41 protein-coding genes and 1 pseudogene are annotated in these 49606 nt (G+C 71.2%); 14 read left to right on the top strand and 28 right to left on the bottom strand.

The genetic code is table 11. From position 1 onward, the window contains the following. Positions 1 to 83 precede the first annotated feature (83 nt). From ACFQ7Q_RS23130 to ACFQ7Q_RS23115, 4 genes are all read right to left on the bottom strand, one after another. Positions 84 to 1808, bottom strand: coding sequence for an acyl-CoA dehydrogenase family protein (locus tag ACFQ7Q_RS23130; RefSeq protein ID WP_383558336.1), 1725 nt, complete (start codon positions 1806 to 1808; stop codon positions 84 to 86). A gap of 121 nt (positions 1809 to 1929) precedes the next feature. Then, positions 1930 to 2496 (bottom strand): PadR family transcriptional regulator, encoded by a 567-nt coding sequence (locus tag ACFQ7Q_RS23125; RefSeq protein ID WP_383558334.1) that lies wholly within the window; start codon positions 2494 to 2496, stop codon positions 1930 to 1932. A 63-nt stretch (positions 2497 to 2559) separates the two neighbouring features. After that, the gene (locus tag ACFQ7Q_RS23120) at positions 2560 to 2742 is read right to left on the bottom strand and encodes a hypothetical protein (RefSeq protein ID WP_383558339.1); all 183 of its coding nucleotides are present in this window, start codon (positions 2740 to 2742) and stop codon (positions 2560 to 2562) included. 167 nt (positions 2743 to 2909) lie between these two features. Then, positions 2910 to 4733, bottom strand: coding sequence for a glycoside hydrolase family 15 protein (locus ACFQ7Q_RS23115; protein ID WP_383558332.1), 1824 nt, complete (start codon positions 4731 to 4733; stop codon positions 2910 to 2912). A 201-nt stretch (positions 4734 to 4934) separates the two neighbouring features. Here ACFQ7Q_RS23115 and ACFQ7Q_RS23110 point away from each other — a divergent pair, with 201 nt between their 5' ends. Together ACFQ7Q_RS23110 and ACFQ7Q_RS23105 are read left to right on the top strand one after the other, a co-directional pair. Continuing rightward, positions 4935 to 6131, top strand: a complete 1197-nt coding sequence (locus ACFQ7Q_RS23110) for a serine hydrolase domain-containing protein (RefSeq protein WP_383558329.1) — start codon at positions 4935 to 4937, stop codon at positions 6129 to 6131. Positions 6132 to 6781: 650 nt separating this feature from the next. Further along, entirely contained in the window at positions 6782 to 7699 is a 918-nt protein-coding gene (locus tag ACFQ7Q_RS23105) for a S1 family peptidase (RefSeq protein WP_383558327.1), read from the top strand. A gap of 537 nt (positions 7700 to 8236) precedes the next feature. Here the strand turns inward: ACFQ7Q_RS23105 and ACFQ7Q_RS23100 are convergent. Then, entirely contained in the window at positions 8237 to 8902 is a 666-nt protein-coding gene (locus tag ACFQ7Q_RS23100) for a beta-glucanase (RefSeq protein ID WP_383558324.1), read from the bottom strand. Between the two features lie 168 nt (positions 8903 to 9070). Between ACFQ7Q_RS23100 and thpR the strand changes: the two genes are divergently transcribed. Together thpR and ACFQ7Q_RS23090 are read left to right on the top strand one after the other, a co-directional pair. Beyond that, positions 9071 to 9655: an RNA 2',3'-cyclic phosphodiesterase gene (thpR, locus tag ACFQ7Q_RS23095; protein ID WP_383558322.1), complete on the top strand. Its 585-nt coding sequence runs from the start codon at positions 9071 to 9073 to the stop codon at positions 9653 to 9655. Between the two features lie 84 nt (positions 9656 to 9739). Continuing rightward, positions 9740 to 10255, top strand: a complete 516-nt coding sequence (locus ACFQ7Q_RS23090; protein ID WP_383558319.1) for a hypothetical protein — start codon at positions 9740 to 9742, stop codon at positions 10253 to 10255. 2 nt (positions 10256 to 10257) lie between these two features. Here ACFQ7Q_RS23090 and ACFQ7Q_RS23085 read toward each other — a convergent pair. Then, a pseudogene (locus ACFQ7Q_RS23085) lies at positions 10258 to 10491 on the bottom strand (MFS transporter); the annotation flags it as partial. A 34-nt stretch (positions 10492 to 10525) separates the two neighbouring features. After that, complete coding sequence (locus tag ACFQ7Q_RS23080) at positions 10526 to 12004, bottom strand: glutamate--cysteine ligase (protein WP_383558317.1); 1479 nt, start codon at positions 12002 to 12004, stop codon at positions 10526 to 10528. A 227-nt stretch (positions 12005 to 12231) separates the two neighbouring features. Between ACFQ7Q_RS23080 and ACFQ7Q_RS23075 the strand changes: the two genes are divergently transcribed. Both ACFQ7Q_RS23075 and ACFQ7Q_RS23070 read left to right on the top strand, forming a co-directional pair. Beyond that, positions 12232 to 14382, top strand: coding sequence for a DUF4139 domain-containing protein (locus tag ACFQ7Q_RS23075; protein WP_383558314.1), 2151 nt, complete (start codon positions 12232 to 12234; stop codon positions 14380 to 14382). A gap of 8 nt (positions 14383 to 14390) precedes the next feature. Further along, entirely contained in the window at positions 14391 to 15983 is a 1593-nt protein-coding gene (locus ACFQ7Q_RS23070; RefSeq protein ID WP_383558312.1) for a mucoidy inhibitor MuiA family protein, read from the top strand. Positions 15984 to 15995: 12 nt separating this feature from the next. Here the strand turns inward: ACFQ7Q_RS23070 and ACFQ7Q_RS23065 are convergent, their stop codons facing one another. Further along, positions 15996 to 16208 (bottom strand): hypothetical protein, encoded by a 213-nt coding sequence (locus tag ACFQ7Q_RS23065; RefSeq protein ID WP_383558309.1) that lies wholly within the window; start codon positions 16206 to 16208, stop codon positions 15996 to 15998. 246 nt (positions 16209 to 16454) lie between these two features. Here ACFQ7Q_RS23065 and katG point away from each other — a divergent pair, with 246 nt between their 5' ends. The 3 genes from katG to ACFQ7Q_RS23050 all read left to right on the top strand — a co-directional run bounded on the left by katG (position 16455) and on the right by ACFQ7Q_RS23050 (position 22359). After that, on the top strand, positions 16455 to 18644 hold the full coding sequence (katG, locus tag ACFQ7Q_RS23060) for a catalase/peroxidase HPI (protein WP_383558306.1): 2190 nt from the start codon (positions 16455 to 16457) through the stop codon (positions 18642 to 18644). Positions 18645 to 18832: 188 nt separating this feature from the next. Beyond that, positions 18833 to 20821 (top strand): hypothetical protein, encoded by a 1989-nt coding sequence (locus ACFQ7Q_RS23055; RefSeq protein WP_383558303.1) that lies wholly within the window; start codon positions 18833 to 18835, stop codon positions 20819 to 20821. Then, positions 20818 to 22359: a hypothetical protein gene (locus tag ACFQ7Q_RS23050; RefSeq protein WP_383558300.1), complete on the top strand. Its 1542-nt coding sequence runs from the start codon at positions 20818 to 20820 to the stop codon at positions 22357 to 22359. Before ACFQ7Q_RS23055 ends, ACFQ7Q_RS23050 begins: the two co-directional genes overlap by 4 nt. Positions 22360 to 22461: 102 nt before the next feature. On the opposite strand, the gene ACFQ7Q_RS23045 is transcribed toward ACFQ7Q_RS23050, so the two are convergent. Continuing rightward, a complete protein-coding gene (locus ACFQ7Q_RS23045; protein ID WP_383558298.1) occupies positions 22462 to 24159 on the bottom strand; it encodes an LGFP repeat-containing protein in 1698 nt (565 codons plus the stop codon). A 339-nt stretch (positions 24160 to 24498) separates the two neighbouring features. Then, positions 24499 to 25125, bottom strand: a complete 627-nt coding sequence (locus tag ACFQ7Q_RS23040) for a TetR/AcrR family transcriptional regulator (protein ID WP_383558295.1) — start codon at positions 25123 to 25125, stop codon at positions 24499 to 24501. A gap of 84 nt (positions 25126 to 25209) precedes the next feature. On the opposite strand from ACFQ7Q_RS23040, the gene ACFQ7Q_RS23035 reads away from it, so the two are divergent. Beyond that, a complete protein-coding gene (locus ACFQ7Q_RS23035; protein WP_383558293.1) occupies positions 25210 to 26424 on the top strand; it encodes an FAD-dependent oxidoreductase in 1215 nt (404 codons plus the stop codon). A 244-nt stretch (positions 26425 to 26668) separates the two neighbouring features. Here ACFQ7Q_RS23035 and ACFQ7Q_RS23030 read toward each other — a convergent pair whose 3' ends face one another. After that, positions 26669 to 27814, bottom strand: coding sequence for an epoxide hydrolase family protein (locus tag ACFQ7Q_RS23030; RefSeq protein WP_383558290.1), 1146 nt, complete (start codon positions 27812 to 27814; stop codon positions 26669 to 26671). Between the two features lie 63 nt (positions 27815 to 27877). Here ACFQ7Q_RS23030 and ACFQ7Q_RS23025 point away from each other — a divergent pair, with 63 nt between their 5' ends. Then, on the top strand, positions 27878 to 28846 hold the full coding sequence (locus ACFQ7Q_RS23025) for a helix-turn-helix transcriptional regulator (protein WP_383558287.1): 969 nt from the start codon (positions 27878 to 27880) through the stop codon (positions 28844 to 28846). A gap of 85 nt (positions 28847 to 28931) precedes the next feature. Here the strand turns inward: ACFQ7Q_RS23025 and ACFQ7Q_RS23020 are convergent, their stop codons facing one another. The 14 genes from ACFQ7Q_RS23020 to ACFQ7Q_RS22955 all read right to left on the bottom strand — a co-directional run bounded on the left by ACFQ7Q_RS23020 (position 28932) and on the right by ACFQ7Q_RS22955 (position 43491). Then, positions 28932 to 29411 carry a MarR family winged helix-turn-helix transcriptional regulator gene (locus ACFQ7Q_RS23020; RefSeq protein ID WP_383558285.1) on the bottom strand — a complete coding sequence of 160 codons (480 nt, stop codon included), beginning with the start codon at positions 29409 to 29411 and terminating at the stop codon, positions 28932 to 28934. A 97-nt stretch (positions 29412 to 29508) separates the two neighbouring features. Continuing rightward, positions 29509 to 30654 (bottom strand): XdhC family protein, encoded by a 1146-nt coding sequence (locus ACFQ7Q_RS23015; protein WP_383558282.1) that lies wholly within the window; start codon positions 30652 to 30654, stop codon positions 29509 to 29511. A gap of 42 nt (positions 30655 to 30696) precedes the next feature. Then, a complete protein-coding gene (locus tag ACFQ7Q_RS23010) occupies positions 30697 to 31464 on the bottom strand; it encodes an Asp/Glu racemase (RefSeq protein ID WP_383558279.1) in 768 nt (255 codons plus the stop codon). 87 nt (positions 31465 to 31551) lie between these two features. Beyond that, a complete protein-coding gene (locus ACFQ7Q_RS23005; RefSeq protein ID WP_383558276.1) occupies positions 31552 to 32031 on the bottom strand; it encodes a MarR family winged helix-turn-helix transcriptional regulator in 480 nt (159 codons plus the stop codon). Between the two features lie 8 nt (positions 32032 to 32039). Next, positions 32040 to 33038, bottom strand: coding sequence for an alpha/beta fold hydrolase (locus tag ACFQ7Q_RS23000; protein ID WP_383558273.1), 999 nt, complete (start codon positions 33036 to 33038; stop codon positions 32040 to 32042). Positions 33039 to 33049: 11 nt separating this feature from the next. Then, a complete protein-coding gene (locus ACFQ7Q_RS22995; RefSeq protein WP_383558271.1) occupies positions 33050 to 33727 on the bottom strand; it encodes an isochorismatase family protein in 678 nt (225 codons plus the stop codon). Continuing rightward, entirely contained in the window at positions 33724 to 34359 is a 636-nt protein-coding gene (locus ACFQ7Q_RS22990; protein ID WP_383558268.1) for an SRPBCC family protein, read from the bottom strand. The genes ACFQ7Q_RS22995 and ACFQ7Q_RS22990 overlap by 4 nt, the downstream gene beginning before the upstream one ends. After that, the gene (locus ACFQ7Q_RS22985) at positions 34350 to 34913 is read right to left on the bottom strand and encodes a (2Fe-2S)-binding protein (protein ID WP_383558266.1); all 564 of its coding nucleotides are present in this window, start codon (positions 34911 to 34913) and stop codon (positions 34350 to 34352) included. The genes ACFQ7Q_RS22990 and ACFQ7Q_RS22985 overlap by 10 nt, the downstream gene beginning before the upstream one ends. After that, positions 34910 to 37303, bottom strand: coding sequence for a xanthine dehydrogenase family protein molybdopterin-binding subunit (locus ACFQ7Q_RS22980; RefSeq protein WP_383558263.1), 2394 nt, complete (start codon positions 37301 to 37303; stop codon positions 34910 to 34912). Before ACFQ7Q_RS22980 ends, ACFQ7Q_RS22985 begins: the two co-directional genes overlap by 4 nt. Continuing rightward, positions 37300 to 38148 carry an FAD binding domain-containing protein gene (locus ACFQ7Q_RS22975; protein WP_383558261.1) on the bottom strand — a complete coding sequence of 283 codons (849 nt, stop codon included), beginning with the start codon at positions 38146 to 38148 and terminating at the stop codon, positions 37300 to 37302. The genes ACFQ7Q_RS22980 and ACFQ7Q_RS22975 overlap by 4 nt, the downstream gene beginning before the upstream one ends. Positions 38149 to 38206: 58 nt before the next feature. Then, on the bottom strand, positions 38207 to 39628 hold the full coding sequence (locus tag ACFQ7Q_RS22970; protein WP_383558259.1) for an MFS transporter: 1422 nt from the start codon (positions 39626 to 39628) through the stop codon (positions 38207 to 38209). A gap of 110 nt (positions 39629 to 39738) precedes the next feature. Next, positions 39739 to 41010 (bottom strand): FAD-dependent oxidoreductase, encoded by a 1272-nt coding sequence (locus ACFQ7Q_RS22965; protein WP_383558257.1) that lies wholly within the window; start codon positions 41008 to 41010, stop codon positions 39739 to 39741. Positions 41011 to 41042: 32 nt separating this feature from the next. Beyond that, positions 41043 to 42074, bottom strand: a complete 1032-nt coding sequence (locus ACFQ7Q_RS22960) for a hypothetical protein (RefSeq protein WP_383558255.1) — start codon at positions 42072 to 42074, stop codon at positions 41043 to 41045. A gap of 874 nt (positions 42075 to 42948) precedes the next feature. Further along, positions 42949 to 43491 carry a GNAT family N-acetyltransferase gene (locus ACFQ7Q_RS22955; RefSeq protein ID WP_383558252.1) on the bottom strand — a complete coding sequence of 181 codons (543 nt, stop codon included), beginning with the start codon at positions 43489 to 43491 and terminating at the stop codon, positions 42949 to 42951. Between the two features lie 315 nt (positions 43492 to 43806). On the opposite strand from ACFQ7Q_RS22955, the gene ACFQ7Q_RS22950 reads away from it, so the two are divergent. Both ACFQ7Q_RS22950 and ACFQ7Q_RS22945 read left to right on the top strand, forming a co-directional pair. Next, a complete protein-coding gene (locus tag ACFQ7Q_RS22950) occupies positions 43807 to 44220 on the top strand; it encodes an SSI family serine proteinase inhibitor (protein ID WP_383558250.1) in 414 nt (137 codons plus the stop codon). A gap of 338 nt (positions 44221 to 44558) precedes the next feature. Then, complete coding sequence (locus ACFQ7Q_RS22945; protein WP_383558247.1) at positions 44559 to 44822, top strand: hypothetical protein; 264 nt, start codon at positions 44559 to 44561, stop codon at positions 44820 to 44822. A gap of 191 nt (positions 44823 to 45013) precedes the next feature. Here the strand turns inward: ACFQ7Q_RS22945 and ACFQ7Q_RS22940 are convergent, their stop codons facing one another. Both ACFQ7Q_RS22940 and ACFQ7Q_RS22935 read right to left on the bottom strand, forming a co-directional pair. Then, positions 45014 to 45754 (bottom strand): VOC family protein, encoded by a 741-nt coding sequence (locus ACFQ7Q_RS22940; RefSeq protein ID WP_383558244.1) that lies wholly within the window; start codon positions 45752 to 45754, stop codon positions 45014 to 45016. Between the two features lie 196 nt (positions 45755 to 45950). After that, entirely contained in the window at positions 45951 to 46529 is a 579-nt protein-coding gene (locus tag ACFQ7Q_RS22935; RefSeq protein WP_383558242.1) for a dienelactone hydrolase family protein, read from the bottom strand. 190 nt (positions 46530 to 46719) lie between these two features. Here ACFQ7Q_RS22935 and ACFQ7Q_RS22930 point away from each other — a divergent pair, with 190 nt between their 5' ends. Beyond that, positions 46720 to 48732, top strand: coding sequence for a hypothetical protein (locus ACFQ7Q_RS22930; RefSeq protein WP_383558240.1), 2013 nt, complete (start codon positions 46720 to 46722; stop codon positions 48730 to 48732). A 116-nt stretch (positions 48733 to 48848) separates the two neighbouring features. Here ACFQ7Q_RS22930 and ACFQ7Q_RS22925 read toward each other — a convergent pair whose 3' ends face one another. Next, a complete protein-coding gene (locus tag ACFQ7Q_RS22925) occupies positions 48849 to 49334 on the bottom strand; it encodes a hypothetical protein (RefSeq protein WP_383558238.1) in 486 nt (161 codons plus the stop codon). Positions 49335 to 49606: the final 272 nt, after the last annotated feature.

Genomic DNA, 49606 nt, shown 5'->3' with positions numbered 1-49606 from the left:
CGTCAGGCTCGGCCGCCGACTGCCTCGGCGCGCGGCAGGCGGGCCCGGCCGGCCCCGCCTGCCGAGCTGGTGGTGAGGGTGCGTCACGGTGCCATTTCGTACGTGCCCGCGAGCGCCTCGACGCGCTGCCAGACCCGGCCCGAGCGGGCCTCGTCGACGACCGGGCGTCGAACGGCTCCCAGCGCCCAGAGCTGCTGCTGCTCGGTGGCGGAGTCCTTGCCGTGCAGCTCGACGGCATGGGCGGAGAAGTCCCGCACGAGGACGGCGAACAGCTCGTCGAGGACGTCCTCGTCGAGGTCGGTCAGGCGCGCCTGCTCCAGGACCAGCTGGCCGTGGACGACGAGCGCGAACAGCTGGCCGACGGCGAGGAGGAGGTCCAGGTCACGGCTCTGCTCCTCGTCGGGCGCGGCGGTGAGGACGAACTCGCACAGCGCGTCGGCCTGCTCGCGGAAGCGGTCGACGTTCGCCACTCCGGCGTACGCGTCGTACGCGGTGCGCCAGTCGTGGAAGCGTACGGATCCCAGGCCGCGGGCCGGTCCCTGCTGGAAGAGGAAGGTGTCGTCGGCCTCGTCCAGGCGGGTCGGCACGGGCTCGTACGCGGCCGGGTCCAGCAGGTGGTTCCGCATGAACTTCAGGATCAGCGCCAGGTTGACGTGGACGGTGCCCTCGAGCTTCGGGAGGCCCCGGATCTCGACGGCGGCCTGGGCGAAGTAGTTGTCCTTCTCGAAGCCCTTGGCCGCGATGACGTCCCACATCAGGTCGATGACCTTCTCGCCCTCCGTGGTCACCTTCATCTTCGTCATCGGGTTGAAGAGGAGGTAGCGGCGGTCGTCGGGCCCGGCGGTACGGAAGTAGTCGACGGCGCGGTCGCTGAACAGCTTCATGCCGACGAGGCGTACGTACGCGTCGGTCAGCTCGCGGCGCACGTGCGGGAAGGCGGTGACGGGGCGGCCGTAGAGGATGCGGTTGTGGGCGTGGGTGACGGCCTCGTACATCGCGTGCTCGCAGATGCCGATGGAGGCGGTGCACAGGTTGAACTTGCCCACGTTGACGGTGTTGAGTGCGGCGTCGAAGGCGGCGCGGCCGGTGTGCAGGACGTCCTCGGGGGCTACGGGGTAGTCCTCCAGGCGGAACTCGCTGACGTACTTCGAGGAGTCGACGACGTTCTTGACCAGGTGGTACGCCGGGTGGCGGCTGTCGGCGGCGAAGAAGACGTACCCGTCCGGGCCTTCGACGTCGGTGCGGCGGCCGAAGACGGAGACGAGTCCGGCCGCGTTGCCGTTGCCGATGTAGTACTTGGATCCGGTGGCCCGGAAGCCGCCCGCGGCATCGGGCTCCAGCAGCATGTCGGTGGAGTAGATGTCGGCGCCGTGGGACTTCTCGGAAAGGCCGAAGGCGAACACCTCGCCCTGGGAGAGGAGTTCGGCGGCGCGGGCGCGGGCGGTGGCGTTGTCGCTCTGCCAGACCGGGCCGAGGCCCAGGATGGTGACCTGCCAGGCGTACCAGTAGTCGAGCCCGTAGAAGCCGAGGATCTCGTTCAGGGCCGCGATGCGGGCGGTGTCCCAGCGCTTGTCCCCCTGCCCCTCGCCGGCGTCGGCGGAGGGCGTCAGGAAGGTCTCGAACAGTCCTTCCTTGGCCGAGAAGGCGAGGAAGTCCCCCAGCCAGGCGCGGGTGCGGTAGTCCTCGATCAGCCGGCGCTTGCCGCGCTCCTCGAACCAGTCGACCGTGGCGCGCAGCAGTCGGCGGGTCTCGGGATCGAAGTGTGCCGGGTCGTAGGTGTGCGGGTTGAACAGCAGCGAGTCGGCCATGAGCTCCGTCTTTCGGTCCGATGGGTGCGGTGGTCGGTGGTCGTGATGGCGCGGGGGGTGAAGGCGCGGGGGTCGTGATGGCGCGGGTCGTGACGGCGCGGGGGTCGCGATGGCCCGGGGTTCAGCGCTCGGCAGCGAGCCGGTGGAGGGTGGCGAGGACGTCGTCGAGCCAGGCGAGCGTCATCCGCTCGTACGCGATGCCGCCGCGCAGCACGACGTGCTGGAGCTCCCGGCCCGCGTCGAGCGGGCCGGGGGCGGCGGGCGCCTCCGCCTCCGGGAAGTCGCGTTCCTCGCCCGCCAGGTAGTGGGCGAGCCGCTCGCCGTGCGCACGCCGGTGCCGCTCGACCTCGTGGATCAGCGCGGCCGGGTCGTCGAAGGCCGCGCCCCGGATCTTCACGGCGAGGTCGTGCCGGATGCTCTCGGGCTCGATGGGCTCGTGGAGCCAGCTGGACAGCACGGCCTGTCCGAGGTCCGCGACGGTGTACTCCTTCTTGTCCGGGCGGCCGTGCTGCGGCACGTCCCGGACGTCGACCCAGCCGTCGCTCTCCATCCGCTTGAGCACGCGGTAGATCTGCTGATGGCTGGCGGTCCAGAAGTACCCGATGGACCGCTCGAAGCGCCGGGCCAGCTCGTAGCCGGAACCGGGCTTCTCCAGCAGGGACACAAGAATCGCGTGTTCGATCGCCACACCCGGAATCCTTCTATGCAACTCGTTGCATAGGCAAGCGCGACCGCCCGGGTGAGACGCGGCTCACCCGGGCGGCGTGAAGTGACGCGGCGCCTGGCGGGCCACGTCCGCGCGGCGGAGCATCGCGAGCCGGCTGGCCGTACGGTCCGGATCGCGCAGGAGATCGGAGCCGTCGGGCAGTCCGTCCAGCGGGTCGGCGCCGATCAGGAACAGCCGTACGTCGCGGTCGCAGCAGACGTCCACCAGGTTGGCGAACCGCCGGCGGCCGTCCGCCGCGCAGGAGGCGAGCGGCGGTACGTCGTCCAGACCAGCGTGCCGAAGCGCTCGGCGAGGGCCAGATGGTCGGGCACCGCCGGGCGACGTGGGCCCGGCGGGGCGCCGCCCGCATTCGACGGGAAGCGGGTCGCCCCGGGTCAGCGGCGTTCGGCGGCCTTGTCGAGTTCCTCGTCGAGGGCCATGGCCGCGGTGATCAGGGCGAGGTGGGTGAACGCCTGCGGGAAGTTGCCGAGTTGTTCGCCCGTCGGGCCGATCTCCTCGGCGAAGAGCCCCACGTGGTTGGCGTACGTCAGCATCTTGTCCATCGCGAAGCGGGCCTGGTCGAGGCGGCCCGCCCGGGCCAGGGCCTCGACGTAGAGGAAGCTGCAGAGCGAGAAGGTGCCCTCGGAGCCGCGTAGACCGTCGGGGGACGCCTCGGGGTTGTAGCGGTAGACGAGGCTGTCCGTGACGAGTTCGCGGTCCATGGCGTCCAGGGTGGAGAGCCACGAGGGCGCCTTCGGGGAGATGAAGCCGACCAGCGGCATGAGCAGCAGCGACGCGTCGAGCACATCGCTTTCGTAGTGCTGGACGAAGGCCTTGAGCCGGGAGTTCCAGCCGCGTTCCATCACCTGGACGAGGATGCGGTCGCGCTGCTCGATCCAGCGGGTGAGGTCGGCGGGGCGGGCGTACTGGGTGGCGAGCCGAATGCCGCGGTCGAGCGCGACCCAGCACATCAGCCGGCTGTACGTGAAGTGCTTGCGGCCGCCGCGGGTCTCCCAGATGCCCTCGTCGGGGCGGTCCCAGCTGTCGGCGAGCCAGTCGAGGAGCGCGGAGAACCCCTTCCATGCCTCGTAGCCGGCCACGTCGGCCAGTTCCGCCGAGTGGGTCATGGCGTAGGCGAACTCGCCGTAGATGTCGAGCTGCAGCTGATCGACCGCGCCGTTCCCCGCCCGCACGGGAGAGGAGTCGCGGTAGCCGGACAGGTGCCCCAGGATCTCCTCGGGCAGATGGGGATCGCCGTCGATGCGGTACATGATCTGCATCGGCTCGCTGCCGGCCGGGCGCGGTGTGCGGAAGCGTGCGCCGAGCCAGCGGCGGAAGGCGTTCGCCTCCTCGAAGTAGCCGAGGTCGAGCAGGACGCGCATCGAGAGCGAGGCGTCGCGGATCCAGGTGTAGCGGTAGTCCCAGTTCCGTTCACCGCCGATCTGCTCGGGCAGCCCCATGGTGGCGGCGGCGACCGGCGCGCCGGACGGGGCGTAGATGAGCAGCTTGAGGGTGATGGCCGAGCGGTTGACCATGTGCTGCCAGCGGCCCCGGTAGCGGCAGCGGTTGATCCACTGCTGCCAGAAGACGCGGGTCTCCTCCATGGCCGCCTGCACCTCCGCTTCGGTGACCGGCGCGGGGGTGGCTCCCGGAGCGGAGGTCTCCAGGAGGATTCCGGCTCTCTGGCCCTGCCGGAGGGTGACGGTGGCGTGGACGTCCTGGCCGTCGGCGTCCAGGGGGACGGTGCTCCGCAGGTGTACATCGAGGTCGGGGCCGTGGAAGGTGGCGGCGTTGCCGTCGCGCGTGAGGGTGTGCGGGGCGCGTCCGTAGTCGAAGCGGGGCCGGCACTGCACGTCGAAGGTGAGGGTCCCGCGCACCACCCGCATGGCCCGCACCAGGCGGTGCCGGTCGGTGGGGACGTCCGGCCGGTCGTCCACCGGCATGAAGTCGACCACCTCGCCCACGCCCTCGGCGGTGAGGAACCGGGTGATCAGGACGGCCGTGTCGGGGAGGTAGAGCTGGCGGACGGTCACCTCGTCGCTGGTGGGGGCGATGGTGAAGTGGCCGCCGCGCTCCTGGTCGAGCAGGGAGGCGAAGATGCTCGGCGAGTCGAAGCGCGGCGCGCAGAACCAGTCCACGGCGCCCTCGGCGGAGATGAGGGCGGCGCTCTGCAGGTCACCGATCAGTCCATGGCCGGCGATCGGAGGGTAACCGGGCAAGAGGACCTCGATTCTCCCGCGACTCCGGGCCTTCGGTGCCACTGGTCGTGTCCACGGAACCCGCCGGTGGCCGCCTCGGCAACGCGGATGGACCGACCGGGCGAACGACACGTCCGCCGCGTGGCCGGTGCGCACCGCCTTCCCCCCGATCCGACCAGTCGGTATGTTGCTCGCGACCGCCGAGCGCCCCTGGAGGACGTCATGCCCGATCCCGAGCCGGCCCGTTCGCCCCAGCCCGCACCCACGCCCTCGATCGAAGGACGCTGCGACCCCCGTTTCTCCGCCGTACGGGACGCCTTCGAGGCCAACTTCCGCACGAGGGACGAACTCGGGGCGGCGGTGACGGTCCAGGTCCACGGCGAGACCGTGGTCGACCTGTGGGGCGGCTGGGCGGACGGAGCCCGTACGCGCCACTGGGAGCACGACACCGTGGTCAACGTCTGGTCCACGACCAAGGGCGTCACCGCACTCTGCGCCCATCTGCTGGCGGACCGCGGACTGCTCGATCTGGACGCGCCGGTCGCCTCCTACTGGCCCGAGTTCGGCGCCGGGGGCAAGGAGACGCTACCCGTACGCCATCTCCTCTCCCACCGCGCGGGGCTGTCCGGCCTGCGCGAGCCGCTCACGCTCGACGAGTTCTACGACTGGGAGGTGACGACCGCCCGGCTGGCGGCGACGGAGCCGTGGTGGGAGCCCGGGACCCGCTCCGGCTACCACGCGATGACGTACGGCTTCCTGGTCGGCGAGGTGATCCGGCGCGTCACCGGACGACTCACCGGCGACTTCCTCCGCGACGAGATCACCGGACCTCTCGGCATCGACTTCACCATCGGCCTCCCGGAGAAGGAGGCGGTCCGGGTGGCCGAGCTGGTACACCCCCGAACGTCCTCGGCGAGTGAACAGGCCGCTCTGTTCGCCCAGTTGGAGCCCGCCGCGCAAGCCGCCCTCGCCAATCCCCTCGTCGGTGCCGCCCAGGCCAACAGCCCCGAGTGGCGCGCCGCCGAGCTGCCCGCGGCCAACGGCCACGGAACGGCCCGGGCCGTCGCCGAGCTGTACGGCGTCTTCGCCGGGCGCGGCCGCTCCGGCGAGCACCGGATCCTGTCCGAACAGGCCGCCGAGCGGGCCCGCGAGGGGCAGGGCGCCTGCCGGGACCTGGTCCTCGGCGCGGGGTTCGCCCACGACACGGAGTGCGCCCTCGGCCTCTGGCTCAGCGGCCCCAACGCCTCGTACGGCCCCAATCCCCGAGCCTTCGGCCACGACGGCTTCGGCGGCTCCTGCGGCCTCGCGGACCCGGAGGCGGGGGTCTCCCTGGGATACGTGATGAACCGCATGGGTCCCAACATCGCGGACGACCCTCGCAAGATGGCACTGGTCGAGGCGGTGTACGCCTCCCTCTAGGGACGACGCCGGCTCCACCGGCCCTCGGCTCCGACGGGAACCGGACATCCGGCGGGCCCGGTCGGAGGGGAACGATTACGGCATTGAGGGGCGTCCGCACCTGTACCACTGGGCCGTGGACGCCCTCCCGTCCGCCACGACCGGGCTCGCTCGCACCCCCGGACCGAACGGAGGCCGCGGCCGGATCTGTGCGCCCGCTACCGCTCCGGCGAACGGCAGGGGCTCCGTCGGCCGGGGGCCGGCGACGACAGCGCCCGGGGTGCGGGATCGAGGTCGCCCCATTGCCTGAGCTGGCGAAACGGTACGCCTCCTTCCGCTTTCTCGAAGAGATTCCCACCGGCAACTCAGCCCACACGGAACCCTCCTGAAAGAACGTCAGCAAACCGTCGCAAGCGTTTGCGCGCCTCTCACCGACCCCACCCGCCACGGTGATCGATCCGGGCCCACTCGGCATCGGCATCGCATTGGACCATATGGACGCGCGTAGATCGGCCGAAAGGCGTTCTTGCCGCCGAGGCGGCCCTGATTCGAGGATTCCTCCTGTCGAGTTTGACAGGTCCATGCCGGAGCACCCTCCGGTCCGGACCCACCTGCCCGGCTCAAGGGATCGCCCACCCAGCGATTCCCCCACTCCCCCACCGGAGGATTCTGTGAACCTCAAGCGCCTGTCCCCCCTCGGCGGCGTCGCGAAGGGCGCACGGCTCGTCGCCGTGGCCTCCGCCCTGGTCGCCGCCTCAGCGCTTGCCGTCCCCACCTCGTCCGCGGCCACCACCGAGGACGCCCGGGCCACCACCGCCCAACTCGCCGTCGCCGACCAGGCCGTACGCGGAGCCGACGTGCCCGGCACCGCCTGGTACACCGACCAGGCGACGGGGAAGATCGTCCTCACCGCCGACTCCACCGTCTCCGCCGCCGAGATCGCCAAGATCAAGAAGGCCGCCGGCGACCGCGCCGGCGACCTGGAGATCAAGCGGACTCCCGGCACGTTCAACAAGCTCATCGCCGGCGGCCAGGCCATCTACGCCGGCGGCGGGCGCTGCTCGCTCGGCTTCAACGTCCGCAGCGGCTCGACCTACTACGCCCTCACCGCCGGACACTGCACCAACATCGGCAGCACCTGGTACACCAACTCCGCCAACACCACGGTGCTCGGCACCCGGGCCGGCACGAGCTTCCCGACCAACGACTACGGCATCATCCGCCACTCCAACGCCTCGGCGGCGGACGGCCGGGTCTACCTGTACAACGGCAGCTACCGCGACATCACCGGCGCGGGCAACGCCTCCGTCGGCCAGTCGGTGCAGCGCAGCGGCAGCACCACCGGTCTGCACAGCGGTACGGTCACCGGTCTCAACGCGACCGTCAACTACGGCGGTGGCGACATCGTCTACGGTCTGATCCAGACCAACGTCTGCGCCGAGCCGGGTGACAGCGGCGGCGCGCTCTTCTCCGGCACCACCGCGCTCGGCCTCACCTCCGGCGGCAGCGGCAACTGCTCCAGCGGCGGCACCACGTTCTTCCAGCCGGTGACGGAGGCGCTGAGCGCGTACGGCGTGAGCGTCTTCTAGTCCGGGGGCCTCGGAGTCGGCGGACTCCACAGCTCCCTCGCTCGGCACCCGGGCCGGCGGTCCCTTCGGGGGCCGCCGGCCTCGGCGCGCTCGCCCTGAGAGCCGCCTGCCGCGACGGATGACCCTGTGGCGGCCGACCGTTCGGCGACCGGACGGGCGAGCCGGGGATCGTCCTGGGGTGCGGAAGGTTCAGGCGCGAGATCGGGCCCGTCGCGGGCCCGCGACGGCCTCGGCGAGCAGGCGGCGACCGGCGGACGTGGCAAGGACGCCACGCAGGGCCGTGTCACGGACGGCTCGGGCCGGGGCCGCTCGGAGGGTCCACGCGCGCGTGGCGAGGTCGGTGCGGGCCAGCACGCGCAGGGCGTCGGCGCGACGGGCTCAATGCCAGGCCCCCGCCCCCACGACCGCCACATCCGTGTCGACCCCCATGTCCCGCACTGTAGCCGGGACGTACGCGTGGCATCACTCTGAATTCGGGCCCGTGGAGCCACCGCCGACGGGGCTCCGGGTCGCCGCCTTCGGGCCTCGCCACCACACCTATCGGTAGACGCGCAAGTCCTGTACCTCGTAGGACAGTTCCGTCGCGCCGGCGTCGGGCGCGGGGTGGTAGCGGCCGGCGCAGACGGAGAGGTTGACGATCAAGTACGCGTGCCAGGAGGGGCCGACGCCCCGTCCGTCCGAGAAGACCTTCACACCGTCGACCCACCACACCACGGAGCGGGCTCCGAACTCGGTGCGCAGCCGCACCCAGCCGCCGGGCCGGATGCCGGGGTCCCGGTGGTAGAGGTGTCCGCCGCGGACCCGGTTCGACAACTCCAGGAGATCCGGGTTGTCGGGGTGGTACTCGAAGACGTCGATCTCCTGGCCGCCGTCCCGCCAGGTCCAGATCGCCGGCCAGGCGCCGTTCCCCTCAGGGAGCCGCACCCGCGCCTCAAGGACGTCGCCGGCGCGAACCTCGAAGCCCTCGGGGCTTCCCTCCGTCGTCAGGAGCCCGGCGTCCCACAGGCCGTCGCGGCGCCGGGTCGCCCGGAAGACGCCCGAGCGACTGTAGGCGGGGTCCGCCACCAGATGGTCCAGCTTGTTGTCCCGCGGGTTGACGGGGCCGCCGTCGGGATAGGCCCAGGAGCGGCCCGCCGTCCATTGCTCCGGCGAGGCGAAGTCGGCGGTGAAGACCGGCTCGGCGGCCGGAGGCGGTGTCGACATGGGCGGGCTCCCTGGAGTGCGACGGTGCGTGTGTCCCCCGGGAATCTGCCCGCGTACTCCCTCGATATCCGGAATCCCTCACTCACTGTCGTGAAGTCGTCACACGAGGCGATGGGTTGCCGGCCCTCGGGTGCCACTCGGCGGCGGGGCGTGGTGTACGAAGTCTCTGTGAACGAAAAGATCCAGGCCTCGACCGTCCGCGTGTTCATAGCGCTCGCGCCGCCCGACGAAGCGAAGGAAGAACTGGCCCAGGCGCTGCGCCCCGCCTACGACGCGTACCCGACCATGCGGTGGAACCGCATCGAGGACTGGCACATCACCCTCGCGTTCCTCGGAGAGGTGCCCACCGCCACCATTCCGCTCCTGCGAGAGCCGCTCGCCCGCCTCGCGGAGACGCGGCCGCCCCTGCGCCTGGCACTGCGCGGCGCCGGTTGTTTCGACGAGCGGGTCCTGTGGAGCGGGATCGACGGGGATCTCGAAGGGCTGCACCTGCTCGCCGCCGACGTCCGCGCCGTCGTCAAGGACTGCGGAATCCCCTTCGAGGACCGGCCTCTGCGCCCCCATCTGACGCTGGCCCGATCCCGCCGCGACGACCCCGCCGGCGTGGTGCGGGTCGCCGCCGGACTCACCGCCTTCACCGGCCGCCCCTGGGATGCCGAACGCCTGCACCTGGTCGGCAGCAATTTCGGCCGCGGCCCGGGACCGATCCGCTACAGGGACGTCGACGCCTGGGACTTCACCGGCGGCCGGTGACGCACCCGCCAGCGGAGGCGGCGGCGTCGGTAGGGTTCGCTTGTTCGACGGCCGGGGGCGCACCCCCCCGGGAAGGGGTGGGGCATGAGCGAGACGGCTCGGAACAGCGGTTCCTGGGACATCAGCGACACGGAGGGCGGCGTGCTGGCGGCACGCTGGTGGCAATGGGCGCTGTCGGCGCCCGACGACGTCAGCCCGGTCGCCGACAGGACCGGTCGACACGCGGCCTGGCGGCAGCCGGAGGATCTGTGGTTCCTGGCCGGCACCTACGGCGGCCGCGTGGTGCGGACGTGCGAGGTGCCCTCCGACCGCCCCGTCTTCTTTCCCGTGCTCAACACCCAGCACACGAAGCACCACTCGCGGAAGCCGCTGACCATGGACGTGGCGGAGGCGAAGGCCTTCCTCAACGGGGTACCGCTTCCGTTGAGGGAGTTCACCGCGCCGCTGTTCCGGGTGGACCTGCGGATGCATCTCGCGTGGGGGATATGGGCGGGCATCGCCCCCCTGACGCCGGGACAGTACGTCCTGGAGATCAAGGGCAGCACGACCGGCGGCTTCTGGATCGACACGACGTACCACCTCACCGCCGTCCGCGGATAGCGTCAGCGGTCCAGTTCCTTGTGGGCGGTCTCCGGCAGACGGAGATACACCGCCGAGGAGACGAGGCACAGGGCGGCCACGTACCAGGGGAACAGCCCGGGTCGGTCCAGCTCCTTGAAGAGCGTCCCGACGTACGGCGCCGTCCCGCCGAACACCGCGACCGTGAGCGAGTACGGGAAGCCGATCCCGGCCGCCCGTACGCGGGCGGGGACCATCTCGGCGTTCACGGCCGCCGAGGCCTCGCTCTCCGCCGCCGACGCGCCCCGTGGTTCAGTCGACCGGCCAGGTGTGGGCCGGAGCGTTCAGATGCATGTACTCGATGTACTGCAGGGTCATCCGCCGCAGCGCCTGGTGCCGGTCCGCGTGGTCGATGTCGTGGATGTGATGGAACATCTCGGACTGCCACACCGCACCGTTACGACCGCTGACGCACCGCTGCTCGATGACCCCGAGCAGCGGCTCCCGCCGGGCCGCCTCCAACCCCATCCGCTCGAGCCCGCGGTCCGCCAGCGGCAGCAGGCGCCTCAGCACCAGCTCGGTGACCGGCACCTCGCCCATCCCGGGCCAGTACACGTGCGCGTCGATGCCGTGACGTGCGGCGGCATGGAGGTTGTCCTCCGCGGCCGAGAAGGACATCCGTGACCAGACGGGCCGGTCCTCGTCGACCAGGGCCCGGATCAGCCCGTAGTAGAAGGCGCCGTTCGCCAGCACGTCGGCCACGGTGGGACCGGCGGGCAGCACCCGGTTCTCCACCCGCAGATGCGGCACGCCGTCGACCACGGCATAGACGGGGCGGTTCCAGCGGTAGACCGTGCCGTTGTGCAGGGTGAGCTCGGACAGTCCGGGGGTCCCTCCGTCGGCGAGCGTCTTCTCCGGGTCCTCGTCGTCGCACACGGGCAGCAGCGCCGGAAAGTAGCGGGCGTTCTCCTCGAAGAGGTCGAAGACGGAGTTGATCCATCGCTCGCCGAACCAGACCCGCGGCCGCACTCCCTGCACCTTGAGCTCGTCCGGCCGGGTGTCGGTGGCCTGCTCGAAGAGCGGAATGCGGGTCTCGCGCCACAGCTCCTTGGAGAACAGGAACGGAGAGTTCGCCGCCAGGGCCACCTGCACCCCGGCCACGGCCTGCGCGGCGTTCCAGTAGTCCGCGAACTCGTCCGGCGAGACCTGGAGGTGGAACTGGGTGCTGGTGCACGCGGCCTCCGGCGTGATCGTCTCCGCGTGGGTCCGCAGCTTCTCGATCCCGTCCACCGAGATCAGCAGGTCCTCGCCCCGCGCGGCGAAGATCTGCTCGTTCAGCAGGTGGTACCGCGGATCCCCGGACAACGTCTCCGGGCCCGCGTCCTCCCGCTCCAGCGTCGGCAGAATGCCGATCATGACCAGATGCGCACCGATCGCCGCGGCCCTCGCCTCGGCGTGGTTGAGCGCCTCGCGGATCTCCTGCTCCCAGGAGTCGGGACCGCCCGCGACCAGCCGGCGCGGCTCGATGTTGATCTCCAGATTGAACCGGCCCAGCTCGGTCGACCAGGTGGGATCCGCGATCGCCTCCAGGACTTCCGTACTGCGCATGGCAGGCTCGGCGGCGGCGTCCACGAGGTTCAGTTCGATCTCCAGACCGACCTGCGGCCGCTCGAAGTCGAACCGCGACTCCCGCAGCATCGTCGCGAACACGTCGAGGCACGAGTGCACCTTGTTCCGGAACCGGCGGCGGTCTTCACGGGTGAACTCCAGCGCCGGGACATCACGTCCCATCGGTCCCTCCCGAGTCTCGTCGGCACGAACCACCACCTTCAGCGTCCCACTCCGAGGGCCACCGAACCACCGAAGCCGATGACAGCGGGCTCCTGGAGGTCCACAGCCTGCGGCCGTCCCCGCTCACACCACCGTGACCTGCGGGTTTCCACAGTGTGGCAACACGGTCGGACCGCTCGGGCGTAGGCTTCGCTCAGCATGGACACGGCGGGGCGGGGGCGGGGCGTATGACGGCTGGAACGGCACAGAACTGGGGATCGACCCTCGATTCGGTCGTGGTGTACGCACAGGGCGCTCTCTGCCGCCGCCTGGCCCGGGGCAGCGTGCCGCCGGACGGCCGGGTGCGGGTGCCGGGACTGCCCCGCTCGATGGACCACGGCTCGCTGCGGGCACGTGTCCTGGGCGCCCCCGGGGCGCGCGTCACCGAGGCCCGGGTGGAGATCGAGGCCGAGCCGCTCGGCACCGACACGAGCGCGGGCAGGCAGGACGAGTTGCGGCGTGAGGTCGAGCGGCTGCGCGACGCGCATGCGTCGGCGCGGGGACGCCGGGACCGGCAACTGAGCCTCATCGAGGAGGTCCGGGGTCTGCGCCCGGTGCCACCGCCCCGCGAGCCCGAGGACCCGCACCGCCGCACCCCGGTCGACGCGTGGCTGGAACTGGCCGACTTCGTCGACGGGCGACTGACAACCCTCCACACCCGCCTCGTCGAGCTGGAGCAGGAACTGCTCCGCGTCGAGCACGAACTCGCCGTCGCCGCGGACAGGCTCGCCCGCGCCTCCACCGACGCGCCGTCCCCGCATGTGCAGGCCACGGTCTGCGCCGTCCTGACCCTCGACGGCACCGGTGACACGGACGAGGTGGAAGTCGAGTTGGAGTACGGCGTGCCGGGCGCCGTCTGGGTGCCTGCCTACCGTCTCACCCACCGTCAGGGCGACGGCACCGGACGTCTGGTGCTGCGTGCCTCGGTCGCCCAGCGCACCGGCGAGGACTGGACCGGGGTGCGCATCGCCCTGGCCACCGCCGACCTCCGGCGCCGCACCGACCTGCCGAAGCTCCGCTCGATCCGGATCGGCCGCCGTCAGCCCGCCCCCGCGCCTTCCGGCTGGCGCGAGCCTCCGGCAGGGCTCGCCGACCTGTTCACCGGGTACACGGCGGCCGGCCCCCGCCCTGTCACGACCGCCGCACCGGCGCCTTCCCGGACCGGCTCCGCGTCCGGCCCCGTACCGCCGCCACCGCCACCACCCGCGCCACAGGGCTTCGGCGGGCCGCCCCCGGCGTTCCCGGTGCCGGGCAGCGCGTACGGCTCCGCCCCCGACGTCCACGGGGACACAATGGCCGGCCAGGCCCAGCCGGCTCCCGCGCGGCCGGCCTACGGGGGGCAGCCGTCGGCTCCCGCGCGGCCGGCGGCCCCCGCCCCGCCCGGCGGCATGCCGCGCAGCCGCGGCTTCGCGGGCGCTCCCGCCGCCATGGCTCCCGCAGCCATGGCCCCGCCCGCGCCAGGCGCGGCCGCGCCGCCACCGCCTCCGCCCGCGCCGGCCGGTCCGCCGCAGCCGAGCGGCGCCGAGCTGGACTACGCCGCCCTCGTCCTGAGCGGCCCCGACGAACCGGGCGGTCGCCGAGGTCGGCTGTTCCCCGGATCGCACTCCGACGCGGGGGCGGCCGAGCACCGCCGCCGCGCGGAGGCGGTGGCCACCCTGCCGCTGCCCGGGCATGCCGTACGGCCCCGTACCTCGGCGGGCTCCTTCGACCACCGCTTCGATGCCGCCGCCCGCGCCGACGTTCCGTCGGACGGCACCTGGCACACCGTCACCGTCGGGGAGATCCCCGTCGGTCTGCGCACCGAGTACCTCTGCGTGCCGTCCGTGGAGCCGACCGTCTACGCGACGCTGGTGCTCTCCAACGCCACCGACCAGGCGCTGTTGGCCGGCCCGGTGGAGGTCACCGTCGACGACGACTTCCTGCTGACCGCCGCGTTGCCCACGCTCGCCCCGGGTGGTGTCCGCAGGGTGGGGCTCGGGCCGGCCGAGGGCATCCGGGTGACCCGCCGTACGAACGTCAACGAGTCGACCTCCGGCCTGCGCAACAACATCAGCGTGCTCGACCACCGCGTGCACGTGGAGCTGGCCAACGGGCTCGCGCGGCCCGTCACCGTCGAGGTCCGCGAGCGGGTGCCGGTCGCCTCCGAGCCGGACATCCGCATCGAGGAGCGCGCGGACTGGACCGCACCCGCCGAGCGCGCCGGAACCGAGCACCATGCCCCGGGCACCCGGGTCTGGCGGGTGGACCTGCCCGCCGGTGGCACCGCCGCCCGCGACGGCGGCTACGAGATCCGTATCCCGGCCGGCAAAGCCCTGGTCGGCGGCAACCGCAGGAGCTGAGACACGCCATGTCCACGGACTCGAAGCCGATCGCCGTGCCCGTCCCCGACACCGTCCCCATCCCGGCCCCCGTCACCGCTGTCACCTGCCTGGAGGATCGCGCCCAGGTCGAGCGCTCCGTCGTGCTCGACCTGGAGGCAGGCGTCCAGCGGCTGCGTCTGGGGCCGGTCAGCGCGTTGGCGGTCGACCGCACCCTCCATGCCGAACTGACCGCCGACCACCCCGCGACCGTGCTCGACGTACGGATCGTCCGCGGCTGGACGCCGCGCGGGCCTGAGCCGTCACCGGACAAAAACTCCGCGCTGCGCCTTCGCGTGCACGCCCTGGAGGAGGAGCGCTTCGCCCTCATGCAGCGCCGCGACCGGCTGTACACCCGTCTCGACCTCCTCGGCCGCCTCGCCGCCGATCTGCTGCGGGAGATCGGCGAGGGCGCCGGCTCGGGCGAGTCCGAAGGGACGCGCTGGGCCGCCGAGTTGGACCGGGTGGACGCCGAGCGCGACGCGCAGGGCGAGCGACTCCGCACCGTGGAGGCCCGGCTGACCGCGCTCGCCGCCGAACTCGGCGAGACTCAGCGGGCCATGGACCTCTCCGAAGAGGAGCCGGCCGAGCTGGTCGGCCATGTCGAGCTGACGGTGGAGGCAGCCGCCGCCGGGCCGGTCGGACTGCGCCTGACCCATCTCGTCCCGTGTGCCCTGTGGCGGCCCGCCTACCGGGCCGTGCTCGACGGGGACTCGCTGACGCTGGAGACCGACGCGATGGTCTGGCAGCGTACGGGCGAGGACTGGTCGGACGTACGGCTGACGTTGTCGACGGCCCGGTCTGCGCTGGCCACCGAGCCGCCGTCGCTGGGCGAGGACCGGCTGACGCTCAAGGAACGTACGGCCGCGGAGCGCCGCACGGTCGACGTCGAGCTGCGCGAGGAGGAGATCGGGGACCTCGGCCCGGTGCCGGTGCTCGGTCTGCCTGGGGTGGACGACGGCGGCGAGGCACGGGTCCTGAAGTCTCCCGCCTCGGTCTCCGTGCCTTCGGACGGCCGCGCCCACCGCGTGCCGCTCTCCGTCTTCACCGCGCCCGCGAGCAGCGAGTACGCATGCTCGCCCGAGGTGTCTCCGCTGGTCACGCAGGTGGTGCGGTTCGACAACCGGTCCGGCCATGTGCTGCTCGCCGGGCCCGTGGACCTGGTTCGCGGCAGCGGATTCAGCGGCCGCGGCACGCTGGAGTTCACCACTCCCGGAGCCCCGGTCGAGCTCGCCTTCGGCAGCCGCGACGACCACCGGGTGGTCCGGGAGACCGAGGAGACCCGCGACTCCACCGGGATCACGCAGCGGACGGTGGTCACCCGCACGGTCCGGCTGCACCTGTCCCGGTTCTCCGCCCCCGGGGAGCGCGGCGAGCGGGTCGTCGTCCTTCGGGAGCGGATCCCGGTCTCGGAGGTCTCGGCGGTGGAGGTGCGCCTGCGCAAGGAGGGCTGCTCCCCGGCACCCGACGTGGTCGACGCCGAAGGCATCGTCCGCTGGGACGTCGCCCTGCCGCCCGGCGGGCGGCGGACGGTCACCCTGGTCTACGAACTGGTGGCGAGCGCCAAGGTCGCCGGGATCTGAGCCCGCCCGCGATCAGTGCGGTCCGGCGGCACCGTCGGGGCACAACCCTCGGTGGGTGACCTCGACCTCTGACACCCTGAAGCCGAACCGGTCCTCCGTCGGGAGGCCGGCGAGGGGATCGCCGGTCGGGTGGACGTGGTCGCCTTCGAGGACTTCCGCGACGATGCGCCGCTGCGACGTCGTCCGCCGGCCACGCCCACGCGGTCGCTCCAGCAGGTCACTCATAGGATTTAACCTTTCTCGTACTAATTCCCGGGGCGAAAGAGTCGTCGGCAATCGGGCCAGGTCCCCGACGACTTCGGACGTCGACTGCTTGTTACGCGGTGCCGCCCTGCGTGTTCTCTTAGCGGTGCGGTCCGTGGTGCGCGACCATACGGACGCCGAGTCGCAGTGCTCGAAACCAGAAAAGCAGACGACGTCACGAGCGAGCGGTCGGCAGACGGAAACACCGCGACAGGAAGAAGGACGGACGTGTCCGGCAGCGAAAGCGAGAACCCGGCAATCTCCTCCCCGGCCCCCACGGAGACTCGCCCCAAGGCGAACCGGGACTGGTGGCCGAATCAGCTGGACCTTCAGGTCCTCCACCAGCACTCGCCCCAGTCCAGTCCGTTGGACGCGGACTTCGACTACGCGGCGGAGTTCGCGACCCTGGACGTCGACGCCCTGAAGCGGGACGTCATGGAGGTGATGACGACGTCGCAGGACTGGTGGCCTGCCGACTACGGCCACTACGGTCCGCTCTTCATCCGCATGAGCTGGCATGCCGCGGGCACGTACCGCATCGAGGACGGCCGGGGTGGTGGCGGCTCCGGCGCTCAGCGTTTCGCCCCGCTCAACAGCTGGCCGGACAACGCGAGTCTCGACAAGGCCCGCCGTCTGCTCTGGCCCGTCAAGCAGAAGTACGGACGGAAGATCTCCTGGGCCGATCTTCTGGTTTTCGCCGGAAATTGCGCCATGGATTCCATGGGGTTCAAGACATTCGGCTTCGGCTTCGGTCGGCCTGACATCTGGGAACCCGAGGAGATCTTCTGGGGACCCGAGGACACCTGGCTCGGGGATGAGCGCTACAGCGGCGACAGGGAACTCTCCGGTCCTTTCGGCGCCGTGCAGATGGGACTGATCTACGTCAATCCCGAGGGGCCGAACGGAAATCCGGACCCGATCGCCGCCGCCCGGGACATTCGCGAGACGTTCGGGCGTATGGCGATGAACGACGAGGAGACGGTCGCGCTCATCGTCGGCGGCCACACGTTCGGCAAGTGCCATGGCGCGGTCGATCCCGAATACATCGGTCCGGAGCCCGAGGCCGCTCCCATCGAGCAGCAGGCCATCGGCTGGCTGAACTCGTACGGCAGCGGCAAGGGCGTCGACACCCTCACCAGCGGTCTCGAGGGCGCGTGGACCTCGGAGCCGACGAAGTGGGACAACGGGTACCTGGACAATCTGTTCCGGTACGAGTGGGAGCTGACGACGAGCCCGGCAGGCGCGCACCAGTGGACTCCCACGGATCCCGCGGCCCAGGGCACGGTGCCCGATGCCCATGATCCGTCGAAGAGGCACGCTCCCATGATGCTGACGACGGACCTCTCGCTGAAGCTGGACCCGGTCTACGGTCCGATCTCGAAGAGCTTCCACGAGAACCCGGACCGGCTCGCGGAGGCGTTCGCCAAGGCGTGGTACAAGCTGCTGCACCGCGACATGGGCCCCCTCTCGCGCTATCTCGGCCCGTGGATCCCCGAGCCCCAGCTGTGGCAGGACCCGGTTCCCGCGGTCGATCACGACCTGGTCGGGGACGCGGAGATCGCCGATCTCAAGAGGAGGATCCTCGCTTCGGACCTGTCCGTCTCCCAGCTGGTCACGGCCGCTTGGGCATCGGCGGCGAGCTTCCGCGGCACCGACAAGCGGGGCGGTGCCAACGGCGCGCGGATCCGGCTGGCGCCGCAGAAGGACTGGGAGGTCAACGACCTGCCCGAGGTGGCCGAGGCGGTGCGGACCCTCGATCGGATCCGGCAGGAGTTCAACGATTCCCAGACCGGCGCGGTGAAGGTCTCGCTCGCCGACCTGATCGTGCTGGGCGGCTGTGCGGGCGTCGAGCAGGCCGCGAAGAAGGCCGGGCACGCCGTCACGGTCCCGTTCTCGCCGGGGCGCACGGACGCCTCGCAGGAGCAGACCGACGTGGAAGCGTTCGCCGTGCTCGAACCGAGGGGGGACGCGTTCCGCAACTACCTCCGGGCGGGCGAGAAGCTGCCGCCGGAGACTCTCCTGCTGGACCGTGCCAACCTGTTGACGCTGACCGCTCCCGAGATGACGGTTCTGGTCGGCGGGATGCGGGCCCTGAACACCGGCTTCAAGCAGTCCCGGCACGGTGTGTTCACCGACCGGCCCGAGACGCTGACCAACGACTTCTTCGTGAACCTGCTGGACATGGAGACGGAGTGGAAGGCGTCGACCGCGACGGAGAACGTGTTCGAGGGCCGCAATCGCGCCACGGGCGAGGTCAAGTGGACCGCCACCGCCGTCGATCTCGTCTTCGGTTCGAACTCCCAGCTGCGGGCCCTCTCGGAGGTGTACGCCTCGGACGACGCGGGCGAGAAGCTCGTCCGTGACTTCGTGGCGGCCTGGGACAAGGTGATGAACCTGGATCGGTTCGACCTGTCCTGACTCCCCTGCCCCGGTCGGCCGTCACGGCGGCCGACCGGGGTCTCGGACGTCCTCGCCGTCGACGGCGTCCCTGGGTGGACTGATCGTCCACAACCCCTCTGCCGAGCAGGCGCCTGTCAGGTAAGTTCCTTCTGTGCACGCTGAGTTGATCTCTTGATGCGCAAGTGACAGGGGGAGGCGCGAGCGCCATGGGCGGGAGACTGTACGGTCAGCAGGCTCTGCAGGAGGGGTTCGTCCCGCGGCTGGTGGGGCTGCATCACAAGGACGGGTACCTGGTCCCCTTCGCGTATCCCAAGGGCGCGCCCGTCGTGCGGATCGTCGGCGGACGGGGAAGCGGCAAGACCGCCCTGCTCGGCGCCGTCCATGACGCGTACAACGGCAGGGTGCCGCTCGCGCGGGTCGACCTCGGGGCTCCGGGGTTCGGCGAACCCGGTGTCGCCGACGGCGACGACGACGTCCCCAACGCCTCCCGCATCACGCACCTGCTCTATCTCCTCGCGTACAAACTCGGCCTGGAGGTCAGGCACTTCGGCAAACCGATGGCCTTCCCCCGGCTGTCGCTCGGGCTCCTCGTCGTCACCGCCTGGCGCCCGCTGAACAGCGGCGAGACCGATGTGCGGCCGCCCGACCTGCGCCGGGCGGAAGCGGATCTGCGTACGCTCATCACCGCCGAGGACCCCGACATACGCCGCCGCAGGGAGAGCCTCGGCCGCTGGTTCGACCTCGTCACGGACAACCTCCCGCTGGTCCTCTCCGCCGTCCCCGGCCTCGACACCATCGCCGGGATCGTCCTCGACGCCGCCCGGGCGCAGCTCGTGAAGAACGAACCGGACAAGGGCGCGCTCGCCTGGTGGGGCGGCCGACTGCACCGCTCCCAGGGCTACCAGGGCGACTCGCTGCAGCGGCTCTTCCAGTTCGTCCGCGGTTTCCGCAGGCTCGACGACCGCAGACGCACCGCCGAGGAGCACCTCGTCGCCGCCCTTCTGGACGACATCGACGCCAACTACGGCACACTGCGCAGGCTCAACAAGAAGCCCCGGCCGCTGCTGCTCCTCGACAACGCCCACACCGACGTCGGACGCGTCTTCCTCGACCTGCTCGACGCCGGACAGGGCGACGCGTCGGGCAAGGCTCGGACCCGGCCGGCGGCCCTCGCCACATTGCTCGGCAGGAGCCACGGACACCCACCACTGACCGAGGTCGGCGGGGACGCCGTACCGCGGGCCCGTCCGCTGGTGCTGAGCGTCCCCGACATCGAACCGGCCCACATCGCGGAGATGCTCAGCCCCGTCGACTACCCCGACCATCTGCCCCGCGTCGTCGCCCGCTACAGCGGCGGCCGGGCGGCGAGCGCCCGGATCCTGGCGGACGCGGCCGTGCGCCGTGTCGAGGACGTGGGCACGATACGCGGCGGGGAACTCCTCGACGAGGCCGCACCCGCGCTCCTCGCCAAGCTGCTGCCCGATCCTGTGATGCGGGAGCGCCTGGTGCTGCTGTCCGCCGCGGCCGACGCGGGCACCCGGCGGGGACTGTGGACCTTCACCCATCCCGAGGACCACTCCGCAGAGATGGTCGCCGTCCGGGTCCGCGAGGCCGACGACTACCGGACCCGCTCCTGTCTCGACGGCGATCGTTCCCTCGATCTGCTGCTGCGGCACCGCCTCGCCGCCACCGTCACCCACGAACGCTGGCGCGACACCCAGCTGCGACTGCGCTCCCTGTGCGACCCGCGCGGTGACACGTATCTGCACCACACCCTGGCCCTGGGCCGGGTCCAGGAGGTGGTCAGCGTGCTGCACCACCGGTTCACCGTCACCCCGCCCGAGGCATGGCTGACCTCGCTCAATCTGATCTGCGCCGCGCCCCACCCCCGCGAGGGTTACGAGCCCCCGGCCGGGAACCCCGTCCTGTCGTGCACGGCCTGCGGCAGCAACGCCCCCGGCCCCCACCACGATGCGGTCGCCTCGCTGGTACCCCTGCTGTGGCGGCTCTCCGACCCGCTCACCCTCGCCCCGCGCGAGGACGAGCTGACCACCGTCCGCATCGCGCTGGAGACGCTGTACGGCAACAAGGCCGCGCATGCCGCCTACCGCGAGGCGTCCGCCGCCTGGCCGGCCCGTCTGCGGGCCGGAGCACAGGCTCCCGACCTGCCCGTTCAGGAAGGTGCCCCGTCATGACGTCGTTCATCGCAAGACTCCCCGGCGGGCCGCTCACCAAGGCGGCCGCCCTCATCGTCGCCCTGGCCGTGCTCGGCGCAGCCGTGTGGGCGGGCATCGTCGTGTTCGGTCCGGATCCGGCCTGCGGAAAGGGCATCGAGGAACGGGGCCCCGAGGGATCCCGGGAATGCACGGGCGTCACCGACGGCAGCTTCGTCTTCGCGGACAACCTCAAGGAGGTCAGCGCGCGGATCAAGGCGGAGAACGAGCGGATCAAGGGCGAACCGCACGTATCCGTCGCCGTGATGCTGCCGATGGCTCCGGCGCAGACGTTCGAGCAGCAGAAGACGCTCCACGAGGTGCAGGGCGCCTATCTCGCGCAGTACCGCGCCAACCACGACTCCAACAGCAAGAAGCCGGCGATACGGCTCCTGCTGGCCAACCCCGGTCGCAGCCATGCCCATTGGCGCGCTGTCGCCGAACAGCTCAGCATCATGTCGGAGTCCACGACCGACAACCTCCGGGCCGTGATCGGCTTCGACGTCTCCACCGCCACCACGCAGGAGGCCATCGGCTTCCTCACGCGGGAGCGCGGCATTCCCGTCGTCGGTGGCCCCATCACCGCCGACGACTCGGGCAACAGCCGCGAGCGGCCCGACGCGTATCCGGGCCTCGCCCGGGTCGTGCCCACGACCACCGACCAGGCCAAGGCCCTGTCCCACTTCAACAAGGGCATCGACCCCAAGCACACCCTGGTCGTCGAGGACATCCGCACCGGTGACAACTACGTCGACGCGCTCAAGCGGGCCTTCGCCGAGCGGACCCTCGGGTCGCCCCGGGCGCCGGAGCAGTACCGCGCGCCCGAGGAGTTCCACGAGGAAGGCACCACCGCCAACGCCTTCGACCAGATGGTCGACACGATCTGCACCTCCGCGGCCAAGGTCATCTACTTCGCCGGACGCCCCGTCCAGCTGCGGCAGTTCGTCAACGAACTGGGAAACCGGGGCTGCACCGAGAAGAAGTACACCGTCATCACCGGCTCCGGCGCCTCCACGCTCTCCTCGGACAAGCTCCTCGACTGGGACGCCTTCCGCAAGGGCGTGACCCTCCAGTACGCCGCCGTCGCCCACCCGGACGCCTGGACCGACCGCAAGGCACCCGCCACGGGCGGCTCCGCCGCCGCCTTCCGCACCCTCTCCGACCTCGCCACCAGCAAGGAGGTCGGGAACATCGGCCCGGTGGAACTCACCGACTCGCGGACCATCACCTTCTACGACGCCGGCCTCACCGCGATCACGGCCATCCGGATGCGCGACGACGGCGACCCCGTCATCCCCACCCTCGGCCGCATCAGCGACTCGTGGCTGCGCCTGCACGGCATGGGCAAGGTCGACGGCGCGAGCGGCTGGATCTGCCTGGACAACTACGGCAATCCGTACAACAAGGCGGTCTCCGTGGTGGAACTCGCCCCCGACGCTCCCGGCCGTATCCGCTTCGTCGGCCTCGCCTGGCCGACGGGCCGCCCCACACCGGCGGACTGCACTGCGAGCCGCAGCTGATCGCGTATCGCGGACGACCCGGTCCGGGAGTGGCTCGCCGGTCCGCCCGCCGCGTCGGAGGACCGACGCGGCGGGCGGGTATGACGGTCTGTCACGTGTGGATCAAGGGTGCCTCAGCGCGAGGAGGTCGATGCCGTTCGGGTTCGTCAGATCGATCGTGTCCGGTTCAGGGACGATCCGCGCTTCCTGCCCGTACCGGACGCAGGTGGATTCGATGGTGCCGGGCGATCCCTCATTGCGGAGCCCCACCTGGACACCCGTCTTGTTGTTGTACTCGTCCATCAGCTGGGCGTTGCGGCTCCAGCCGGGCTTCGCACTCCCGTCGAGTTCATGGGCAGCGGCCATCCGCTGCGCGAATCCCTGGTTGGCACCTTCGGTCATCAGACCGTTCCAGATGCAGTGCCGTGCGGCGTCGATGCGGTTGTCCTCGGTCTCCGTCGCCTCGGGAAAGGCGTCCTTCGACACGTTGAAGGCCGGCCCCCGCGCGTTGCGCACCCGGAAGCAGTCGTACGGTTCGTTCTCGCAGACGATGCGCTGCTTGATCCCGGTGGACCACCACTCTTCGAGGGCGTTCCCCTTCGCCGCGATCGCGGGGAACTCGACCGGGAAGGCCGTCGAGTTGCCGAGCTGCAACCGCAGTCTGTTCCCCTCGAAGCTCGCCTGCACCGGAACCGCCGCTCCTGTGGCGTCGAAGCCCATGGGAAGCCCGACGCCCGCGACCACCGCGCCGGTCGAGTCGGTGAGCTCCACCCGTTGCGGTGTCGCTCGAAGGGTGTAGCCGGCAGGTGCGCCGAACAGCAGGTCCAGCGTGGTGGGTGCGCTGCCGTCCAGCCGGACCAGCGAGACCTCGAACGAGCCGTCACCGGCGACGCGTTGGAATCGGGCGTTGAAGCCTGGGCCGTTCAGGACCACACCGTCGGGCACGGTTCCGGGTGTCAGGGGGCCGGCCGACGGTACGCCGAGTGACAGCGAAACCCCGGAGGCGACAGGAATCGTCAATCCCGAGCTGTAGATCCGGTCGTGCTGGAACTGCTGCTCCTGGGTCCCGCCGGGGTGGGTGACGGGGTCGGCGGTCGGATAGCCGTACGAGCTCGTCTCGAACCCGGCGCGGGACCACTGATCCAGGATGGACGCGCTGATCGGATGCGCCCCCGTGGTGGGTGACCAGTAGATCGCGCCGTGCTCGAACCGGTTCATGCGGCCCTGGCCGTCGGGCAGTTCGACCTCGTCGCTCGTCGGATAGCCGAGCCGGCCGCCTTCCCAGCCGGTCTCGCCCCACTTGTCCCTGATGGCCCCGGTGACGTAGTAGGCCTCGTTGAGACGCCAGTAGACGGTGCCGCCCTGGAAGTACTGGCGTCGGCCGATGTTGTCGGGGTTCACGATCTCGTCCGAGGTCGGGTACCCGAGCGGCCCCGCCTCCCAGCCGTTGCGCTGCCAGGCGGCGAAGAAGTGGTTCACCACGGGGTACGCGCCGCTGTTCGCCGACCAGTAGATGGGCCCGTTCTGGAACACCGAACGCTTGCCGTGCCCATCCGGGTTGGTCAGTTCGTTCGACGTCGGGAACAACAGGAAGCCGTTGGGGCCGCCGAGTGCGTTGTACTTGTCACGGATCGCCCCGCACACCTCGTACGGTGCGGGCCAGTAGACCTGGCAGTCGGCGGCGGACACTCGCGATCGCTGAGCTTCGGCCTTCTCGGACGCGGCGAGCAGCGCGGCTTCCATCGTCTCGGCCTTCGCGGCCTGCTCCTTGGTGAAGCCTTGCGGGATCGCCTCGCAGTCCGACCGCATCCGCCCCGGCACGACCGTTCTCCGCGGGTCCTTCGTCGGCGCCCATTGCGCCGACTTCGCCTTCGGGCCGGATGGCGCGGTCGAGCACGACCTGGCCGTAGGCGTGGAAGTGATCGACGAGGGTTGCGTGATGGTCGGTGCCGGCCGATGTGGAGCAGCAGCCTGGGCGGGCACCGATCCCACTCCGCCGACGAGCACGGACATGAGGACCGTCGCCACGGCCGCCCACCCTGTCGTCCTCACCGTGCTCGAACGGGCCGAACCCGCGGGCCGCCGTTCCCTGCGTAAGTGCATGTGATTCTCTCCCTCTGGTGAACTCCGACCTCAGGTTCTCCCCAGGGGGTCCACTGGCTATGCCGTCTTTTCCGGCGCCGGTCCCGCCAGACCGTGCAGCAGCAGGGCCGTGAGGGTGTCGACGACCTCGTCGTCGGTGGCCAGGGGGCCGTCCTCCCTTGCCGTGATGACGGCGAACCCGAGCATCGAGACCATCGCCCCCATGGCAGCGGCGACCAGCACCGGGTCCCCCGGCAGTTGGTGACCGCGGTCGCGGAGCCACTCCAGGTGCTCGCGGAGGGTTGCCGTCTCCTGGGCCAGACTCGCCCACGCGCGACCCTCGCCGGGCGGGCCCGCGAAGTTGGTCTGCATCAGGGCCACGACCACGGGCAGGTGCTCGCGCACGACATTCCAGGTGACGGCGAGATGCTCGCGCAGCTGGTCGGGGTCGGTCAGATCGTGGTCGACCGGGTGGTGACCCGCGCCGATCTCGGCGTCGGCCTGGGCGTTCAGGTCCTGCATCAGGGCCTGGAGCAGGGCGTTCTTGTCCGCGAAGTGGGCGTAGAAGGAGCCGGTGGCACGCCCGGCCTCGCGGGTGATGTCGGTGATCTTCGTATCGAGATAGCCGCGCTCGGCGAACAGCCGCCGGGCCGCGTCCTTCAGCGCCGCCTCGGTCTCGGCGGCCTTCTCCTTGCGTACGCCCATCAGGTGAGTCCTCTCGTCGGGCTTGACGTGCGTCAGCCCCCTGCCTCATTGTGAACCACAGTTCGGTGAACTTGGATTCACTGAATGTTGATTCAGGGGGTACGGATGAACGTCATGGTGATAGGCGGCGGAGTGGCCGGCGCGGCAAGTGCCCTGGCGCTGCGGCGGCTTGGTGTGGAGGTCTCGGTGTACGAGGCGTACGCCGAACCGGCGGGACAGGTGGGCTCGTTCCTCAGCCTGGCGTCCAACGGTCTGCGGGTGCTGCGCTCGCTCGGCGTGCTGGAGCGGGTGCAGCGGGCCGGGATCGATGTGCCCGGCCAGCGCATGTGGTCGAGCTCGGGCAAGCTGCTGGGTGACGTTCCGCGAGGCCGGCTGAGCGGCGACGCGCTGCACAGCGTGACCCTGATGCGGGGCGACCTGGTCGCGGCGCTGCGCGCGGAGGCGCTGGCGGCGGGGGCCCTCATCGTCACGGGTGAGCGCCTGGTGGATGCGGTCACCACCGAGAAGGGGGTACGGGCGGTCTTCGCGAGCGGTCGTACGGAGGAGGCGTCGCTGCTCATCGGCGCGGACGGCCTTTGGTCGGCCACCCGGTCGCTGCTCGACCCGCAGGCGCCCACTCCCGAGTACGCCGGGCTCTACAGCGTCTCGGGCATCGCCGAGGGCATCGAGACCGAACCCGGCTTCTTCAACATGACGTTCGCCCGGAACGGCGCCTTCATCCACCTCGCCGCCCCCGATGGCAGGGTCTGGTGGTCGGCTCAGGTCTCGTGCCCCGAGCGGCCGGAGCTCGGCCTCACCGAGGAGGAGTGGCTTAGCCGCCTGGCCGGGCTCTACCGGCACGAGCAGGTGCCGTCCGCGGTCCTTGAGGCGACCGTCGAACTGCACCGGCCCACCCTGATGCACAGGCTCGACGCGGTCCCGGTCCGCCACGACGACCGCATCGCGCTGGTCGGCGACGCCGGACACCCGGTCGGCGCGGGTCAGGGCGCCTCGATGGCCCTGGAGGACGCACTCGTCCTGGCACGCTCACTGGCCACGGAACCGACGGTGGCCGCCGCCCTCTCCGCGTACGACGCCGCCCGCTCGGGCCGCGTCGCCAAGATGGTCAAGGCGGCCTCGGACAACCGTGACGCCAAGACGGCCGGTCCGCTCGCGCGAAGGATGCGCGATCTGGTGATGCCGGTGGCGGTCCCCCTCTTCTTCGAGAAGGCCACGGCCTGGCTCTACACCCATGACTGCGGCGAACTGCCCACCGGTGGAACGGATGGACGATCCCAGGCCGGTACGTCACGACTCTGAGGCGCACGCAGTACCGTGTGCGCCTCGCCTCGGAGTCGAGGGGGCCGTGGCACCGCGTGCGGCTCGCCTCGGAGTCGCCTGCGGCTCACGGCTCCGAGGCGGCCGTGGGGCACCGCGTGCGCCTCGCTTCAGAGCCGAGGCGGCCGTGGCACCGGCTCGCCCGGAGGCGTTCGGCCCGGACGGTCACCGCTCGGCATTCGACGCCGTGGACCGCCCGGGCACCGCGCGGTGCCGACCGCGGGTGTCAGGCCCCGAGTCCGGCGAAGAACGCGCGGACGTCGGTGACGAACTCCTCCGGCTGCTCCAGCGCGAGGAAGTTCCCTCCGCGCTCCAGCTCGCTCCAGTGGGTGATGTGGTGATCCCGCTCGGCGAAGCGGCGGATGGCGACATCCGTGCCCAATGCGACGGCCACGCCGGTCGGGACGGTGCCGCGCGCCTTCGGGGCCCAGGCGCTCGCGTCGTGACCCGCTTCGTAGTAGAGGTTCGCCGAGGAGCCCGCCGTACCGCTGAACCAGTAGACGCTGACGTTCGTCAGCAGACGGTCGCGACCCACGGCGTCCTCGGGAAGCTCGGCGGCAGGGTCGGTCCACTCCTTGAACTTCTCCACGATCCAGGCGAGTTGGCCGACCGGCGAGTCATGCAGCCCATAGGCGAGGGTCTGCGGGCGAGTGGACTGGATGGCATTGAAGCCCATCTTGTCCTGCTGGAAGTCCTCCAGCCGGGCCAGCCGCTCCTGCTCGGACCCGGTCAGCCCCTCGAACTCGGCGGGATCCCCCGAGGGGAAGGTGATCAGACCGTTGACGTGGATGCCGACGACCCTGTCCGGTGCCTGACGCCCCATCTCGGCGACGATCCAGGCGCCGCCTCCCGTGCCCTGAACGCCGTAGGAGTCGTACCCGAGCCGGCTCATGAGCTCCACGAACGCGCCTGCGATGCGGCCGGTGTTCCAGCCGGCCTCACCGAGCGGACCGGAGAAGCCGGTGCCGGGAGTCGAGGTCACGATGACATGGAAGTCCTGCGTCAGCGGCCGGATGACATCGACGAACTGCATGAACGAGCAGGGCCAGTCGTGCACCAGAAGCAGCGGAACGGCCGCCTCGTTCCCCGAGCGGACGTGCAGGAAGTGGATGTTCTGGCCGTCGATCTCGGTGGTGAACTGGGGGAACTCGTTGAGCTCCGCCTCCGCCTTGCGCCAGTCGAAGCCGTCGGCCCAGTACGCGGCCAGGGCCTTGAGGTGGTCGGTGGGCACACCCCGGCTCCAGCCGACGCCGGGGATCTCACCGCCCCAGCGGGTCCGGGCCAGTCGATCGCGCAGATCGTCGAGCTCCTCCTGCGCGATGTCGATGCGGTACGGGTGGATCCGGGCGTCGGTGTTGCTGCTGGTCTCCATGGACAAGACTGTATTCTCGATATAGGCACGTTGCCTTCCTAATAACACCTCAGGCTTGGTTTCATGCTCGACACTTCCGCGCGTCTGCTGCGTCTGCTCTCTCTGTTGCAAACCCCGCGAGCCTGGCCGGGATCCGAACTGGCGGAGCGCCTGGGCGTGAGCGGCCGGACCATCCGCAACGACATCGACCGACTGCGCGAACTCGGCTATCCCGTGGACGCCACACGCGGAGCCACCGGCGGCTACCGGCTCGGCGCCGGGGCGGCGATGCCCCCGCTGCTCCTCGACGACGAGGAGGCCGTCGCGGTGACGATCGCGCTGCGCATCGCTGCCCAGGGCGCCGTCCCCGGCACCGCGGAGACCTCGGTCCAGGCGCTGGCCAAGGTCGAGCAGGTGCTGCCCTCACGGCTGCGCCGACGGGTGCGGACCCTCCAGGCGTACACCGTGGCGGTGCCGGCCGACCGACCGGCTCCGACCGTCTCCGCGGAGCTGCTGACGACTCTCGTGTCCGCCTGCCGCGACCGGGAACGGCTGCGCTTCGACTACCTGGACCATGCCGGACGGCCGACCCGGCGCATCGTGGAGCCCTATCGGGCGGTGAACTGGGGACAGCGCTGGTACCTGGTGGCGTGGGACGTCGAACGCGAGGACTGGCGGACCTTCAGGGTCGACCGGATCCAGCCCCGCACACCGACCGGACCGCGCTTCGCCCCTCGGGAGCCGCCCGGCGGCGACATCGCGGCGTACGTCTCCCGACGCGTGTCCGGCGCCGCCTGGCGCCATCACGCACGGGTGACCGTCCACGCCCCGGCGGCGGCTGTGGTCGAACAGATCAACCCCGCGGTCGGCACGGTCGAGGCGATCGACGCCGACACCTGCGTCCTGGTCACCGGTGCCGACACCGTGCAGACCCTCGCCCTCCAGCTGGGCATGCTCGACTTCGACTTCGAGGTCACCGGACCCGCGGAACTGGTCGGCCACCTGCGCCGCCTCGCCGACCGCTACGGGCGCGCGACACCACCGATCGGATGAGACGACGGACTCGCCCATGAAGGCCACGACGGCGAGGTGGGCCCCTTGCGCCGGATCACGGGTTCGACATCGCGTTCCGGTGGGGCTACGAGCCCTCCGCCAGACCCTCCCAGTGGTCGGCGAGCGCCTGGAGCGTGGCGACGAGCGGTGCGCGTTCCGCCTCGCCGAACGACTCCAGGAGGATCTTGTCGAGCGACCGGGTACGGTCGTTGGCCTCGCGGAGCGTCTCGCGACCTGCGTCGGTCAGGTAGAGCAGTTTGCGGCGGCCGTCGGAGGCCGCGGTGTGGCGGGCGAGCAGGCCACGGTTCTCCAGCCTGCGGGCCACGTCGGCCATGGTGGAGGTGTCCAGGGAGACTGCGGCGGCCATGGAGCGCTGGTCCCGGCCGGGATTGGCTTCCACGGTCTGCAGCACCGCGAACTGGGGGCCCGTCAGTACCGGGTCCACCTCCCGCGCCCACACCGCGAGATACGCCTGGTAGAGGCGGCGGACCTGATAGCCGGGAGCGGCTGTCAGAGCGGCGGGAATCTCCGGGGCGGTCTCGGCGGGCTGGGTCTGGTCGGCCATGGGGCCTACTTAAGCACGCACGGTCGACGCCGAGCGAGAGTGGGGGACGGCATCGCGGCGGTCGTCGCGGCGTCGACGCATCCGAGCACCGACGCGGTCAGAGACCGGAATCGGGATGGATCGCGCCGGGGCGGTCGGTCAGCGGGAGGCCGCTTCCTCCTCCCTTCGACGCGATGATCTCGGCCGCGATGGACACGGCGGTCTCCTCCGGGGTCCGGGCGCCGAGGTCAAGGCCGATCGGGCTGGACAGCCGCTTCAGTTCGGCCTCGGTCAGCCCTGCCTCCGTGAGCCGGTTCCATCGGTCCTGATGGGTGCGCCGGGAGCCCATCGCGCCGATGTAGCCGACGTCGGGCAGGCGCAGCGCGCATTCGAGCAGCGGGACGTCGAACTTGTGGTCATGGGTCAGCACGCAGAGCACGGACCTCGAGTCGATCCGCCCGGCCTCCGCCTCGGCGCGGAGATACCGGTGCGGCCACGCCACGACGACCTCGTCGGCGCCGGGGAACCGGGCCGCGGTGGCGAACACCGGGCGCGCGTCGCACACGGTGACCCGGTAGCCGAGGAGCGATCCCGTACGTGCGAGGGCCGCGGCGAAGTCGACGGCGCCGAACACGATCATCCGTGGCGGTGGCGCGAAGGACTCGACGAACACCCGAAGCCCCGCGCCGGTGGCGTCCAGGTCGCCACCACGGCACGCTCCGTCCGCGCTGTACGGCAGCACAGCGGATCGGCCGGCGTCCAGCAGACCGCGGGCGTCATGGCGTACGAGACGGTCCAGACGCTCCGAGCCGGTGCCGCCCGCCACCCGGTCCGGCCAGACAACCGTGCGGCGGCCGAGGCGTTCCGGCGGCCCGGCGATCACGGTGGCCACGGCCACCGGGCGTCCGGCCCGCACCGACTCGGCCACCTCACCCAGCTGCGGAAACGTCTCGGGGTCGATCCTCTCCACGAACACGTCGAGGGTGCCGCCGCAGGTCAGCCCGACCCCGAAGGCATCGCTGTCGGACACTCCGTACCGCTGAAGCACCGGCCGCGCCCCGGCGAGCGCTTCCTGTCCCGACTCGTAGACGGCGCTTCCGACGCAGCCGCCCGAGACGCTGCCGACCGCCTCGCCCCCGGGACCCACCAGCATCGAGGCACCGGGCCGGCGGGGCGCCGAGGCGTGCGTGGCCACGACCGTGGCCAGCGCCGCCGCCCTGCCCTCGGCCCACCAGGACAGCAGCTGTTCCATCACGTCACGCATGAGCGACTCCTCCCGTATCCGCCGTGCACCTGTGCCCGCGGGTCACGGCCGGGCTGCCGTGACCCGCCCGCCGAGCAGGCTTCCGGCGTTCGGCACGACAGGGGGCAGGCCGAGCTCCGTCAGGACGCGGAACGCCGTCGACGTGGCCGCCGACAGCACGGGCAGCCCCGCTTCGTCCTCGACCGGCTGGATCGACGCGAGGGACGGCATCTGCACGCACGCCGACAGCACCAGGGCGTCGGCCCGGCTCAGGTCGAGACGCCGCCAATGCTCGCGCAGATCGGCCGGGTCGAGTCGGGCGACCGCCAGGTTGTCGGGCACTTCGAGGCTGAGGGCGTCGACCACCTCGATGCCGGCGTCCTCGATGTAGTCGACGACCTGGGCGGTGAGCCCCTTCATGTACGGCGTGATGATGGCGACGCGCCGGGCGCCGAGGGCCCCGATGCCGCTGAGCAGGGCGCCGGCGCTGGAGACCACCGGAGCCTCGGCGCCTTCGGCGCGCAGCACGGAGGTGATCTCGTCCTCCGCCACGCAGTGGTGGCCCGGGCCCTGGGCCATGATGGCGACCAGACAGGCGGTGGCGACGACGTCGGGCCGGGCGTCGGCCAGTTCGAGTGCGGCGCGCTGGGTCTGCGCGTTCATCCCGCGCAGTTCCTCGGGGGTGACGTGCTTCATGCGCATCCGGCTGCTGTGGAACACGAAGCGGTCGTCGGGCCGGACGGCCTCGCGGGCGCTCAGCATCCGCGGGAGTTCGGTCTCCATGGTCAGGTTGGAGCTGGGCACGATCATGCCGATGTGATGGTCCGTCATGGGTTTGGTTCCTCCGGTTGCGATGGTGGGCCGGGCGCCCCTCCCCTGTCGGGAGCGCCCGGGTACGGCGGTCCGACGGCCGGAGGGCTACGAGCCCGAGGCCAGTCCCGCCCAGTGGTCGGCGAGGGACGTCAGCGTGTGCAGAAAGCTTTGGTGTTCGGTGTCGCCGAACGGCTCCATCAGGCGCCGGTCCAGCGCCCGTGCGCGGTGGTCGGCCTCACGGAGGAGGTCCTCGCCAACCTCTGTGAGGTAGAGCAGTTTGCGGCGGCCGTCGTCGGCCGCGGTACGGCGGGTGATCAGCCGCCGGGTCTCCAGACGTCGGGCCACGTCCGCCATGGTCGAGGTGTCCAGCGCCACGGCGGCGGCCAGGGATCGCTGGTCGCGTCCGGGGCATTCCTGGACGGTCTGGAGTACGGCGAACTGCGGGCCGGTGAGCACGGGGTCCACCTCGCGCAGCCACGCGGCCAGGTACGCCTGGTAGAGGCGGCGCACCTGGTAGCCGGGGGCGGCGGTCAGGACGGCCGGCGCCCGGGCGGCGGCCTCGGAGCATGGTTGCGCATCGGACATGACCACCCTTACGCACGCTGCTGGGGGCCGGTGTCGGGCGGGGAATCGGTGCCGGCCCGGGGGTCGGCACCGGCCTGGGGGGCGACGTCGGCCCGGGGGTCGGCACCGGCCCGGGGGTCGGCATCGGCCCGGGGGTCGGCATCGGCCTGGGGGTCGGAATCGGCCTGGGCGAGGACGGCGCTCAGGGCTGTCCGCAGAGTCGCGAGGGCGGCCGTCGGGGTGTCCCAGAAGATCATGTGTCCCGCGCCGGGGACGCCGTGAAGCACAGCCGCCGGATTCGCGCGGGCGGCCTCCTCGGCCCCGGCGGCGGTGACCACCGGGCTGTCGGCCCCGTACAGCATGGCGACGGGCGTCGGCACCCGGGGCCACCAGTCGAAGAAGTCCTCGTGCTCGAAGCCGTGGTGGGTGCCGACGATGGCCTCCTCGGCACAGCTGGAGAGCCAGCGCGCCCTCAGCTCCTGCTCCCGCCGCGGCCACGAGGGCCAGGAGACGGCCACCTCGTCGGCGTCCGTACCACGACGGGCCTCGGACAGCTGCCGCAGGAACGCCTCCAGGCCGGTGGGGTACGGTCCGCGGCCCGGGCCGCTCATGGGTGGATCGGCCAGGACGGCACCGCGCACGGCCACCTTGGCCCGCACCGCGACGGCGGCTGCGATCCGCGCACCCATGGAGTGGCCGAACAGCAGCGGACTGTCGAGCGCCAGGCCGCTGATGAGCGCCTCGGTGTCCTCGGCGTACTCCTCAAGGCCGAAGCCCTCGCCGTCGTCGGACAGTCCCCTGCCGCGGACGTCCAGCACCACCGGCCTGACGAGGTCGGTCAGTTCGCGCGCGACGAAGTCCATCGTGATGGCGGGGCTCGTGATGCCCGGCAGGACGACCAGCGGAGGCAGCTCGCCTCCGTAGTCGAGCGCATGGAGCCGGGTGCCGCCGGAGCGGACCCATCGGCTCGTGGCCGGCACGTCGGCCAGGTCGGCGAGCGCGGTCCGCAGAACCGATCGCTGAGGCACGGGACTCCTCCTCATGAGCCGGCCCGCACGTCGGGGGCGGGCGTCGAGCTGACGTAACGGAGCGCGTCCTCAAGGCTGATGACGTCGCCGTACTTGGCCTGGATGTCGAAGAGGGCGGCGTCCGCGGGGCCTTGGGCCCGGTCGCCCACGCATGCGCGGGGCACCAGCACCGAGAAGCCCGACTGGACGGCGTCGACGGCGGTGGCTCGCACACAGCCGCTGGTGGTGGCCCCGCACACCACGGCGGTGTCGCAGCCCAATCCGGTCAGGGTGCCGGCGAGGTTGGTCCCGAAGAACGCGGAGGCGCCCTTCTTCACCACCAGCACGTCGTGTTCGGGCCGCATGGGCAACCGCGGGTCGACCGCCACCGCATCGCCGCCCTCGACGAGCCCCCGCAGGCCCGGCGCCTTGCGCAGCCAGGCGATCGAGTCTCCGGACGCCTCGGCCTCGGTGTAGGCGATGGCGGTGAAGATCACCGGCACGTCGGCCGGACGCCCCGCCTCGATCAGACCGGCGGTCGCCGACACGACCTCGGTGAGGTCCGTGCCCGAGGGGTACGAGTCCTCGGTGAAGCCCCTGGTCAGGTCCACCACGACGATCGCCGGGCGGCTGCCCCGCCGGACCGGGGAGCCGAAGCCGGCCGTCTTGTAGGTGCGTTCGGTGCCGGCACCGTAGAGTCCGGCGCTCATCGACGCCTGCCCAGGAGCCAGCCCTGGAAGAGCCCGAGCAGGAAGGCCGCCCCGACCGGACCGTACTTCTTCAGCACCGGGCCGGCGATCAGCGACAGCCCGTCGAGTTCGGCGGAGGCCGCGGCGGGCACGACGGCCGCGGGAGTGGACTCGGACGAAGCGGCAGCGGCCGGGCCCTGCGCACGGTTCTGGGTGAGGAGGAGGTCGCCGAGGTTCTGTGCGAACTGCTGGAGGATCCGGTCGGACACCGTGGCGATGGCGCCCTTGCCGAACTGGGCGATCTTGCCCCGGATCACCAGGTCCGTGTTCAGGTTCAACTGCGCGCCGTCGGGGGTCGGGAGCACCTCCAGGAACACCTCGGCCTCGGCGTCGCCGCTGCCGTGCGTATCGGCGCCGCTGGCGTGGACGCGCAGCCGCCGCTTCTCGGTGTCGACCTCCAGGAAGCGCACGGTGCCGGCGTAGGCGGCCGTGATCGGGCCCACCTTGACCTTGACGGCGCCGCGCCAGGCGTCGCCGTCACGGCCCTCGAGAGCGGCTCCCGGCATGCAGGACGCCACTCGCCGGACGTCGCTGATCAGGGCGAACACCGCGTCGGGCGCGGCTTTGACAGGAACGGTGTTGGTCAGTTGCACGGAGTCTCCTCGGAACACGCGGCCCGCTGGGCGCGCCGGGCGGTCGCGCAGGCGTCGATGGCCTCCACGATGGTCTGGTAGCCGGTGCACCGACACAGGTTGGCGGCGACGACGTCCCTGATCTCCTCCTTGGTCGCCTCGGGCCGCTCCGCGAGGAAGCCTTCGGCGAGCATGAGGAAGCCGGGGGTGCAGAAGCCGCACTGCAGGCCGTGGTTGTCGGTGAAGGCCCGCTGGAGGTCGCTGAGTCCGCCGGAGCCGGAGTCGGCGGCACATGGCCTTCCCTCGTCGGCGAGGGACTCGACGGTCGTGATCCGCGCCCCCTCCGCCTGGGCGGCGAAGATGAGGCAGGCACGGGCCGGGAGCCCGTCGACGAGCACGGTGCACGCGCCGCAGATGCCGTGCTCACAGCCGACGTGGGTGCCCGTCAGTCGCAGGTCGTGGCGGAGTACGTCCACCAGGGTGCGGCGCGGCGCGGTGATCACCTCGTGCGAGGTGCCGTTGACGTCGAGGGTGAGGAGCTGGACGTCGTCGCCCAGGCCGCTGGTGTCGGTCATGGTGTCTGCTCCAGTGCTGGTGCCGGCGGTGTGGGTGCCGCCGAGGTCAGGGCGCGATGGACGGTCTCCGGTGTGACGGGCGTGTCGTCCAGCTCGACGCCGGTGGGGCGCAGCGCGTCGTTGACGGCGTTGAGTACGGCGGCGGGGGCCCCGATCGTGCCGCCCTCCCCCGCGCCCTTGGCGCCCGTCTCGGTGAAGGCGCACGGGGTCTCCAGGTGGTGGATGGAGACGTCGGGGATCTCGTGGGCGGTGGGCACCTTGTAGTCCATGAAGCTGGTGGCCGAGGGCTCGCCCTGGTCGTCGTACGTCACCTGCTCGAACAGCGCGCCCGCGATGCCCTGGGCGATCCCGCCCCGGCACTGGCCCTCCACGACCTGCGGGTTGATCGCCACTCCGCAGTCCTCGACACAGACGTACGCGAGGATCTCGACCTGGCCGGTGCCCTCGTGCAGTTCGACGACGACGCCGTGCGTGGCGTTGGAGAAGGTGCCGTCGCCGAAGACGTCGAAGACGGCGGTGGCGGCGAGACCGGGCTCGATGTCCTTGGGCAGCAGGTGCGCCTTGAGATAGGCGATGTCGGCCAGGTGCTCGTACGCGAGTGTCGTGTCCGGGTCGTGGAGCCGGCGGACCCGGCCCCGGTCCAGTGCGGTCTCTTCCGGCGAGACGCCCCACTCGGCGGCGGCGATGGCACGGAGCTTGTCGCCGAGCCTGGCCGCCGCCAGCCCCACGGCGCTGCCGCCGACGACGATCGAGCGGCTGGCGAAGCTGCCCCAGCCGTAGGTGACACGGTCCGTGTCCCCCTGATGGAGCTTGACCTTGGCGAGGCCGACGCCGAGCGCGTCGGCGACGATCTGCGCCATGGTCGTCTCGTGACTCTGCCCGTGGCTCATGGTGCCGGTGGTGACGGTGACCGCGCCGCTGGTGTCCATGCGGACCTCGGAGAAGTCGAAGCCGGGGACGACCTCCATCTTGCGTGCGGCGAAGGCGGCCGAACCGTACCCCGTGCGCTCGCTGAAGCAGCTGTAGCCGATGCCGACGTGGCGCCCTTCGGCACGCGCCGCGGCCTGCCGCTCGTACCAGCCGGCCTCCTTCAGGGCCTGCTCGCACAGGTCGAGGGATTCCAGGTACGAGCCGGGGTCGTAGGTGATGCCGTTGACGCCCGTGTAGGGGAACTCGGTGATGACGTTCCGGCGCCGGATCTCCAGTGGATCGAGGCCCAGTTCGCGTGCGGCGCGTTCCATGAGCCGCTCGGCGACCATCACGTACTGCGGGCGGCTCACGCCCCGGTAGGGGGCGGTGGGCGCCTTGTTGGTGGTGATGGCCCGGCCGCGCACGCGGTAGGCGGGCACCTTGTAGACGCCGGGCATCTCGGCGGAGGCCATCAGAGGCTCGATGCCGGCCGTGAACGGGTAGCAGGAGTAGGCGCCCATGTCGCAGACGACGTCCGCGTCGAGAGCGAGGATCCGGCCGTCGGCGTCGAAGGCGGCACGTGCGGTGTAGTGCTGTTCGCGGGCGAGGAACGACGCGGACAGCGCGTCCTTGCGGTCCTCGATCCACTTCACGGGCCGTCCGAGCCGTCGCGCCGCCGCCGCGGTGGCGATCTCCTCGCGGCCCACCGCGCACTTGAGCCCGAAGCCTCCGCCCATGTCCGGGACGATCACCCGCACCGCGCGCTCGTCGAGCCGCAGGCAGCGCGAGGCGACGGTGCGCACCTGGTGCGGGACCTGCGTGCAGGTGTGCAGGACGAGCTGTTCCTCCCGGTCGTCCCAGTGCGCCACCGCACCGCGGGTCTCCAGCGGCAGCGCGTTCTGCCGGCCGGTCCTCGTCTCCACGTGCACCACGCAGGGCGCGCTGTCGAAGACGTCGTCGATGCCCTCCGTGGCGAACAGGGAGACGTCGACGAGGGTGTTGTGCGCGGCCTCGTCATGGACCAGGGCGGCGCCGGGCGCGAGGGCCTGTTCCTCGCAGGTGATGGGTGGGAGTGACCCGTAGGTGACCTTGGCGGCTTCCAGGCCGTCTTCTGCCGTGTACGGGTCGCGGGCGACGACCACGGCGATGGGCTCGCCGACGTACCGGACCCGGTCGCGGGCGAGGACCGGCATCGCCGTGGGTACGAACTCCGATAGCGGGCGCCCGAGTTGGGCCGTGATGTCGCCCATCTCCAGGTCGGCGGCGGTGAACGCGGCGACGACGCCGGGCACTCGGTACACGTCGGTCAGGTCGACGCCGGTGATCACGCCGTGGGCGACCGTGCTGCGGACGAACTGCGCGTGCAGCATGCCGGGCAGCTCGATGTCGTCCACGAAGCGGCCTCGCCCGGTCAGCAGCCGAGGATCCTCGCGGCGGGCCACCGACCTGCCGACCAGACGGTCGTCCTGGGGGGACTTCATCGGGACATCGCCTCCTCACAGGCGCGTTCGACAAGCGTGCGGATGAGGTGTTTGCGGTACCGCGTGCTGCCGTTGGCGTCGCCCGGCGGGTCCACCGCGGCCGCCGCCGCTTCCGCGCAGTCCCGGAAGGAGCCGCCGGCGGCCAGCGCCGCCTCGGCCTCGGGGACCCGTACCGGCATCGCGGCGACACCGCCGAGGGCCACCCGGCCGCCGCGGACCGCGGCTCCGTCGGCGTCCAGGTCCACGGCGGCTGCCACGATGGCGAAGTCACCGCGGCGCTCGGCGAATTCGGTGAGCGCCGCATGGGGCGCGGGGCGCGGGAAGACGATCTCGGTGAGGATCTCGTCGGGCTCCAGAGCGGTCGTGTAGTAGCCGTGGAAGAATTCTCCGGCCGGGATGCGACGCGGACCGCGCGGACTCCGGACCACGATCTCGGCGTCCAGCAGTACGGCGAGCAGGCACCACTCGGCCGTCGAGTCGCCGTGTGCGATGCTGCCGCCGACCGTGCCACGGGTGCGGATCGGCAGATGGCCGATCCACGCCATGGCATCTCGGATGACGTCGAAGCCCGCCCCCAGGCTGTGCCGCTGGGCGTTCTCCACCGTGTGGTGGGTGGTGAGCGCCCCGATGCGCAGCCCGCCTTCGGCGCCGACGCCCAGATGGTCCAGCTCGCGCAGGCCCGCGATGTCGACCAGGTGCGCCGGCCGGGCCAGTCGGAAGTTCATCATCGCGACCAGGCTCTGGCCGCCGGCGATGACCTTGGCTTCGTCGCCCAGCTCGGCGAGGAGCGTCGTGGCGCCTTCGACGTCGCGCGCCCGGTGGTAGCGGAAGGGAGCGGGCTTCATGCTTCTCCTGTCGTACGGAGTCGGACGGGCAGGTGGGCCCGGTCGGGCGGGCGAGCCCTCAGAGCACCGCCCGACCGGGTGCCGGTACCGGGACGTCCAGCCGCTCGGCTCCCGAGGGGTCCTCGGCGTCGTCGTCGGCGTCGTCGTCGAGCGCTCGCCCCTTGGTCTCGGGCGCCGCGACCGCCGTCCAGACGACGGCCCCCACGACGGCCAGGGCGAGCACGGCGAAGGTGAGCGGCAGCCCCAGCAACGGCCACATGACCGAGCCGAACAGCAGGGGGGCGAAGCCGGTCAGCACCCGGCTGAAGGACGATGCCCAGCCGAAGCCGCTGGCCCGCAGCAGCGTCGGGTACAGCTCGGACACGTAGGCGTACATGGCCGGGATGGTCAGCTGCATCAGGAAGCCGAAGACGGCGATGGCGACGACGGATCCCGTCGGCATGTCCATCATCAGCGCGAACGCCACCAGGGCGAGCGCGGCGAGCGGGGCCGTGACTCCGATGAGCCACTTCCGGCCCACCACGTCGACCAGCGCGGTGGACACCAGGACTCCGAGGATGCCGACGCCGCTCATCAGCGTCGTGCTCATGAAGGCGGCCGTGTCCCCGAGGCCCTGCTCCTTGAGGATCGACGGCATCCAGCTCAGCGCCGCGTAGTAGACGAGCATGACGCCGGCGAACAGCAGCCAGGCGGCGGAGGTGATGCGGGGGCTGAACCTCCAGACGTCGCGGAGCTGTTCGTAGGCTGCCCGCGGCCCCCTCGACCCGCTCTCCTCCACCGGGGCGGGGATGACATACGGCTCGACCGGCGCTCCCGTGCGGACGACCAGATCGTCGATGACGGCGCGGGCCTCGGCCTCCCTCCCCTTCTTGCTCAGGTAGACCGGCGACTCGGGGATGCCCCGGCGCACCCAGAAGAGCAGCAGCGCCGGAAGGCTCATCGTGGCGAGCATCCATCGCCAGTTGTCGTCGAGTGTCAGCATCATCGTCGACACCAGACCGCACAGGGTCACGCCGATCGGCCACCACACGTCCAGTGCGGTGAGGACCCGGCCGCGGTACTTCCTCGGCGAGAACTCCGCCACGAGGGCGTAGTCGACGGGAATGCAGCCGCCGAGTCCGACGCCGGCGACGAACCGCAGGGCCAGGAAGACGGCGTAGTTCGGGGCGAAGGCGCCGAGCACCGAGAACAGCGCGAAGATCAGCAGGGTGACGCTGAACGCCTTCTTGCGGCCGATGCGGTCCGCGATCGCGCCCCAGACGACGGCGCCCAGGGCCATGCCGACCAGGTTGGCGGTGGCCACGAGGCCGCGCTGGGAGAGCGTCAGATCGAAGTGCGCGCCCAGCAGCGGCATCAGGAAGCCGTTGAGGGCGATGTCGTAGGCGTCGAAGAGGTAGCCGAGGCCTCCGATGATGAAGATCTTTCCTTGGACCCCCCATCTCCATGGGAGGTCCTGGACGATCTGGTCGCCTGTCTTCACGTTCGCTCCACGGGGGTGTTCGAGGGGGACGCGCCCGCGCGGGGCGGACACCGGGGGTGGATGAGCGGGGGGCTGGGGGTTGCGGGGAGGGGCGGGCCCGGGTGACGGGGTCAGCGGGCGAATCGGTAGTCGTACGCGCCCAGATCCGGGTCGTTGAGCGGGGTGCCGCTCCACAACCAGTCGTAGGAGACGTCGGACTCCCCGTCGAAGCCGCGCTTGAGCAGCTCGTCGCGCGCCTCCTGACGAGGGCCGTCCGGGTAGTGGTAGAAGGTCTTGTTCTGCAGCGAGGCGTCCTGGACCATGCCGGCGTGCTTGGCGCGCCGGTCGACGTAGCGGCGCAGCGCGAGTTCGGTGCCGTCGACGGTGGTTCGGCCCAGTTCCTCGGCCAGGACCGCGGCGTCCTCCATGGCCTGGGAGGCGCCCTGTGCCTGGTAGGGCAGCATGGCGTGGCAGGCGTCGCCGAGGAGGGCTACGCGGCCGTCCATCCAGACCGGGTCGCGGCGGCGGTGGTAGAGGGCGAAGCTCATGACGTCGTCCTTGGCCTTGGACAGCATGGCCGCGACGCGGTCGTCCCAGCCGGGGTAGGCGTTCACGAGCTCGTCGGCGCCGGCCTGGGCGGTCCACTTCTCGGCGACGTCGTCGGTGCACGGGACACAGCCGACGACGTTGAGGTACTCGCCGCCGCGGATCATGTAGTGGACCAGATGCCGTTCGGGGCCGTACCAGATGGTGCTCTGGAAGCGGTCCATCAGGAATCGGGTCGCCGGATCGGCGGCGATGAGATCGCCCGGGATCAACGCGCGGAACGCCATCTCACCGGAGAAGCGCAGTGTGTCCGGGAGACCGATGAGGTCGCGGACGCGGGAACGGATGCCGTCGGCGCCGATCAGCACATCGGCCTCGAAGCGTCGGCCGTCCTCGGTCACCGCGGCAGGGCGGCCGGGGTTGCCGCGGTCCAGCGCGGTGACCGTGCTTCCGGTGTGCAGCTCGACGACCGGTCCGGGACCGTCCGGGTCGACGCAGGCGTCCGTGAGGACGCCGTGCAGGTCCGCACGGTGGTAGTGCCAGTACGGGGCGTTGTAGCGCTGCTTGCAGGCGTCGCCGAGCTGGGTCAGCCCGATGATGCCGCCGTCCTTCCACCTGCGCCGCACCTGGTCCTGGGGCTCGGTGTGGATGGCTTCCAGCTGCTTGCGCAGTCCGAGGCCGAGCAGGATGCGGCTCGCGTTGGGCGCCGTCTGGATGCCGGCGCCGATCTCGCCGAACTGCGGAGCCTGTTCGAGCACGGTGACGCCGAGGCCCCGCCGGCGCAGGGCCAGCGCGGCCGTCATCCCGCCGAGCCCGCCTCCGACGATGACGACTTCGAACGATTGCGTGGATGCCATGTGTTCTCCAGATGCGGGTGTGGCAGTCGTGATCAGAAGTCGACGAGTCGGCCCGCGCTGACGACGTCCTGGTCGTCGACGGACACGGTGCAGCCCCGCATGGCGATGTCGAGGTGCGCGTACGACTCACGGCCGAGCACGGGGTGCGGCCCCGTGGACCAGAGGAAGTTGCCGGCGAACGCCCGAGCGTCCATGCCCATCAGCTCTTCCTTGCCGTAGAGGGCGGTGGCGAACCAGTCCGCGGTGCGCATCAGGCCCCAACCCATGTGGGACAGGCTGCGCGCCCATTCGTCGTTCGCGTCGTCGAAGAACGTGTTCAGCAGATGGGCCTCGGCACCGCCGGAGACCTTCTCGATGCGCCCGGCCGCGATCTCGAGGGTGACCGGCTGACGCACGTACTCCTTGAACGGCAGCAGGATGTCGCCCTCGGCCAGCACGATCCGCCCGTCGGAGAACTGCGGCCAGCAGAGCACCATGGTGCTCGGCCAGTGGTCCCAGCGGCCCGGGTCGTCGGCGAAGCCCACCTGGAACTCGGGCTTGGAGCCCGGCAGTTCGACGGTCAGGTCGGTACCGGCCTCGGAGGTCACCCTCATGACGGAGGCGCTCTTCACCAGCTCGACGCCCCTGAGGACCTCGGCCTTGTCCTCCGGCTTGGGCAGGTTGCGGATCAGGACGTCGGGTGCGTCGCAGACGAAGAGGATGCGGGTGCCGGTACGCAGGATCTCCTGCTGGAGGGGGGCGTGGATGAAGCCCTCCCGAGTGAGGTCGACGACGAGGTCGGCGGACTTGAGCAGCTCCTGCGCGGTGCGGTCGTTCAGCACGGCGGTCAGACCGGGACCGGCGCCCGTGTGGGTGCTGTCGGTGGGAGAGGGGTTGCCGCCGGGCACGGTGGCGGCGATGACGTGCGCGCCACAGGCCTTCGCCGCACCGAAGGCGGCCCCGACGTAGTCACCGCGACTGCTCGGTTCGGACAGGACGACGACGTGCTCGTCGGGCGTGAGCTTGCACAGCTTCAGCTCCCGGGTGAACGCGTCGAGCAGATCAACAGAGGTGAGGTCGAACATGTCTCGCTCCTAGGGATGGGAGGTTGGTGAGACGGTGGTCGCCGGTTCGGGCATACGAGTGAGGGCATGGATCAAGCCATGCAGAAGGAGACCGACGTCGTGGTGCGCGGCACTCCGGAGCGCCGCCGACGGGATTAATCCGAGCACGTACGATCTCGGTCTGGCAAGGGGGTCGCCCCGATTTTGTTGCCGCCGCCCGCCTCGGCCTACGCCTCGATCGAAGATCAATCCGCCCTGACCAGGCGCTTTCCACGCACCCGCCCGGAGCTCCCTGACATCACCCCCGAACGGGCGATGTTTCCGCGCGGCACGAACCCTTGCGCAGAGGCATCCGTACGTGCTCGGATCATCTTCATCCGCATCCGGACCATGCGCCCGGCGCGCCATGCCGCTGGCTGATTCCCAACGGCGCACGCCACCCTGAGGAGGGCTTTGATGTCACCTGAGACATGGCGCGACCACGGCACTTCGCGCCCATCCGGCCGCGCTCGGGTGACGTGGGGGCGGCGCGGAGTCGTGGGACCGGGCCCCAACAACAGAAGCCCCGGACCCGCATGGGTCCGGGGCTGCATCAGGTCCGTCACGGGAGGGAGCAGGACGCCGGGCCGGAGGACGATGGGACCGCCGCCTGGGGTGCGGGTTCCAGAGGGGCCCACCATCCGATGAGGGCACCTTCCGCTTCGCGGAGACGGGCGCCGGCATCGGCATGACGCCGCCGCCGACTCGGCAGGCTCAGCCCGGCCGCAGTGCGATCGCCGCCGATGCGTGAGGCGAACGATCGCTTCCGAACGCTGGGGCGGGCCGTCCCTCACTTCACTGCAGGGCGACGACTCAACCCTGCAGGTGCGGACCGCCGTTGACCGTGAGGCGGCGACTAACCCTTCAGGTCCGGCTTCCATTCATGAGCCAGGAGCCCGAGCAGGACCTCGTCCAGGAACTCGCCCAGCACCCAGGCCGACGAGCGCAGTACGCCCTCGCGGACGAAGCCGTTGCGCTCGGCGGAGCGCAGCATCGCGGCGTTGTCCGACAGCGTCTCGATCTGCAGCCGCTGCAGACCGCGTACGACGAAACCGTAGTGGCACAGCACCGCGACCACGTCGGTGCCGTAGCCCTTGCCACGAGCGGCCGGCAGCAGTCCCAAGCCGATGTGCGCGGACCGGCTGTGGTTGTCGATGCCCCACAGCGTCGCGGTGCCGACCAGCGTGCCACCGTCCAGCTCGATCACGGAGAACGGGACGTGGCCCTGCTCCGTGTCGTCCACGACGAGCCGCGAGTCCTTCGAGCCTGGCGTGACCGGCCGCCACGGCCGGCCTTCGGCGCGCGACGCGTTCACCACGTCGTCGTAGAGCTCGGCCCGCAGGACCGGGATGTCTTCTTCGTGCCGGGCCCTGAGCCCGACCTTGCTACCCCTAAGCATGCAAGCTTCCTATCCGACCGGCCCGGCCGACGGCAAGCCAAATAGGTCCTGGCGGCGGAGCTGCGCCGCGAGCGGCAGAGAAGCGATGAGCCGGAGCGCCTCGCCCACACCGGCCCGGCTCGGGACGATCCTGCGGGCATCGACGGGGCCGCTTCACCCAACGAGCGTGGCGGCCACTGGCGCTGACACCGCGTGCGGAGCGTGACTTCCTCAGGCGCCAGGGGTTGATCTACGGGTAGTGCTTCCGCACGTGCCACCACCGCTGGGCGCCGATCGGTTGCCTCGGCCGTACCCAGCCCCGTGACTGGAGTTTCCATGCTGCGTTCCGCCGGCCTCGCCGTCTCCCTGGCTCTCGCCGCCGTCGCCACGGGCGCTGCCGCCACAGCCGCTCCTGCGCCCGAAGACCGCCTCACGCTGACCGTGGCCGACAGCGGCGACCCGGCCACCGACGGTACGTTCGAGCTCGACTGTCACCCGGCCGGCGGCTCCCATCCCGCTCCCCGAGCCGCCTGCGACAAGCTCGACGAGCTGACCGAGTGGGGTGCGGACCCCTTCGCACCGGTGGCGCCGGACACGATGTGCACGATGCAGTACGGAGGACCGGCCACGGCCCACGTCACGGGCACGTGGGCGGGCCGGCCGGTGAACGCGGAGTTCAAGCGGACCGACGGCTGCGAGACCGCCCGCTGGTCCAGGTTCGAACCCGTACTGCCGCACGCCGGAAGCTGAGCCCTCCACTGCACAGTTCAGACGTTCGAGCCGATCGCACGCACGTCTCGAACTAGGGACCGAGGGTCCCGAATATGCCGCAGGTTCTTTCATGCACAACCCTGTTGCACCGGCTCCCCCGAGTGGCAATGTGTCGGTACGCGGTCCTCGCAGTCCACCCCCGGAGACGGGATCGCACACGGCCCCGCCTGCCCCGAGCTGGCGGGGCCGCGCAAAGTCCCTCCCGACCTCCCCGCGGGAGGGCCTCAGCGCGCGCCCGGGCCCAATGTCAGACCCCGCTCGTACCGTCGTAAGCACGAGGCCGGGTCTTGTCGGCCACTGACGCACGGGAGCAGGTCGTGACTGAGATCAGCGTGGACCGGCAGCACCTGGATCATCTCCTGGCCGACAGCGCGAGCGCGTACGGATCTCCGTATCAGCGCGCGTTCGCCGAGTTGGCCGCGACGCACCGTGGCCGGCCCCCGGGCGAGATCCTGCCCCTGCTGCGCGCCGCCGCCGACCGTGCGCTGCTGGGCTTCGCCCCGGCCGATCTGCGCGAACAGGCCGAGGCGATCAGCACGGGCACCCCCTACGTCCTGCGCGTGCGGGTCACCGGCCACTGACCGGCCCCGGGTGGAGTGCGACCATTGGCCCGGTCTGCTGCCACCCAGGCACGAAGGCGATGAATCCCGAACTGCGGGAGGCACTGGCGGCACGGAGCCTCCCGCCCCAGGCCGACCGCAGCGCGGCCCCGTCGGGGCGCGTTCGCGGGACCCGCGCCGGCGTCATCCGGCGGGCGCCGACCGGCTCCGCGTCACGACAGGGCGAGGACGCAGAACTCGTGGCCGTCCGGGTCGACCAGGCACGTCCACGGGACGTCGCCCTGGCCGAGGTCGAGGTCGGTGGCGCCGAGGGCCCGCAGCCGGGCCACCTCCGCCGCCTTGTCGTCACCGGGGTACGGCAGCAGGTCGAGGTGGACGCGGTCGGGAACGGTCTTCACGTCGGGCGTGCGGAGGAACTCGAGATAGGGGCCTACACCCTGGGCGGAGCGCAGTGACGCCTGATCGTCGGTCACCTCGTGCAGTTTCCAGTCCAACGCCTCGCCCCAGAACCGGGCCATGGCCCGCGGATCCGCACAGTCGACCACCACCGCGGCGATCGGACCGGTGTCCCGGTAGACCTCCCGAGGCTCCAGCACACAGAACTCGTTGCCCTCCGGGTCGGCGAGAACCGTCCACGGCACGTCGCCCTGGCCCACGTCGACGGGGCTCGCACCGAGAGCCTGGAGGCGCTCGACCAGCTCCCTCTGATGGGCCGCGGAGGTGGTGGCGAGATCGAGGTGCGTACGGTTCTTCGCCGCCGTCTTGGGTTCCGGGACGGGTACGACGTCGATGCCGACGAGAACCGGGTCCGGCCAGACGAGACCGCCGACGGGTCCGACGTAGGTGGTCACGCCGGGACTGTAAGCACTCCAGCCAAGCGCCTCGGCCCAGAACCGGCCCACCGCCGCGCTGTCGAGAGCCTTGATGTTCACCTGAACAGGTCGCAGTGCCATGCCGGCAATCCTATGCAGCCGTACTGCCCGACATCCGCAGCTCCTGTCGCCGAACTCGGGCGACACCGCTCCCGCTGCCACACCCTCCCAGCCCCCTGCACGGGTTCGGCAGGCCCCGAAGGCCCTTCGGGGGCGAGGCATTCCGAGAGGCCTGCGGGCGGGAGCTCGTCGGCCGGACAGATCAGGTAGTGGTCCCCTACTTGATGCGGTCGAGGAAGCCGAGTACCCGCCGGTTGACCTGCTGTGCGGCCTGTTCGTCGTAGGACGGCAGGGTGCTGTCCGTGAACAGGTGCCTGTCTCCGGGGTAGAGGAACAGCTCGGCATCCGTCGCCGTCTCGACGAGCGCGCGGGCGGCGTCCACATCGCCCTCCCCGGCGAAGAACGGATCCGCGTCCATGCCGTGGATCTGGACCGGGACGTCCTGGGGCCAGGCACCACCGAACTCCGAGATCGGGACGCATGCCTCGAGCAACAGTGCGCCCTTGGCACCGGGGCGGGTCTGGGCCAGCTTCTGCGCCGACAGGACGCCGAGCGAGAACCCGACGTAGACGAGCTCCGCGGGCAGCCCTTCCGCGGCGGCGGTTCCGCGCGCCCTGATCGTGTCGAACCCGGCGTTCTCGGCGTAGCCGATGCCTTCCTCAAGGCTGCCGAACACCTGCCCCTCGTACAGGTCCGGGACGTGGACGGTGTGTCCGGCCCGCCGCAGCTGCTCGGCGAAGTCTCGAATGCCGACGGTCAGCCCGTGTCCATGGTGGAAGACCAGTACCTCAGCCATGTCGCTCCCCTCGTGCCGCGGTGCCCCGGCGGCACCGCGGCACGAGTATGGCCCGCAGCACTGACATCCGCGGTCCTCGGCCCGGCCGGACACGGCGCACCAGCCCCGGTTCACCGGCTGGAACCTGTCTCCTGAGGCATCAGCGAATTTCGGGCGACAGGACGGCGGGTCTGCCGGACGATGACGGCTGGTGGCGGGTCAGGACGACGTGGTGGTGAACGAGGCAGTGGTGACGGGGATGTTGCTGGAAGCGCTGGATGCCGTGGTGTGGGACGGGCTCGAGACAGGACATCCGACGGATCCGGTCGAGCACGTGTCCCGGGCGCTTCGTCGGCTCGCTCTGGCGGGTGCACAGGCGACGGCCGGGGACTGCGACCCGCTCTACTCGCTCGTCGCGCGGGACGGATGCGAAACGCCGTCAGCGGCGGCGGTTGCCCTGCCGTTCGTCATCGCGCTCGCCACCGACCCGGCCATGGGTGCGCGGGTCGAACTCGTCGAAGTGCTGGCGGCGATGCAGGCACCAGCCCTGACCGGCGAGGACTGGTCCGCGGCGTGGGCCCTGCTTGCCGATCCGGAGCCGGCGGTTCGGCGGGCGGCGATGTCGCTGGCAGTCGGGATCGTACGGCTGCTGGAGCGGTGGCGGGTGGAGGCGGACCCGACGGTACGCGTGCCGCTGCTGCTCGCCCTCGGCGAGGCGGCTTCCGGAGAGGCCGGGGACCAGGCCGACGAGGCGCGAGCGGTGCTGGCCGACGTGCTGGACGGCGATGACCCGGTCATGTGGGTCGCGGCCGTGCATGCCTCGGCGGAGATCGACCGGGAGCTGCCGGTCCGGCGGATGGACCGGCTGATCGAGGTGTTCTCCGACCTCGCACTGCGTCCACGGTTCGAAGAGGTCTGGTACACCCCGACCGTCGACGGCCCCTGGACCCGCGAGCACCTGGTGTGGTCGACGGTCTGGCTGCTCAGGCACGATCCCGATGCGGAACTCTCCTTCACCGTGGAGCTGGCCGAGGCGGCACAACGCTCAGGGGACACTCTGCTGTGCCGGGAGGCACTGGACGTGGCGTGGCGCATCCTCACCGAGAGGCGTTCCGCGGAGGCCGCCCTGCTGCCACTCGCGGGCGGGCTGCTGACCGATCCGGACGGCGCCGTGCGGCTGCGGGCGGCGAACATTCTCGCGGCGCTCGGCCCGGCGGCGGCTCCGTACGCCGACCGGCTGGCCGAACTGCTCGACGACGACGAGGCGGACGGGTACCTCGACGGCACTGTCCGGGAGATCGCCCGGTGGGCATTGACCCGGATCGATGACCCGCGCGCACTGCCGGGGCTGATCGAGCAGCTCCGCGCGCAGGAGGAGGAGCAGGGCCGGGCCTACGTCGTCGGTGATCCGAGACGGCCGGACACCAAGGACGTACTGATCCCGCTGCGCGCGCACGCGGACATCCTGATGCCCACGATGCTGGAGACGATCCGGCCGGGCAGGGCGCGAAGCAGCGCGACCCGCAGCTTCCTCGAAGTTCTGGAAGCCTGGGGCGGGGACGTGCTGTCGGCCGCCCTGCCCGATCTCGTCCCACTGCTGGCGGACACCCGGACCTCGACCATGGTGATGGGGATGCTGTCGGCGATGGGACCGGCCGCCGCCTCGGCCGCACCCGCGCTGCGCACCTGTCAGGTTCCGGACTTCCCCGGCGGCCACGCCTTGGTGGCCCTGACTGCCGCTCGTATCGGCGAGGATCGCGAGGCGGCTCTGCGGCTCGTGGGCGAGGCGGTCATGGCCTCGGAAGGAACCGGGTACTCGCCTATCAGCGCCCTCGCCGCGTTCGGTCGCGACGCGGCGCCCTACGCGGACCGAGTGCGGTCCGCGATGGAGAACGCCCCGTACTGGCACCGGCTCACCGCGGCGATCACACTCTGGGAGATCACGGGCAGAATCGAACCGAGCATGCGGGTCCTGGAGGAGTTCATCCTGCCGATCGCCGACGGCGCGGACAGCTTCTGGTCCTTCCGCGAGGCCCTCCGGACCCTGATCCGGATGGGCGAGATCAGCCCGGCGATCCGCGCCGCGCTGCTGACGGTACGGCAGTCGGAGCGGCGCCTGTCCGCGGAAGGGGGATACCCGATGATTCTCCGTGACCAGGAGCTGCGCGGCCTGGTCGAGGAGGCCCTCGCCTGCGCGGGCGGCGGCTCGGGCTCGACGGGCTGAATCGTCTGGCGATCCCTCGGGCGCCGCCGACGGCCCGTACCCCTCCCCTGCCCTCACCTGTCTCCGTACGAACGTGGCCGACGTTCCTCAGCGAGGGCGACGGCCCCGTCGTCCGCTCAACGGATGGCCGCCGCAGCCCACTTGGCGAAGCCCGCCACATTGTGCGAGCAACGCCATCGGGACTCTCCCTCCGACTCCCGGTCGGGGTAGTCGAGGTCCGCCCACTCGTACTCCGAGTCCCCGGCCAGCAACGACAGCAGCATCTCGAAGGACTCCAAGTTCCCGTCGACATCATCTTCGTCGCACGGATGAGTCTCGTGCCCGCACTCCTGATTCGTGCCGGACGGATCCGAAGCCGCGGCCAGCAACGCCGCCGCTGCTTCGTCGGCAACCTCGGGTTCGGCCTCCGTCGCCGCATGGCCGTACATCAACACCAGCCCGAACGTGAAGAACGCGGTGACATCCGGATCACGCGGCACAGCCGCCCGCGCCAGACGAAGCTGTTCCACGCACTCCAGCAGGGTCTCGTCGTGCTCACCCAGGAAGTACCCCTGGCGGATCGACTCCCAGTCCTCGGCCAGCTCTTGAGCATTCGCAATCATGATCAGGTCGACGTACGGCCGGGGAGCCCTGGTTCCCGATACGACTGTGAGGATGTTGGGGTGCCGCTCTGGGCGGTGGCCTGACTCGCGATACGACTGGCCCTGGTGCCTTGAGTTTGATCTGTCGGCCACTGCTCGGGGCGGTACTCGTTGCCGCCGGGCAGGGGACGTGTCCCGATAGGGGCCTTCGCGACAGGCACCGTCACAGTCTTGACCGCCCCCGGCCCGGCGACGGCCACCGGTTCCCGAGGCGATCAGGAGACAGGCGACCT

Source organism: Streptomyces sp. NPDC056527, from assembly GCF_042794475.1.
GTDB lineage: Bacteria > Actinomycetota > Actinomycetes > Streptomycetales > Streptomycetaceae > Streptomyces.
The sequence above is the reverse complement of the archived record's forward strand: the minus strand, read 5'-3'. Positions and strand labels throughout refer to the sequence as shown.

Coding starts and splice junctions, on each gene's coding strand:
- ACFQ7Q_RS23130 (WP_383558336.1), bottom strand. CDS start 1,808: ATGGCCGACTCGCTGCTGTTCAACCCGCACACCTACGACCCGGCACAC.
- ACFQ7Q_RS23110 (WP_383558329.1), top strand. CDS start 4,935: ATGCCCGATCCCGAGCCGGCCCGTTCGCCCCAGCCCGCACCCACGCCC.
- ACFQ7Q_RS23100 (WP_383558324.1), bottom strand. CDS start 8,902: ATGTCGACACCGCCTCCGGCCGCCGAGCCGGTCTTCACCGCCGACTTC.
- ACFQ7Q_RS23090 (WP_383558319.1), top strand. CDS start 9,740: ATGAGCGAGACGGCTCGGAACAGCGGTTCCTGGGACATCAGCGACACG.
- ACFQ7Q_RS23080 (WP_383558317.1), bottom strand. CDS start 12,004: ATGGGACGTGATGTCCCGGCGCTGGAGTTCACCCGTGAAGACCGCCGC.
- ACFQ7Q_RS23075 (WP_383558314.1), top strand. CDS start 12,232: ATGACGGCTGGAACGGCACAGAACTGGGGATCGACCCTCGATTCGGTC.
- ACFQ7Q_RS23070 (WP_383558312.1), top strand. CDS start 14,391: ATGTCCACGGACTCGAAGCCGATCGCCGTGCCCGTCCCCGACACCGTC.
- ACFQ7Q_RS23065 (WP_383558309.1), bottom strand. CDS start 16,208: ATGAGTGACCTGCTGGAGCGACCGCGTGGGCGTGGCCGGCGGACGACG.
- ACFQ7Q_RS23055 (WP_383558303.1), top strand. CDS start 18,833: ATGGGCGGGAGACTGTACGGTCAGCAGGCTCTGCAGGAGGGGTTCGTC.
- ACFQ7Q_RS23050 (WP_383558300.1), top strand. CDS start 20,818: ATGACGTCGTTCATCGCAAGACTCCCCGGCGGGCCGCTCACCAAGGCG.
- ACFQ7Q_RS23040 (WP_383558295.1), bottom strand. CDS start 25,125: ATGGGCGTACGCAAGGAGAAGGCCGCCGAGACCGAGGCGGCGCTGAAG.
- ACFQ7Q_RS23035 (WP_383558293.1), top strand. CDS start 25,210: ATGTTGATTCAGGGGGTACGGATGAACGTCATGGTGATAGGCGGCGGA.
- ACFQ7Q_RS23030 (WP_383558290.1), bottom strand. CDS start 27,814: ATGGAGACCAGCAGCAACACCGACGCCCGGATCCACCCGTACCGCATC.
- ACFQ7Q_RS23025 (WP_383558287.1), top strand. CDS start 27,878: ATGCTCGACACTTCCGCGCGTCTGCTGCGTCTGCTCTCTCTGTTGCAA.
- ACFQ7Q_RS23020 (WP_383558285.1), bottom strand. CDS start 29,411: ATGGCCGACCAGACCCAGCCCGCCGAGACCGCCCCGGAGATTCCCGCC.
- ACFQ7Q_RS23015 (WP_383558282.1), bottom strand. CDS start 30,654: ATGCGTGACGTGATGGAACAGCTGCTGTCCTGGTGGGCCGAGGGCAGG.
- ACFQ7Q_RS23010 (WP_383558279.1), bottom strand. CDS start 31,464: ATGACGGACCATCACATCGGCATGATCGTGCCCAGCTCCAACCTGACC.
- ACFQ7Q_RS23005 (WP_383558276.1), bottom strand. CDS start 32,031: ATGTCCGATGCGCAACCATGCTCCGAGGCCGCCGCCCGGGCGCCGGCC.
- ACFQ7Q_RS22995 (WP_383558271.1), bottom strand. CDS start 33,727: ATGAGCGCCGGACTCTACGGTGCCGGCACCGAACGCACCTACAAGACG.
- ACFQ7Q_RS22985 (WP_383558266.1), bottom strand. CDS start 34,913: ATGACCGACACCAGCGGCCTGGGCGACGACGTCCAGCTCCTCACCCTC.
- ACFQ7Q_RS22980 (WP_383558263.1), bottom strand. CDS start 37,303: ATGAAGTCCCCCCAGGACGACCGTCTGGTCGGCAGGTCGGTGGCCCGC.
- ACFQ7Q_RS22975 (WP_383558261.1), bottom strand. CDS start 38,148: ATGAAGCCCGCTCCCTTCCGCTACCACCGGGCGCGCGACGTCGAAGGC.
- ACFQ7Q_RS22965 (WP_383558257.1), bottom strand. CDS start 41,010: ATGGCATCCACGCAATCGTTCGAAGTCGTCATCGTCGGAGGCGGGCTC.
- ACFQ7Q_RS22960 (WP_383558255.1), bottom strand. CDS start 42,074: ATGTTCGACCTCACCTCTGTTGATCTGCTCGACGCGTTCACCCGGGAG.
- ACFQ7Q_RS22955 (WP_383558252.1), bottom strand. CDS start 43,491: ATGCTTAGGGGTAGCAAGGTCGGGCTCAGGGCCCGGCACGAAGAAGAC.
- ACFQ7Q_RS22950 (WP_383558250.1), top strand. CDS start 43,807: ATGCTGCGTTCCGCCGGCCTCGCCGTCTCCCTGGCTCTCGCCGCCGTC.
- ACFQ7Q_RS22940 (WP_383558244.1), bottom strand. CDS start 45,754: ATGGCACTGCGACCTGTTCAGGTGAACATCAAGGCTCTCGACAGCGCG.
- ACFQ7Q_RS22935 (WP_383558242.1), bottom strand. CDS start 46,529: ATGGCTGAGGTACTGGTCTTCCACCATGGACACGGGCTGACCGTCGGC.
- ACFQ7Q_RS22925 (WP_383558238.1), bottom strand. CDS start 49,334: ATGATTGCGAATGCTCAAGAGCTGGCCGAGGACTGGGAGTCGATCCGC.